The sequence below is a fragment of the Neorhizobium sp. T25_27 genome (assembly GCF_002968565.1).
GTDB classification, from domain to species: domain Bacteria; phylum Pseudomonadota; class Alphaproteobacteria; order Rhizobiales; family Rhizobiaceae; genus Neorhizobium; species Neorhizobium tomejilense.
In genome coordinates, this window is record NZ_PVBJ01000012.1 from 114958 (window position 1) to 171029 (window position 56072).

The following is a 56072-nucleotide window of genomic DNA, read 5'->3' on the forward strand; positions in this document are numbered from 1 at the left end:
GTCGAGCTTCTTGAGGATGGCGTCCTTCTGCAACTGCCCGTCAAGCGTCAGATCGCCAAAGGCATGGGGCAGTTCGATCGCCTTGGCAACGATCGCCGTCTTCGACTGCGCGGATGTCCCGTCGTCGAGGAAAAGCAGTCCCCGCTTGGAAATATCGCGCAGGACCGGCTCCAGCGCGCCGGCATCCGAGAGATAGCGGCCGCCGAGATAGTTCATCACGCCGGTATAGTTGGTAATCTCGCCCATGGCCCGGTGAAGGCGGCCGAGATTATCCTTCGCTGACATCTTGGTCAGCAGCGTCCCAGGGCCGGGATCGTTTGCCGGGTAATCGAACGGTTCAAACGGCACCTGGATCAGGATTTCGTGGCCGGCGCGCCGGGCTTCCTGCATCCAGCGCTGCAGGCTGTTGCCGCTGACGGCAAAGGCGAGCGTCACTGTCGGCGGCAGGTCGCGGATCGCCCGCTGTGTGCCCGTCTGGCTGAGGCCAAGACCGCCGACGACGATCGCGACGCGGGTTCCGCGCGCGCCCGACCAGGGGCGCGCATATTGATCCATCGGCCGCTGCCCGCCAGGTCCGACAACAGGCAGCCGGCCATGGGGCGAATCCTCCAGAAGCGCGTCGTTGGGTTGGGCAGCCACGCGGGGGTCCTGGCCGATCCGCTGGGTGCCGATCATCACCGCTCCGCTGCCGTCGCGCGGACGGGGGGTATACTTGGTCACCACCGAACCGTCATCGGTGAGCGTCCGCTCGATATTGGCGCCGGAACCGGGATCGGAACGAGGCATGCCGGCGGATGGCTGGGGCGCCGCGTTCGGGTCGGGTTTGGCGGAAGGCTGGGTCGGTTCGGGCTTGGAAGCAGGCGGAATGTTGGAAGCGGTTTGCTTCAGGGCATCATCGCCGCGCATGGCGTAGAGCGAAAGCCCCAGGACACCAGCAACCGCCAGCATCGCGAAAACGACTGCGAGAGAAAACCTTCGGTTCCGTCGCCGAGCGGCCGGCCGGTTCTGTCCGAGCGGTGCATGGAGATCGGTGCCCAAGGTCTGTTCCGCGTTTCTTCTGCAGATACGAAGAACCGGCCAGCGAGACGTTTTCGACGCGTCACGCTGGCCGGCCCGATGATGTCTTTACTTCTTGATCGTGGCTGCCGCCGCCTTATCCGGGCTTGGCGGGAAGGACGGATCCTTCTTGGCGCCGCGGAAGAGGTCGAGTGCATAGTTGAGCTGGATGTCGTCCTTGGCTTCCGGCGGCACGTAGGCTGCGGAACCGGAACCCTCGTCGGTCTCGGCTGCACCCTGGATGTGGCCGCGCAGGCTGGATTCGCCCTCAGCCCGGATCTTGCCTTGCAGTTCCGCCGGCAGCGGCTGATCGACCTTGATATCCGGCTGGATGCCGGTGCCCTGGATCGACTTGCCCGACGGCGTGTAATAGAGCGCGGTGGTCAGACGCAGCGCGCCGGCATCGCCGAGCGGGATGATCGTCTGAACCGAACCCTTGCCGAAGGAGCGCGTGCCGAGAACCGTGGCACGGCGCAGATCCTGGAGCGCACCGGCGACGATTTCCGAAGCGGAAGCCGAGCCGCCGTTGACAAGCACGATGACCGGCTTGCCGTCGGTCAGATCGCCTGGGCCGGCGTTGAAGCGGCGGGTCTCGTCGGCATTGCGGCCGCGGGTCGAAACCACTTCGCCACGTTCAAGGAAGGCGTCGGAAACGTTGATCGCCTGATCGAGCAGACCGCCCGGGTTGAGGCGGAGATCGAGCACGTAGCCCTTCAGCTTGTCGGCCGGGACATCCGCCTTGATCTTCTTGATCGCCTTTTCGAGGTCGTCATAGGTCTTCTCGGTGAAGGAGATGACGCGGACATAACCGACATCGCCGCCTTCGACACGCGACTTCACGGCGCGGACCGCGATGATGTCGCGTACCACGGTGATGTCGAGCGGCTTGTCGGCGCCCTGACGAATGATCGTCAGTTTGATGGGGGTGTTGATGCCGCCGCGCATCTTCTCGACGGCTTCTTCGAGCTTCAGGCCGCGCACCGGCGCGCCATCGATCTCGGAGATGAAGTCGCCTGCCAGAATACCAGCCTTGGAAGCGGGCGTATCGTCGATCGGCGCGATGACCTTGACGAGTTCGTTCTCCATCGTCACCTCGATGCCGAGGCCGCCGAACTCGCCACGCGTCTGCGTGCGCATGTCTTCGGCATCCTTGGCATTCATGAAGCTCGAATGGGGGTCGAGCGAGGTCAGCATGCCGTTGATGGCGTTCTCGACCAGCTTTTCCTCATCCGGCGGCGTCACATACTGAGCGCGGACCCGTTCGAACACGTCGCCGAAGATTGACAATTCCCGGTAGGTCGAAGGGCCGGCGGCCTGCGCCGGCACACCGGCCGAATAAATCACGCTCATCGCGGTCGCACCCAAGAGTGCACCGACGATGACAAGAGAAGCCCTACGAATCATTTCGTGCCCTTCCAGTTTCTTTCGAGGTCCACCACGGCTTGGAATCGAGCGGTGTGCCATCTTTTCGGAATTCAATGTAAAGCGTTGGACGATCTGTTTCCAGCGCCAATGCGGTTGCGCTTGCCACTCTTTTCTCACCCATCACGGCAATGGGTTCACCTGCGAAAACGAACTTGCCCTGCCGTGCATTCACAACGTCCATGCCGGTCAGAACCAGATGGTATCCATCTCCGGCATTGAGGATGATCATCTGTCCGTAACTCCGGAAGGCTCCGGCGAAAACCACCAGGCCGTCAGCCGGCGCCGTCACCACTGCACCCGCGTTCGAAGCAACAGTCATGCCTCTCGCCGTGTGCCCTGTCCCGTCGGCGTCGCCGAACCACCGCAATACATCTCCGGCGACCGGAAGCTCCAGCTTCTGCTTGAGGCTCGAAAACGCGTATGCGGGCGCAATGCGGTTTTTGTCAGGCACGCCGCTTTGGGCAAGCTGCTTTGCCCTTTCGCGCTCGGCGTCCGACATCATGCGCTGGCGTTCCTCCTCGGCGCGTGCCTGGTCGATCGCCTCGCGCACTGAGGCGATTTCGCCTTCGAACGACTGGATGAGGTTCTCGAGCGTGGTGGCGCGGCCGGCGAGCTCCTCGGAGCGGCGGCGCTCGGCGTCGAGATCGGCCGTGTTGCGCTTGTTCAACTTTTCGTTTTCTGCAAGCAGCAGGGCCATGCGCCGGTCCTCTTCGAGGCTCGCGGCAATGGTGGTGGAAACGGTGGTCTTCTCGGTCATCGCCAAGGCCTGGAGAGAAGCCAGGGACTGAAGGTCGGCAACGAGCTTGTCCGCCTCGTGGCGCATGCCGGGAACGACGGCGCCAAGGAGGATTGCGCTGCGAACGGAGGCGAGCGCATCATCCGGCGTCACCAGAAGTGCCGGAGGAGGATTGCGGCCCATGCGCTGCAGGGCGGCGAGCACTTCGGCGAGTACCGCGCGGCGGCCGCGCAGGGAGGTGCGGATACCGTCCTCCTTGAGCTTCAGTTCGGTGATCTTCTTTCCGCTGTCGAGGATCTTGGTTTCCAGGCTCTTGCGGCGTGCTGCAGAATCAATCAGCGCCTGGCGGACATCGGCGGTGTTCTTCCTGATATCGGCGATGGTCTTTTCGATGGCGGCAGCCCTGTCGCCCGAAATCTTCATGCTCTTGGTCAGAACTTCCAGTTCGCCGCGGGTTTCGTTGCGGCGGCGCTGCAGATCGGCCGTGGGATCGACTGCCGCGGCCGGTGCCGCCTGGGGCGCCGTCGGCGAGGCCACGTTCTGGGCGCGGGCGGTATTGGAGATCTGGAGGGGCGGAACCAGCGCGAAACCGAGACCCGCCGCCAGAAGCAGCGCGCGCCGGTACGATGTGATCCTGGTTGTCCGCATTCCCGCTCCGCTATTCGCCGGATCGAGAAAGCCTAAGCTGATTTGCCCGACGAGGCCACAAACAACATCGTGTTTGAAGGTAAACGATCGTTTAAGCCCTGTGATAGGGATGGCCCGAAAGAATGGTGACGGCGCGGTAGAGCTGCTCGGCGATCAGAATGCGGACCAGTTGATGAGGCCATGTCATCGAGCCGAGGTTGAGCACCATGTCGGCCCGTTCGCGCAAGTCCGGATCGAGCCCGTCGGCGCCGCCGATCGCCAGCATCAGGTCGCGTTTGCCGCTGTCGCGATATCGGCCGATCGTGGCCGCAAAAGCCTCGCTGTCGAGTGCCTTGCCGCGTTCGTCGAGAAGAATGAGGACCGCGCCTTCGGGAAGTGCCTTTTCGAGCGCACCAGCTTCCTCGCGCTTGCGGGTATCCGCATTCGAGGCACGGCTTTCCTGGATCTCGATCTGTTTCGACAATTCCAGACCCACCGCCGGGCCAGCCTTGGCGAAGCGGTCGAGATATCGGGACGCAAGCTCCTTCTCCGGTCCGGTCTTTAGCCGTCCCACGGCGAAAAGGCTTATTCGCATGTCCTGATCCGTTGATTTTGGGGCCGAAAATTCCACCTTGCGGCGAGTTCGCACCCAGCCGCGTGATTTCGACCTCAGTCCGACCGGTTCAGGACATGCCCGAACCCGTCAGTGCAGCAGCGTGCCTTCCTGGATATCCGGCGTCGCCCACATCTTTTCGATGTTGTAGAACGCGCGGATTTCAGGCCGGAACACGTGGACGATGATGTCGCCGGTGTCAATGAGCACCCAGTCACCGGTCTCCTGTCCTTCGACGCGGGCGGTTCCCAGCCCCTCGTCCTTCAGGTCGGAAATCAGGTGATCGCTGATGGCCATGACATGCCGGTTCGATCGTCCGGAGACAACGACCATGTAGTCCCCGAGCGCTGATTTTCCAGCAATGTTGATGGTGACAATCTCTTCAGCTTTGGAGTCCTCGAGACTTGCGAGGACCAGTTCGAGAGCGCGGGCGGCAGCATCGGCGCCACGTTCCAGGCTCTGCGGGAGAACGGAGGCCGTCCTGCCCTTGGCGTGTACTGTTGTCAGGGTTTGTCCTTTCATCCGGGTAACAGCAACAGGCACTTGAAGCGAATCCGATTCACGCTCGGCCGCTGTATTAAAGGTGGCATCGAATTCTTAATCTTTCAAGAGAGCGTCCGAAAAGGTGATAGAAAGATGTAGACCCTTTCGTCGCCGATGCTAGTCCGATTTCTGGTCGTTTGCGGCGCGGATCGCCGTGGAGCTCAGCGCCGAACGCGGGCCGTGGATGAAGGTCCAGGCCGGCGCGCGCCGCTTCCAGAGCGTGCCCGCGTCATCCTCGTCCACCCGGGCGTAATCGAAGGTACGGGCCATTTTCGACGACAGGAACGACAGCGTCGCCCCCGGCCGATCAATGACCGCGATCGGGAAGGTCGAGGCGATCGTCTGCCATTTCTGCCAGAGATGGAAGGTTTTCAGGCTGTCGGCGCCCATCACCCAGACAAAATGCACGAGCGGATTTCGGGCCTTCACGAAGGAGAGCGTATCGGCGGTATAGGACCCGCCGAGCGTCTTCTCAAAGGCGGTAATCTTGATGCGCGGGTCGTCGATCAGCTTTTCGCTCATCGTCAGCCGATCGTCCAGCGAAGCAAGTTCGGAGCGGCTTTTCAGCGGGTTGCCCGGGGTCACCATCCACCAGAGCTGGTCGAGGCCTAGCCGGCGAAGCGCGATCTCGGCGACCAGGAGATGGCCCTCATGCGGCGGATTGAACGAACCGCCGAACAGGCCGACGGCCATGCCCCGTTCGGCATGCGGCATGACCAGATATCGGCGGTCGATCGTCTCTTCCGTCACGCGCGGTCAGGGCCGGATTTGGCCGGTGCCGTGCACCCGGTATTTGAACGAGGTCAGCTGCTCGACGCCGACGGGGCCGCGCGCATGCATCTTGCCGGTCGAAATACCGATCTCGCCGCCCATGCCGAATTCTCCGCCATCGGCGAACTGGGTGGAGGCATTGTGCAGCAGGATCGCTGAGTCGAGTTCGTTGAAGAAACGGGATACGACCTCAGGATCCTCGGCGATCACCGCCTCCGTATGGTTCGAGGAATAGGTGTTGATGTGGCGGATGGCGCCGGAAATGCCGTCGACGATCGCAACCGAGATGACCGCGTCGAGATATTCCGTGCGCCAGTCCTCTTCCGTCGCAGGCTTGAAGCCCGGAAATACCTTGAGGACGGCCGCCGAGGCGCGGATTTCGCAGCCGGCTTCCGTCAGTGCTTCGAGGACAGGCATCAAATGCGTGCCGATCCCGGCACTGTCGACCAGCAGGGTCTCGGCCGCTCCGCAGACGCCGGTGCGGCGCATCTTGGCGTTGACGATGATCCTCTTGGCCATTTCCAGGTCCGCGGAGGCGTCCAAGTAGATATGGCAGAGGCCTTCGAGATGGGCGAAGACCGGCACACGCGCCTCGTTCTGGACGCGGGCGACGAGGCTCTTGCCGCCGCGCGGCACGATCACGTCGATCGCGCCATCGAGGCCCGACAGCATGGCGCCGACGGCGGCGCGATCGGTGGTCGGCACGATCTGGATCGCGTGTTCTGGAAGGCCCGCCGCCTTCAGGCCTGCGACGAGGCAATCGTGGATCGCCTCCGAGGACCGGGCAGAATCGGAACCGCCGCGCAGGATCACGGCATTGCCGGCCTTGAGGCAGAGCGCGCCGGCATCGGCGGTGACGTTCGGCCGGCTTTCATAGATCACGCCGATGACGCCGAGCGGTGTGCGGACACGCTCGATATGGAGCCCGTTCGGACGGTCCCAGGCGGCGATGACTTCACCGACCGGATCCTTGAACTCGGCGATCTCGCGCAGCGCCTGCGCCATGCCGGCGATCGACTTTTCGGTCAGCGTCAGCCGGTCGATGAACGACGGCAGAAGGTCCTTGCCCTCGACCTGTTTCAGGTCCGCGGCATTGGCGGCGAGGATCTTGTCCCTGGCGGCAAGGATCGCGTCCGCCATCGCCTGGAGCGCCTTGTTCTTCGCGTCGGTCGAAGCCGTTGCGAGCTCGCGGGCCGCAGCCTTCGCATTGCGACCGATCTCGCCCATCACAGCGGCGACGTCGCCTGCCTTTGCAACCATATCAAGCATGGGCGGCATCCTCCTTGCGGTCTTCTTTTTTGGCTTTACGTTTCGCCGGCCCGGTCATCACCAGGTCGTCGCGATGGACCATGGCGGCGCGGCCGGCATAACCGAGGATCGCTTCGATCTCGCCGGATTTGCGCCCGGTGATCTGGCGTGCCTCTTCGGCGTCGTAGCTCACAAGCCCCCGGGCGATCTCGCGACCGTCGATGCCGATGATCGCGACCGTGTCGCCGCGATGGAAATGGCCGTTGATGCGGCGTACGCCGGCGGGCAGCAGGCTTTTGCCGGTGCCGAGCGCGGTTTCAGCGCCTTCGTCGACGAAAAGTTCGCCGGCCGGTTGGAGCTGGCCCGCGATCCAGGTTTTCCGTGCAGTCACGGGGGTCCCGGAGGGCGCGAACCAGGAGGAGCGGGCACCCTGTTCAATCGCGCGCAGCGGATGCTCCATCTTGCCGGATGCGATAATCATGGCGCAGCCGGCGCCGGTGGCGATCTTGCCGGCGTCGATCTTGGTGCGCATGCCGCCGCGCGACAGTTCGGACGCAGCGCCGCCGGCCATGGCTTCGATCTCCGGCGTGATTGCGGGCACGAATTCCAGGAATTTCGCGTCGGGATCGAGATGCGGCGGAGCAGTGTAAAGGCCGTCGATATCGGACAGCAGCACGAGCAGGTCGGCGCTGGTCATGGTGGCGACGCGGGCGGCGAGGCGATCGTTGTCGCCGTAACGGATTTCGGTCGTGGCGACCGTATCGTTTTCGTTGATGATCGGCACGGCGCCGATCTTCAGAAGCTGGTTGATGGTGGCACGGGCGTTGAGGTAACGGCGACGCTCCTCCGTGTCGCCCAGCGTCAGCAAAATCTGGCCGGCAACGATGCCGTCGCGCGACAGGCTTTCCGACCAGGCGCGGGCAAGCGCGATCTGGCCGACCGCCGCCGCTGCTTGGCTCTCTTCGAGCTTCAACGCGCCGGAGGGCAGGTCGAGCACGGTGCGGCCCATGGCGATGGCGCCCGAAGAGACGACCAGAACATCGATGCCTCTCGCCTTCAACGCGGCGATATCGGCGCAGATGGCGTCGAGCCATTGCGATTTCAGGCCCGTCTTGCGATCGACGAGCAGGGCCGAGCCGATCTTGATGACGATACGGCGATGGCCGGCGAGAGGCTTGCGGACTGCCGTCATTCGTCCTCGTCCTCATCGTGATCCTGGATGGGGGTCGAGCGATCGGGCAGCGCGGTTTCGTTGACGCCGCTCGCCTCGACGATCACGTCGCGCAGCGCGCGCAGCACCTCGGTCATGCCCTTGCCGGTGACGGCGGAGATCAGGAACGGCGTCTGGCCGCAGGCCTTTTCCAGTTCCTTGGCCTTCTTCTTCAGCTCCTTGTCGTCGAGCACATCGATCTGCGACAGCGCTACGATGACCGGCTTGTCGATCAGGCCACCGCCATAGGCCTCGAGTTCGTGTTTGACGGTCTTGTAGGCCTTGCCGACCTTTTCCTCGACGGAGGAGACCAGATGCAGGAGCACCCGGGTGCGCTCGACATGGCCCAGGAACCGGTCGCCGATGCCGACACCCTCGTGGGCGCCTTCGATCAGGCCGGGAATATCGGCGAGCACGAACTCGCGGCCGTCGATGGTGGCGACGCCGAGATTGGGATGCAGCGTCGTGAACGGGTAGTTGGCGATCTTCGGACGGGCGCGGGTGACGCTGGCAAGGAAAGTCGACTTGCCGGCATTCGGCATTCCGACGAGGCCGGCATCGGCGATCAGCTTCAGCCGCAGCCAGATGGTTTTTTCCTCGCCCTCAAGGCCGGGATTGGCCCAGTTCGGCGCCTGATTGGTCGCGCTCTTGAAATGGGTGTTGCCGAAGCCGCCATTGCCGCCCTTGGCGAGCCGGAACCTCTGGCCTTCGCGGGTCAGGTCGATGATCAGCGTCTCGTTGTCTTCCTCGAAGATCTGGGTGCCGACGGGCACTTTCAACGTCACTTCGCCGCCATTGGCGCCGGTGCGGTTGCGGCCCATGCCGTGGGTGCCGGTCTGCCCCTTGAAATGCTGCTGGAAGCGGAAATCGATCAGGGTGTTGAGGCCGTTGACGGCCTCCACCCAGACGTCGCCGCCGCGCCCGCCGTCACCGCCATCGGGTCCGCCGAATTCGACGAACTTTTCCCGCCGGAACGAGACCGCGCCCGCGCCGCCGTCGCCGGAGCGAATATAGACTTTTGCCTCGTCGAGAAATTTCATCTTGTCGCCGTCAGTCTTGTGTTAGTCGGGATGCCTGTCGCTTTAGGTAGGGCGCTCAGTGCATGTCGATAGGGGTTTCGATATCGTCGGTTGGGGCGGAGGTCAAAGAATATCATGAAGTTCGTCAGCTATAACATTCAATACGGGGTCGGCATGGATGGCGTGTTCGATCCCGAACGCATCGCCGCGAGTATCGAGGGAGCGGATGTGATCGCGCTTCAGGAAGTGACCCGCGGTTTCCCCAGGAATGGCCATGTGGATCTTGTCGCCCGCTTCTCGGATCTGTTTCCGGACCATTTCCATGTCTATGGCGCACCTTGCGACCTGCTGCTCGACGTCTCGGTCGAGAACGGCCGCCGCATCGAGCGCCGCTCCCAGTTCGGCAACATGATCCTTTCGCGCTGGCCGATCCTTGCCACCCGCCATCTTCTGCTGCCCCGCAGCCGCACCGTCGAGATGCTCAACCTGCAGCGCGGCGCGCTGGAAGCGGTCATCGTTGCACCCGGCGGGCCGCTTCGGGTCTATTCCGTCCACCTCGACCATGTTTCTGCCGATGAACGGCTCGGCCAGATCCGTTATCTTAAGGAGCGGGTGCTGGACTTCGTCTCCGAGGGCGGCTCGTTGACCGGCGGCGCCGAAGAGGGTTTCCCCGATCTGCCGCTGCCGGAGGATTTCCTGCTGATGGGCGATTTCAACATGGAGCCGGAATCGATCGAGTATATCGCCATGGCCGGCCAGCGGGACCGTTATTACGGCCGCATCCTGCGCGCCAACGAACCCGTCGACGTGCTGGACCGCCTTGGGTCGGTAACGCCGGAGACCTATACCTGGGCGAAGCCGCCGGGCGACGGGCCGATAAAGATGCATCTCGATCATTGCTTCGTGAATGCCGGGCTGGTGCCGCGGCTGAAAAACGCCTGGATCGACAATGAGGCGCCTGGTTCCGACCATTTCCCGGTCTGGGTCGAGGTCGAGTGAGTGATCCGGCGGAGCTTCCTCCGCCGGATCTTTGTTACCTGAGCGTCACGGTCGGGCCGGCCGCCGGAAATCCTCGGGCAAAAGCATGGTCTCGATATGCGGGACCAGGCGGTTGCGGGACAGGCTGAAGAGCTGGTTTGCATCGACGATGGTGAAGCCGAGCTTCTTCTGGACGTTCAGCGAGGCCAGATTGTCAGCAAAGGCGCCGGAAAAGACCTGCGCTTCCGGCATCCGCCGGAAGAAACGTTCCAGCGCCCCGGCCACCGCCTCGGTCATGTAACCCCGATCCCAGTAGAGCCGGTTCAGCCAGTAGCCTAGACGCCATTGACCGCGTCTCGGCTCCAGGCAGACGGCGCCGATATGGGTGTCGTCACCGGTGGTGATGGCCAGCGTCCAGTCCGGCAGGATGCCGGATGCATGCGGGACGAGCCAATCCAGCGCGTCCTGGCGGTCATAGGGCTGCGGCACCCGCGCCAGCATGCGTGCGACCTTGAAATCGCCGAGCGATTCGGCGATTGCCGTCGCATCGGTGATCTTGTGCGGGCGAAGAACCAGCCTTTCCGTGGTGATGACCGGGCAGGGGCCGGGCATCGTGACAGTCGAGCTGGTCTTTTGGAGGACGGCGGCGTTCATCGCAATTCTCCCCAGCTTCTCAAGGACATCCAGGTCTTGCGGTCGAGCCGGAACCACTCGACGGCGACCATGCCGCCAAGCGCCAGGCAATCGATCATGCCGGTGCCTTGGAACTGGAAACCGCATTTCTGGATCACCCGCCGGGAGGCGATGTTGGTCACCCGGCAGCGGGCATCGATATGGTCGATGTTGTTGCGGGTGCGGAAGGCCATGTCGATCAGGGCATGGGCGGCTTCCGTCGCGTAACCCCTGTTCCAATGCGGTTCGCCCAGCCAATAGCCGAGTTCGAGCGTTCTCTCGTCCTGTTGCGGTTCAAGCGCGCAGCAACCGAGAAAGGCGCCGTTGTCTCCTCGCGTGATGGCGTAGACGCATTTGCCAATCTCGCCGGCCTTCGTGCGTCGCACGAAATCGGCTGCGTCTTTAGCCGTATAGGGATGCGGCATACGCGACACCATGGTCGCGATATTCGCATTGTTGGCGAGATGGGCAAGTGCGTCGATGTCTTCTTCGTGGGGCGTGCGCAGAACTAACCTCTGCGACAGTAAGACGGGGCAATCGCTTCTCGACCGGTCGGGTCTTAACCGATCCTCTGGCGGCCGGGATTGGCTCGCCCTTAGTAATTCGCCTTGCATGTTCAGTCCTCCTGTTGGGGGCAAAGAAAAAGGGAAGATGGTGGTGTCCCATCTTCCCTTTTTTCTGACTGAACCTTTGGGCGTTCAGCCGGGTCGATGTGACACCGGCTGCTTAAAACGCTTGCCGGCTTTATTCTGCTGCTTCGGCTTTCGGCATTACGGACACGAACACTCGACCATTGGCCTTGGTTCGGTAATTCACATTGCCTTCAGTAAGCGCAAAAATCGTGTGGTCCTTGCCGAGGCCGACGTTCTGACCCGGATGCCACTGCGTGCCGCGCTGACGCACGATAATGTTGCCCGGAATGACAGCTTCGCCGCCGAACTTCTTCACGCCAAGGCGCTTGGAATTCGAATCGCGACCGTTGCGCGACGAACCGCCAGCTTTTTTATGTGCCATTGGAGTTCTCCTTTACCCTTCGAAACCCGTTGTTAAGCCAAGATGTCCGTGATGCGGACGACCGTGTGATGCTGGCGATGGCCACGAATCCGCTTGGAATTCTGACGGCGACGCTTCTTGAAGGAAAGAACCTTCTTGCCGCGATTATGCTCGACCACTTCGGCCTTGACCGTCGCACCCGCAACAAAGGGAGCGCCGAACTTGGCATCGGCACCAACGCCGACAACCAGGATTTCATTGAATTCTACGACAGAACCAGCTTCGGCTTCCAGCTTTTCGATGGTGAGCACGTCGTTGGCTGCCACGCGGTACTGTTTACCGCCGGTCTTGATGACTGCGAACATTTTTTATCCTTTCATGTTCGTTCCGGCTCTGCCCTATTTAAAAGGCGGCCGTCTTTTTATCAGTCGGGCTCTAGCAGGGTTTCGAAAGAGACGATCTTCTGGAACTTGCTGCCGGTGGAATTCGCGTGGCTGTTCCAACAACCTCCACACAAACAAAGAGGCATGGATACTTTTCCACGCCTGATCGCGAGCGGACATACGCGAGCGACAAAAAACTGTCAAGACGAAAGGATATAAAGACTTGATATTCGCCCCTTGCCAGCCCCATGTTTGCCCGCTATGAGAACGCCCGCGCTGACCAACGCGTCATCACGTCTTAAGCGGAGAGGTGGCTGAGTGGTCGAAAGCACCGCACTCGAAATGCGGCGTGCCTGCGAGGGCACCGTGGGTTCGAATCCCACCCTCTCCGCCATTATTCGCGCCATTGATTTCATGCGATTTTCAAAAGCCCCGGATTGGGTCCGTACCCATCTATGTACCCGGGCTTTCCATGTATCACACACGTCACGGCAATGGCTTCAGATTTCAACGCCGAATCCCGCATGATCTCGTATCTATCCTTGGCACGTCTCCAATCCGTCTAAACCTCGGCAGGGTCTCCGCTCGAAAGGCTGCGACAATCTGCCGGCTACTTGCCGCCCGTCTCGACCGGCTATTTGCTCATACCCTCAAGATGGAGGGTAAAACCATGAATGAAAATCAGGACCCGAGGGACGCGATTATCACAGAACTCAAGGACGTCATATCCAGTCTGATCGAGGACGCCAGGCAAGTTGCGGACGTCACTGACCAAGTTATGGCAGAGCAAGATCGCCTGCATGCTCTTGAACTCGAAAACCAGGAATACAGGCTCAATGCCTCTGCCATCGAGCGCGACAGTGCATTCAAGCGGGAGGTCAACGACGTCTATTCGTCTTTCATCAACACGCAGGCGATGATCCTCGAAACACTTCATCGTCGTCGTGAAACCGAGCCGTTGAATCCAGACCCGATCCTTCCCGGACTAGAAGCACTTTCTGAGAAGATCGCGTCTCTCAACAGTGCTGTTGAGATTATGCTCGACGGTGGTCGTCCGGGGCCATTGCTATCCGTAGCCCTTGAGGAATGGTTTAGCGTTCGGAGCGGACTTGGTATCGATCAGAAAAAGATCGATACCGACTACAATCGGATCAAAGACTTCATTGAGTTCTCTGGTGATAAGCCGATCAACAAATATCGGTTTCTCGACTTCCAGTCATTTGCCAACCTGCTCGCCCGCGTTCCAGCGAGCTATAGCGTAAAACCAGAATTTCGCGATATGACGCAGGTGCAGGCAGTGTTTCACAACGATAATTTGCCGCTGCATAAGCAACACAGGACGCTAACCGGAAAAACAATCGAGACGAATTACCTGTCGCCGCTGAATATGATCTTTCATGACATGTGCGCTCACCACGGTTTCACGTCGCCACTCGCCAATGTCACGGTGCGTATATCTGCAGACGCACGGGACTCGACCGCTCGACTGCCGTTTGAGGTTGCCGAGTTGAACCGGTGGTTTGCATTCGCGGCTTTAGAGGACCGTGGTGACAACAAGTGGTTGCCACTCCTCGGTACTGTAACAGGAGCGCGGATCGGTGAACTCATTCCTCTTCAACGCAAGGATATCTATCAAGTCGAAGGCGGACACTGGGTTCTGGACCTCACCACAGACCTGACCGATATCGAGGGGTTGCCGGTGGCCCGGCGCATCAAGAACAAGTCGAGTAGGCGCATTATCGCAATTCATCAGTCCATCGTAGATGCTGGGTTCATCGACTACGTTAAATCCTTTCCCAAAGACGGCCGAATTTTTCCATGGCCTTTCACCACGGAAAGAAAGCCGTGAAACGACCGGCCGACGCCGCATCGAAACGCTTGAATGCGCAGTTGAAGAAAGTTGGTATTCACAAGGAAATCGAGTCGACGTTTCACTCCACCCGTCATACCGCCAAGGACATCATGCGGGTGGCGAAAATTGACCAAAGAACGCACGATAAGCAAACGGGTCACGCGCTGAAGACGGTGTCGGACAACTACGGTGCCAAGACCCTGAAGCGTGAGGAGTTGGAAGTACTTGCAGTTCTTCCACTTCCTGAGGGCCTCGACCTCTCGCCTTACCTCGCAGTTCGGTAAGTTGATCGGCGCTTGACCCCTGCGCAAAAGGCGGGGAGCATGAAAAAACCGCCGTCGACGGGCTGGAACCCTCGGGCGGTTTTTTTAAATGCGAGTTCATGTTGACCGACAGCGAGACTGCAGTAAAGCCCCGTCACTTTAGCCGGTGACCCGCTGGCTGGGAGATACCCCAGCCAAGTCCAAGCACGGCCTCGCCCAACGACGTCAACAATTTTGGAAGCCCCGCGCCATCGGCGACGAAGTATGGCAAGGGCGGGATCGCGATCGCGCCCTTCGTCTGTCATGGCGTTGTAACGAGTATGAGTTTGCCAAATGCCTAGACCTTCCCCTTGCGGGGTCGGCGAAGAATGTGCGGGCGATGATCTCCGTCGCCGTCGATGCAGTTCACACGGCGCTTCATTTTCCCGAGCTTCGCGTCTCTTGTTCCCGCCGTAATGGCTGGTGGCAAGAGACACGGCGGTATCGCGATCCTGATTTCACCTACTATAACGTCGTGCCGGCGATCGATGCCCTGCTGGAAGCCGGAATTCTAGTCGACTACGACCTTCAGCCCGCAGGCCGATCCACTGGCGTCCAGTCGAGCTACCGGCCCGCCCCATGGCTCGCGGAGATCATATTGCCGGAGCTGCGCTACGAGGTCGGCGAGGTCATCCGATTGAAAGACGCCGAGGGGCGCTTGATCGACTACCGTGACAATGACAAGACGCGGCGCGATCGCGCCATGCTAGCGAAGATCAACCGCAGCCTAGCAGAAGCCGCTATCGATCTCGATGTTCCCGCCGCCGTTCGGGACGCCAATGCGATCCGCCTCGACGGCTATTCGGTGTTCCCGGGAATGACATCCCTGTACCGGGTCTATAAAGGCGGATGGGATCGCGGGGGCCGGTTCTATGGTGGGTGGTGGCAATCGTGTCGGAAGACGCACCGGCAGCACCTCACTATCGACGGCCACCGCACTATCGAACTGGACTACCAGCAAATCCATCCCCGCCTGCTCTATGGCATCGCCGGGCGGCACCTGGAGGGAGATGCGTACACTATTCCCGGGTGGGATCGCGGTGTCGTCAAAAAAGCGTTCAATACCCTCTTGAACACTCAAGACTTCAAGGAAGCCCGCGGCGCAATCGCCAAAAATCTAGGCACTGATCGTGACACCGCAGAATGGCTGATCCTCGATATCACGATGCGGCACCCGGATATCAAATCCTACTTCCACAGCGGCATCGGCATGACGCTCCAGAATATCGATTCCGAAATCTGTCGGCAGGTTCTCGTAGAGATGTATCGTAAAGGCATCGTCGCGCTTCCTGTACATGACTCCTTCGTCGTCGCCGAGGAGCACGAGGACACGCTCTCGCAGGTTATGCGGACGACGTTCGACGCGGTCGCGAAAACGGCCAAAAAACTATTCTAAAACAGGTGGATAGAACCGTCATAGACTACAAGCGGCCCCGTGAGGGGACGCTGCCCTTGGAGGCTTCCTTCTCTGTCAGGATGTAAACGGTCAACGATATCTCAGTAAGCGCATCCGGGTCATTGATTATGCCAAAGTGTTGCGTCGAATCCGCTAGATTCCGGTGGGATGTAAAACGTCGGAGTGCGTCCCGCCAGATGAGCGAACAGGCCTGCGATGGTGAAGGACATCAATTGATGTCCTTCTGCTGAGCCCTCACTGGATCAAACGCATAGTGAGAATGAACTTGACCCAGGCTCTTGCCGACCAGACCCTTCGATAAAGGCGCGATCATTTGACGTCGCCTATGCCAGGAGGGAAGGATATGAAGACGTCAGGCCAGACTCTCAGGACGTGTGCCGCGGAACTCTCGACCGACTTGGAGGAAGCGGATGGCGCATGGAAACTCGCGCGGCTGGACGCTATCGCACGGATGGATGATCCGGCAATCCGTGAAAACAACCGGTACGTCTTGCGGTACATGGTAGGCAACTCGGATGACTATGATGACGCCGCGTTTCTGCAGACCTTTGGCTCAATGGTCCTATTGAAAGACGCCGCTTGGCAAAGAGGGAAACTGGACGCGCAGTCCGAAGCTATTCGATCAGGATATATCCGCGATCCAAGGACTGGAACTCTCTGGAGTTTACACGCCCTACCGTCCGACAGAGATTAAACTATCGGACTTCCAGGTTCAGAAAGTTGCGCAATGGAAGATTGCGGCCGGTCAGCAACGCACAAACGTTTCAATTGGGTCCGACATCGTTTTCGGCAACGGACCCCCTCTCGCGGGCCTAGAAACCGCAAATTCGGCCATACAGAAAAGAGGCGCTCATTGGCGCTGGCCTAGTCCCGGCCCTGATTCAGGTCCGGGTGCGGAATGATAATGGCTACGATCCGTCAAGTTGTCGTCTTCGCGACCGAGGCTCGGCTTTGCCTGCGCCCGCACCGCCCGCTTGACGAAACTGGACAGCTCTTCTCTCCAATCGACTGTTTCGAAGTTCGAACGGTATGCTTCGAAACTCGAAATACCGGACAGTTCGACAATCGAACTATAGCCGTTTCAGGAGCGGAGGCATCATGTAATGGTTCATGATGGTGACATTGGCACCGGCTCTTCAAATCGCCTGCTTAATGGTTCGAGGTTCGCAACGTTGTGCCGTCGTGTATGATCGTTCGAGCCTCGAAATATCTGTCCGTTCGATTTTCGAAAGGTTCATTTCGAGTTTCGAGCTTTTTAGATGGAGATCGAAATCGGCGGCGGTCGATCCCGGATCGCTATGGCGACCTCCTGCGGCAGCCTTTTCTCCGATTGCTTCACGCGCGAATTCCCGAAGTCCCGTCCTCGACGGCGCTCCGTCCTCGACGGCGCTATGCTGACTTCTCCGATATGCTCATCCTTGTCCCAAGCCTCCCAAGCGATGCCGGTTTTTGAAGCACTGAATGTTTCGAATTTCGGAAGACATCATTTGCGCCGGTGAACTCACGGGCACACCATTCTGAGAAGCAGAAGGGGATAGCCAGCAATGCCGTGTGCCCACAAGGCAAACGGCGCTGGTCAGGGGAGAAACTCCCCGTGAACCCCTCATCCCCGAAATCGGGGCAGAATGAAGGAAGACGCATGCGCGACCGCATCATCCGTATTCGTGCGAGCACGGAAGAAATTTCGAAAATCGAACAACTCGCGAAAGGTCGAGGTCTTTCGATTTCCGAAATGATGCGGCGCGCTGCACTCGGCGTGCGAATGCCCGTCCGAACGTTCGATTCAACCCAGGTCGTACTGCTAACCCGTGCCCTGGGCGAGCTTGGCAGGATCGGGGGAAATTTGAACCAGCTTGTTAGACGCGCGAATTCGGGAAAGCTCTCCGGGTACGACGCCGATCTAGCCCAAACTCTTTCCGGCATCGACACCCTGCGGCATCATCTCCGGGGCATCATATCATGATCCTCCAAACCACACGCATCTCCCGAAAAGGCGGCGTCCGCTACCTCTCTCATCATCTACTCGGCAAGGTCCACGAGAACGAGAGAATAGAAGTCCTTGCCGGTGATCGACACGTTCTTGACGACGCCCAGTCGCTCGCAAGCCTGAAAGGCTGCCGGTACAGCATTCGCCATCTTTCAGTATCACCGGAACGCGAAATGACGCCTGCTCAGCTAGGCGAATTCTTGAAATCCGTTGATGCCGAGTTTCGCGTTGGACCTGACCGGCCGCGGCTGGTGGTGCGTCATATCAAGAAGGGACGATCGCATTTTCACATCGCGATTGCCGAAGTCGATCCCGTGACGCTTCGCGTCTTGGATTGCCGAAACGATTACGCCCGACTTGAAGAACTCGCTCGTCGCTACGAACAGCGGCACGCCGAGACCGTGCAACCGACCCGGACTGAACGTCGTCAGCGCAAGGTCGCAGGGTGCTCAGATGTCGCTCGCAAACGTGCCGAGCGCGTTAGCCCCAAGTTCGACCGAACGAAACTGAAACAGGCGTTTGCCGTCGGCAGACAGGCCTTCGCACAGGAGCTTGCTCGACAAGGCCTTCGTATCACAAACGGCGACAAGGGACCGATCCTGGTCAACATTGCCGGGACGTTCGCTGCCGCCGCAAACCGTGCCGTTGGTGTCCGCCGCGGCGAATTCTCAAAATTTATGGAGACCCTCACTTATGACGGAAATCATTTCCGCGTCGATGCGGACGCTGACGTCGGTCGAGCGAAACACCGAGATGCTGTTGCCCCTTCTATCTCTGCTGGATACGCCGGACGTCCCGGATCGCATCGCCCAGCTCCTCGACCTTCTGACGCACATTCTCGACGCGCAGAACCAGCAGGTAGAGGCTTTGAGGATCGTGAGCGACCGGCTCGATCGTCTATCGCGCCGCTGACCCGACGTCTTCGGCGAGAGCAATTGTTTCTGCATAGAATCGGAACTGTGGACCTCGATGACCTCCTGCGGCGCGCTCGGGAAATGGCTTTGTGGATTCGAACGATCTTCGAGCCACCGGCGCAGCGGCTGAACCGAAGAATTCAAGAACTCAAGCAAGAGCAGAACAAGATCGTGCTGGCGGCGATTTCGACGCCGTCACCGTCGACATTCACATTCCAGAGGAGGATGACACCATGAAAGACACGAGGAACAAGCGCAAACGGCGAAGCTGCTATCATAGACTTCGAGCACGTTACATCGAGGCCCAGCGAGCTCGTCGCGGTAATCCTGCCGCTTCTGCCGCAACGCAGTTGCTCGCCATCTTCGCGGTCGTCATCGGACGTGCGCCCTTGCTCCCGGCAACGCCCGTCAGTCCTCGCTACAGTCCGCCGCAACTATCGCCAGCGGCGGCACACCGTAACGCGATGGCGCGGCGGATGGGGGTGCCTGTCAGATATCTGGATTTGGTCCTCTCACAGGGCCAGGTACCCTATGCCGTATTGTTCAATCACATCCGCCAAGGGGGCGTCCTGCGCCGTGATGCGATGATCGAATTACGGACGCGGATACCCGAGGCCGCGCTTGATTGGCTTGATTACGTTGAGAAATGGGATCGATGGTCTGAACTACTCCGCTGCCATGTCGCCAAGGAGCAGGAAGACCTAACAGATGTCAGGGTCTTAAAGTCGACGGTACGCTGGCTCGAACATCTGAAGGACAACGCGCCTGTTCAGCCCGGTACAACGCTCGAAACCGCCGGTGGCTATACCGATACCGATCCGCAGAAACCCAAGACTTGAAATCGTCCGCGCGCATTTCGGAAGATGACGTTCTACATTCCATCCGCTAATTGTGAACTCACGACAACCGTGAATTTCATCGGATGCTGGGTGCGCAATGGCAATACCGAATTACGAGACTCTGATGCTTCCGGTGCTGAAGTTGGTCGCCGAGGGTGCGCCCAATGTAGCTGCATGCATCCCTGTTCTGCAAAAGCAGTTTGATATCTCGGATGAGGAGGCCTCGGAATTGATCCCGAGCGGCACGGCGACGGTACTGCAGAGCCGCGCCCATTGGGCGAGGACCTATCTTGCGAAGGCCGGACTGTTGACTTCACCGCGCCGAAATCTACACGTCGTGACCGATCTCGGACGACGCGTTCTGGCCTCGCAGCCTGAACGGATCGACAATGAGACGCTGGCAGGTTTCGAAGGCTTCAGGGACTGGATCGAGCGTTCCAGGCAGCGCGACGGTGGGGACGTTGCGGTTACTCAGTACACGCTCGCGACCGGTTCCATGGATTCCGCACCGATCGATGAAAGACAGACGCCGGAAGACGCCATGGCCGCGGCCTCGGGTCTTCTGGACGCCGCCCTGAGAGACGACCTTCTAGCCCTTCTGCAACAGCTCTCCCCGCAGCGTTTCGAACGCCTCATCCTCGATCTACTGATTGCCATGGGTTATGGTGGTGGCGACTTGGCGAATGGCCTCATGACAAAAGCATCGGGCGATGGCGGGATTGATGGGATCATCCATGAAGACGCTCTCGGCCTTGATGCGGTTTACATTCAGGCAAAGCGGTACGCGCCCGAAAACCGCGTTAGTCGCCCCGATGTTCAGCGGTTCATCGGTTCGTTGACGGGCGAAGGCGCGACCAAGGGTGTTTTCGTCACCACGTCTGACTTCTCGAAGGATGCGCACGAATACCTGACTCGGGTCCAGCATCGTGTCGTCTTGATAAATGGCCAGCGCTTGGCGCGCCTGATGATCCAACATGGCGTCGGTGTTCGTGTTCGCCAGACCTACAAGGTCCAAAGCATTGACGAGGACTACTTCGCTGACGTGACCGGTTGACAAGACGCCGGAATGGAAGACGCCGATTCATCGATGACGACTCGCCCTTGTTCGGTTAGACATCGATCCAAATTTCTGCCCTAACCAACCGTGATGAGGCAGGACAAAAGCATGGCATGGGGGAAGACGTCGTATGAATGCCGTCGAAATCGAAGAAGCCGTATCTGAACTGGCCAATCAGCCGTTTGACGCTGCGGAGTTTCCGTTCGACTTCCTGGTCGCCTTTGGCAACAAGGAAACCACCGTCAAGCGGCTGCGTACTGCCTCGGCGAATGCGTCCGACGTCGCTGGTGGGGTCCTGCAAAAGAGTAACATTCACATCGCCACCTGTGCCGAGGGCAAGGTAGGCGAAACGCTTGTGGCGCTACGCACCAGCCCGAAGACCGCATCCAACAAGGCGAAGTTCATTCTCGCAACCGATGGCGTCTCCTTCGAGGCCGAAGACCTGACGAGCGGCGAAACTGTCGTCTGCGACTATCCGAAGTTCCCGGATCATTTTGGGTTCTTCCTTGCTCTTGCAGGCATCACCACGGTCAAGCAAATCCGCGAAAGCTCGTTCGACATCCGGGCGACAGGACGGTTGAACAAGCTTTATGTCGAGCTGTTGAAGGATAATCCTGAGTGGGCGACTGCAGCGCGCCGCCCGGACATGAACCATTTCATGGCGCGACTGATCTTCTGTTTTTTTGCTGAAGACACCGACATCTTCAACGGTGAGGGCGTGTTTACCTCCACGATCGAGCAGATGAGCGACCGCGACTCTTCCAATACACATGAGGTCATCGGAACCCTTTTCAGGGCCATGAACACCAAGATTGTGGATCGAGCTACGGCCAACCTTCCCAGATGGGCGAACGGTTTTCCTTACGTCAACGGTGGACTGTTTTCCGGAAGCACGGAGGTCCCGCGTTTCAGCAAAATTGCCAGGTCTTATCTGCTTCATATTGGGGGGCTGAACTGGAAACTCATAAACCCCGATATCTTCGGGTCTATGATTCAGGCGGTCGCAGACGACGACGAGCGCGGTGCTCTCGGCATGCATTACACCAGCGTGCCGAATATTCTGAAGGTTTTAAATCCTCTTTTCCTTGATGACTTGCGCGAAAAACTAGCCGATGCCGGTGATAACGCCCGCAAACTTCTGAATCTCCGGAACCGGATATCCAGAATCAGAGTGTTCGATCCTGCATGCGGTTCTGGGAACTTCCTAGTGATCGCCTATAAGCAGATGCGGGAGATCGAGGCAGAGATAAACAAACGTCGCAGTGAGCCAGACCGACGGACAGACATTCCGCTTACCAATTTTAGGGGTATAGAGCTTCGCAACTTCCCTGCAGAGATTGCCCGCCTCGCGCTGATCATCGCCGAATATCAGTGCGATGTTCTCTATCGCGGCCAGAAGGAGGCGCTTGCCGAGTTCCTGCCATTGGATGCTGAAAACTGGATCGTTTGCGGTAACGCGTTGCGGCTCGATTGGTTGAGCGTATGCCCGCCGACCGGAACGGGCGTAAAGCTTGTTGCAGACGACCTGTTTCATAGTCCGCTCGATCAGGCCCAGATTGATTTTACGAATGAGGGCGGTGAGACGTACATCTGCGGAAATCCTCCCTATTTGGGTAGCAAGCGCCAAACGGAAGAGCAAAAATCAGACCTAGAGTGGGTATTCAAAGACCAAACTGAGGATTGGAAGCCGCTCGATTACGTTTCCGGTTGGTTCTTGAAGGCTGCGATGTTCAGCAAGCATTCAGTAGCATCCGCTGCGTTCGTGTCGACCAATTCTATATGTCAAGGACAACAAGTCTCTATTCTGTGGCCGCTGATATACGCGACGGGAAACCGTATCTCATTTGCACATACAAGTTTTACATGGACGAACTTGGCGACTTATAACGCAGGCGTGACCGTCATTATCGTAGGCATTTCCAATGCAACGCGTTCGACGGCTACGTTGTACTCTAAGGACGCAGATGGCGCTGAATTCTCGCGTGACGTCGCCAATATCAATGCATATCTGATTGCAGGCGATGATGTTCTCGTGGAGGCGCGGAGGACGCAAGTTTCAGGTTTGCCCGAGTTTTATCGGGGTAATTCGCCCACCGATGGCGGTCATCTCGTCTTGGACGGAAATGACGTCAATCTTCTCGCATTGAGCCCTTTGCAAAAAGAAAAGTTTATCCGGCCATTCGTTGGATCAATGGAACTAATTCGAGGCATCAGTAGGTTTTGCATTTGGATTGATGAGGCAGACATTGACGAGGCGCTCTCAGTTCCATCGATTTCTCGCAGGGTAGAACAAGTAAAGGCATTTCGCCTTGCGAGCCCAAAGGTTGCAACACGGAAGGCTGCAAATTGGTCCTTTCGCTTTGACGAGCGTAAGCCATTGCCGGAGGTACCCTCTATTTGTGTGCCTGTTACGAGCTCGGAAAACAGAAGTTTCTTGCCGGTTGGAATGCTGCCAGCCGGAACAGTGATTTCAAACCTTGCGTTTGGAATGCCATGTTCAGAGATGTGGGTTTTGGGGCTAGTTGCTTCCCGCATGAATCTCGTCTGGGTCGCAGCAATCTGTGCTCGAATGAGGACCGATTACCGCTTTACTAATACTCTTGGCTGGAACACGTTCCCTGTCCCACGTCTCACAGAGAAGAATAAACAAGACCTGACGCGTAGCGCTGAGGAAATTCTGTTAGCCAGAGAGGCTCACTTTCCTTCTACTATTGCTGATCTTTACGACGGTGATGATATGCCGGAAAATCTGCGCATCGCCCATGAGCGCAATGACGAGGTCCTAGAACGAATTTACATTGGACGTCGCTTCCGCAACGACACTGAGCGGCTGGAAAAGCTGTTTCAACTCTACACCAAGATGACCGAATCTGATGGCAATAAGCGAAAGGCGGTGCGCAAGTGACCGCCAATAGTAGCTATAGACCTGGTGGGGATGCGAAAGCGATTGCCCGGGTCGCCCATGAATACTACGGCAGCTATCGCAATATGTTCGAGGTTCACGGTTGGCCTGAGCGAGGCAACCAGATGATGACGGCTCAGCAGTCGCGGGTGGTCGAGGTCTACGGTTCAGTTCGGGCCTTTGAGGATGCGCATGTTCCAACCACCGACCTGATGTTTCCAATGCAGGCGATAAACTCAGAACCGCCAAACGTTTGGCTCACGAGCTTTTACGGTTTCGGTCCGTGGAATTGGGGCTTTCTAGGGTTCACGCTTGAGAGCGCTCGACAAAGCTTCATTAAGAACAGTGCTCCCGGTGTTTTGGTCGTCATCTATGGTGCAAGTAAAGCTTCGGAAGCAGAGCGCGGAAACGTCATTGGGGTCTTACAATGCTCGCATGTGACTGGTCATGCGAAGCAGTTTATGTCCCCGGAGGAGTGGCGGAAGAAGGAAGCCAATCCGGATAGCAAGGGCAAATGGGACTATGCTGTAAAGGTTGAACGCGCATGGCGCGTAACGCCAGAGACCCGGATGCCGGTGAGGGAATTCGCGCCCGACGCCACTGCCACAGAGGCGTGGCAACACATTGGCTCCCGAGGTGAAAGACTAACCTCGAAAGAGGCTGGCAATATCCTGAAACTGGACCTCCAGGAGGTTGCGGTCTTCGGTGCGTCTGCAGTGATCGAGTCGGCACCAGCTGGCGCTCGTCATATCCTCGCGCCGAGTAAGGCCGGTCCTGTTTCGCAAAGTGGTTTCACCGTGCGCGAGGCCGAGGGACCTAAGAACCTCTATATTCTGAAGCTCCGGGGGGACGCAGACGCATTCCTCGGGGAGAAGACCAACGGGCATGTTATCGTCAAAGCGGGCTTTTCCTGCAGCCCGAAGACGCGACGCGACACATTGAATTCTGCCTTTCCGAACTTCAGCTTCGGATGGGAGATTCTCCACTCTGGGGCGGATCAAGGCATTGATGCGTATCCGACATCCGAGCACGCACTAGCAGGCGAGAAGGCGATGCAAACCGTGCTGTGTGAAGCTCCACACTCCCGATCACTCGGCGGTGAATTCTTCCTCGCTCACCCCGACCAGGTCACCAAAGCATGGGAAGTCGGAAACAAAGCCGCCAAGGAATTTGTAAAATGACCGGAAAGACCATCCCCTCAGTTTCCATGCGCACAGCAGGCAGCGGCGCTTCGACCAAGGCCAACGAACTTGGTATGCGTACCATGCAAGAGCGCGCCTATGAGCACCGCGGCGAGCAATACCTGCTGATCAAGTCACCGCCCGCTTCTGGTAAATCACGGGCCCTGATGTTCATTGCCCTCGACAAGCTTCATAACCAGAATGTCCGAAAGGCCATCATCGTGGTTCCCGAACGATCGATCGGCGGTAGCTTCGCAGATGAACCACTATCGAAATATGGGTTCTGGGCAGACTGGACGGTGAAGCCGCAATGGAACCTGTGCAATGTTGCTGGCATCGACAACACGTCCGTGGCGAAATCCAAGGTCAAGGCTGTCGGGCAGTTTCTCGACAGTGAAGATCGGGTTCTGGTCTGTACGCACGCGACGTTCCGCTTCGCAGTCGAAGAGCTCGGTATCGAAGCATTCGATGACTGCCTGATTGCCGTAGACGAGTTCCATCATGTCAGTTCGAACCCGGATAACAAGCTCGGCGCACAGCTTGGACAGTTCCTATCCCGTGACCGCGTCCACCTCGTGGCGATGACGGGGTCTTACTTTCGTGGCGATGCCGAGGCCGTACTTGCTCCTCAGGACGAGTCCAAGTTCGTCACCGTGACCTACACCTATTATGAACAGCTCAATGGCTACGACCATCTGAAGTCTCTCGATATCGGCTATTTCTTCTATAGCGGTCGATATCTCGACGCGATCACCAAAGTCCTCGATCCTGCGCTCAAAACCATCGTGCACATCCCCAACGTCAACTCACGGGAAAGCACGAAGGACAAGGTGAAAGAGGTCAACGAGATCATGGATGCGCTCGGCATCTGGGAGGGTGAAGACCCCGCCACCGGCTTTCATCTGGTGCGGCTGCCTGAAGGACGGCTCATCAAGGTCGCCGACCTTGTCGATGACGAGCCTGCACGGCGCGACAAAGTCGTTTCGGCTTTGAAAGACCCCAGCCATAAAAACGATCGCGATCATGTCGACATCATCATCGCACTCGGCATGGCCAAGGAAGGTTTTGACTGGATTTGGTGTGAGCATGCGCTGACGGTTGGCTACCGTGCCAGCTTGACCGAGATTATCCAGATCATCGGCCGCGCCACACGAGACGCCCCTGGCAAGACGTCTGCTCGGTTCACCAACCTGATCGCCGAACCCGATGCCAGCGAAGAGGCGGTCGTGGATGCGGTAAACGACACCTTGAAGGCGATCGCTGCCAGCCTGCTCATGGAACAGGTGCTCGCCCCGAAGTTCAATTTCACCCCGAAAAACGCCGACAGCGGGCCCCTACCGGACTTCGATTATGGTGACGGAGGCTACAACTCCAAAGGCACCAACGTCGGCTTCAACGAGGCGACCGGTCAATTCCATTTCGAGATCAACGGTCTTGTCACGCCGCAGAGTAATGAAGCCAAGCGCATCTGCCAAGAAGACCTCAACGAGGTCATCACGGCGTTCGTTCAGGATAAGCCTTCGCTTGAGAAAGGGCTATTTGATGACGAGACAGTGCCTGAGGAGCTCACCCAAGTCCGTATGGGCAAGATCGTCAAGGATCGCTATCCAGACCTCAGTGATGTCGATCAGGAAGCCATTCGGCAGCATGCTATTGCCGCCTTGAACCTGACGCAGAAGGCCAAGGCGGTTGCGGCAGAATTGGAAGACTCCGGGCAATTGACGGGCGGATCGGCCCTGATCGACGGGGTCCGGAAATTTGCGATGGACGTTCGGAATCTCGACATCGATATGATCGATAGGATCAATCCTTTCGAGGCTGCCTATTCGATCCTCGCGAAATCCATGAGCGAACAGACCCTGAAGCAGGTCGCCGCGGTCATCGCCTCCAAGAAGATCAGCATTCCCTATGAAGAGGCCCGTGACCTGGCCTTGCGGGCAAGGAAGTTCATGCAGGAGCGCGGACGCGCTCCTGACATCACATCCGCTGACGCATGGGAAAAGCGCATGGCAGAAGGTGTGGTCGCCCTCAAGCGCCACGTAGAGCAGCAAAAGAATGGTTGATATTTCAGACGACGACCTGCTGGCCGAACTCGGGGCAGTGCCAGAGGCGAAAAAGCAGAACGCAAGGTCGCCCCGCGACGAACGGATTATTGCAGGATTCGAAGACATCGTGCGCTTCCGCGAGGAGCACGGGCGTGTACCTCTGCACGGTGAGGATCGCGATATCTTCGAGCGCCTCTATGCAGTGCGCCTCGATAGGTTGCGCGCGCAGGAGGACAGCCGCGCCTTGTTGCTTGAATTCGACCGGTACGGCTTATTGCGAGTTGACGAAGCGTCCACGAATGTAATCGAAGACCTCGACGACGACGCCCTGCTTGCCGAACTGGGCGTCGAGCCGGTGGGGGAAGTGGACCTTACCAACCTGACGCATGTGAAGCCTCGGGCAGAGGTGCGTGCTGCGGAGGAGGTGGCCAACCGCACGGCCTGCGCAGACTTTGCGCAATTCAAGCCGCTGTTTGACAACATCCAACGTGATATCGAGGCCGGAACCAGGCAAACCCGTCCGTTTGAACTCAAGGCGGAAATCAAGCAGGGAGCTTGGTTTATTGTAGGCGGGCAGAAAGCATATGTGGCCGACATGGGCGAGGTTTTCACGAACGACCAAGGTCGAACAGACGCTCGACTTCGCATCATTTTCGACAATGGCACCGAGAGCAACATGCTCATGCGGTCCCTTCAACGGTCACTGAACAAGGATGATGCTGGGCGACGGATCACGGACCCGATCGCAGGTCCACTGTTCGCAGGCGACCAGGCGGACGGAGATATCGAGAGCGGAACGATCTATGTGCTCACCAGCAAATCCGACCATCCCGTCGTGGCCGCCAACCGTAATCTGGTTCACAAGATCGGCGTTACGAATATGTCTGTGGAGCAGCGGATTGCAGGGGCTCGACTTCAAGCAACATACCTGCTGGCGGATGTCGAGATCGTATCGACTTACAAGCTTTACAACATCAATCGAACCCGCCTGGAGCATCTCATTCATCGAGTGCTGTCACCCGCTCGCCTTGACCTGACCATTCCGGACCGGTTCGGTAATCTGGTGAAGCCGGAGGAGTGGTATCTTGTTCCACTGCATGTAATCGATGAGGTTGTCGAGCGAGTGAAGGATGGGTCAATCACCGAATTTCAGTACGATCCAGCTGAGGCACGTCTGAGAAACATCGGACGACCAGTAGATTGAGCATTGTTATTAGGAGTGGCCGTGACCGATGGGAGTTTGCAATAAGTGCGGCGGAAAGATCGTTTTTCGCTATCAAGGTGGCCAGCCAATCCCAATCCATATCAATGGTGGATGGTGCTCTAGTGTCGGTTCAAATGGCGGAGGTGCAGGTTCAACTTCGACACAGTTCGCGTCGGCTGCCTCCTATGTGAACCCGGACGCCGAATGCCCCGTGTGTCATCAGAGAGTTTTCTTTTACCGGAGTCCTCATGGAGGACGTGTATTCTTCGATGATCTCGGCTGGCCTTGGCCAAAGCATCCCTGCACAGACACGACCGCCGCTCAGACAAAGAGCGTTAAAACCTTTGGCCATGTCATTTTCTCAAGCTTCCGTAGTCGCAACGGCGAAAACCTTGAAATCTACAAGCTAGTATCGGCCTTGGAGAGGAAGGGCATGGTGGAGTTGCATTTCAGTACAATCCGGGGGGATCGGTCGTTTCGCGGAGCGATAACTACTGCCGCTTTGCGAACTCAAAACATTACTGTTGCCGATCTGAATGATGCGCCGTCATTCGTTGTTCGAAAGTACCCCACCCACAGACTTCTCGACTTCATCTCGGCAAGAAAGGGATGCATCGACACCATTCAAATTCCGCGGTCCAAACCGGTTCAAGCCTTGCTCGGTTAGCAAAATTCCAGATTCCAGCTTGATGCATAGGACGGTTGACCTCAGGCCGTTGGCTCTCTAGTTTTAACGCCGTACCCACGAATGTACCCAAACCGACTTTTGGCGATGCACGAATCAATGGGTTACGCGACGTTTGGCGGGCGGTCCCACCCTCTCCGCCATGACGATCCTGGGGCTGCCAGCGTTACAGTCGCTTAAGCAGCTCCGTCTTTTTCGCCGTGAATTCGTCGTCTGAGAGTATTCCTTTCGAATGCAGACCAGCAAGTCGTTCAATCTTGCTGATGATATCGTCTGGATCGACGCCAATCGGCGAGGAGCGAATATCTGGGGTCAGAACCGCTATCGATGGAATATCGACGCTCGGGTTCTGGCCTGACGGTGTTTCCTGTTCTTCGGTCGGCGCCGGCCTGTTGTCAGCGGACGATACGATTTCCAGTTCCGATACGCGCACGAGACCGTGCTGTGAGGTGAAGGTCAACGACTGGTCGCCGCTCTGCTGTTGCGAAAAACCGCCGATGTTATGGTCTTTTGTGTCGTAGACCGTGATCTGCCCGTTTACATCGATGGCCAGGCGGCGGCTTGCCGGGAAGAAGGCATAGCGAAGGTTATTCTGCGCGCCCGTCGATGAGGGCTGGCCGAGATGTTGAGGCCACGAACTGCTATGCGAACTCGACTGGTAAAAGAAGCTGTTTCCGTCTCCCTGGCTCTGAGATTGATAGGGCCGATCCACCTTCGGGCCGGAGAGCTCCCCAGACCGGATATAAGCGGCGATCTCCGAGCAAAGCACATCGACACGGTGCTTCAACCCATTGTTGAACATGTCACCGATCATGATCATGCCGCCGCTTGACCATTGCCCCATGCCGCCAAGCTCGACGTGGTTGAACTGTGCCTGACTGGCATGCCCGGCGATCAAGGCCATCGCAAGATGCTCGACCACACCAGGGCTGAACCCGTGCCGCTGGGACAGGCTTTCGATAATACTCTGTTCCTGGATATCTCTCATCACAAGCTGCACTCGATTGGCCGGGCTTCATCTATTACATTTGCTTGGCCTTGAGGATACCCATGGAGATCGCATCGCGACTATCCAAAACCGTCGGAGCATTGGCAAGCGCAGGTGCGGTGGCGTTGCGTCGACCCGTCACGATACCAAGTTCCGAAGCCATGCTTAGAGCTTGCGTCCTGGTCATTTCCCGAACTCGGCTTTCGTGAGCAAGCGCTGGATATTGCCGCGCTTCATGAGCTTCTCGCGGCGGTGGAAGTCGGCGACCGAGCCGGAACTCTCTCCGTCTGGTGGTTGACGGAATGTTGATCTGGTGAAATTTTCCGCGCGTATTACAGCTATCGGAGAATGCACCGGGCGAGGAACCTTTTGCGGGTGCCGGCATTCATCTTTTTCGGCCGGAAGACGAGGCGGGATATGCGATCAGTGAGGATGACCGAAGAGCTGTGGCAGCACCTGCTTTCGCTTCGCGAAGGATCCTTGCGCCCGATGGCGCTCTCCGCCGATGTCGATGGTTCCGGTCTTTCGCTCTACAGGCCGATCGCGATCCGCGGCGAGGCTCTGGTTCTGGCCCAGGTCGGTCAGTCTCTGGATGGCCGCGTCGCAACGCCGACCGGCGATGCCCAGGATGTGTCGGGTTGCGACGGGATTGCCCATCTGCACCGGTGCCGGGCGCTGGTGGATGCGGTGATCGTCGGGGTCGGGACGGTCGTTGCCGACAATCCCAGTCTTTCGGTTCGTGCCGTCAGCGGCAAAAGCCCCGTACGCGCCGTGGTGGATTGCAATGGCCGCATGCCGGAGCGGGCCAAGATGCTGCATGACGGCGGCACGCCCGTGCTCGTTCTGCAGGCCGACGACATTCCGCACCGCAACGTCCGGCACACGATCATCCGGCTGCCGCGCCAGGCGGATGGGGGGCTCGCGCCGCGGGGTATTATCGAGGCGCTCGCCGAACGCGGCCTCACCACCGTGCTCGTCGAAGGAGGCGCAACCACCATTTCCCGCTTTGTCGATGCCCAGATGATCGACCGGCTGCATATCTCGGTCGCGCCGATCATCATCGGTTCGGGTCCCGCCGGCATCCGCCTTTCGCCGATCGACCGCTTGTCGGAAGCCCGCCGCCCGGAGGTTCAGGTCTACAATATCGGCACGGATATCGTATTCGACTGCAATTTTCGCATTGAAGCGCGGCAGGTGACCCTCTCAGCGGATTGCGAGGATGTCCTGATGCCCGACCTGGCATAGGCTGCCTTCGCGGTCGACCATTTTCCGCCGGAAATCGGCCCAGTCGCGGATTTCGCTCTCGTCGAGCTGCCCGTATTCATAAACCGCGCGCACCACGCCGTCGAGGAACAGACGCTGCAGTTCGCAATGGTCTGCAGCCATCGTCCATGGGCTTTCGGCGGTCCTCACCGTATAGCCGCTCTCCCTGAGGCAATCGGCCAGCGTCTCCCACGCCCGCGGCCCCAGCGACAATCCGAAACCCTTGTCGCTCAACTGATGGGCGTTGAAGCTCGCAAGCACGGCCTCGTCCAGCGGATGCAGCTTCGACCAACACATCCGGCCGTCATAGTTGAGCGTCGCGTAGAGACTGACGCCCCTCTGCGCGACATGGGCGACGAAACGGCGAATGAACTGCTCCGAACAGAGATCGAAGAGCGCAGACGCGGTCACGAGGCTGACTTCGGCGAGCGGCAGCGCTTCGACCTCGTTGAGATCACCCTCGATGAGGTCGACAGCATCGCCATGCAAGCGGCGGGCTTCGTCCAGCAGCCGGCGGTCTTGGTCGAAAAGCCGAAAGTGAGCCGGCTTTCGAAGCCTGGGGGAGAGCGCGCGGAAGGTCGAGCCGGTGCCGCAGCCGATATCGAGGATGGTTGGGGCCGAGGCGCTTTCGAGGGATTGTACAGCCGCTGCCAGCAGGTCCGCGTCCCGTGCGATAACATCCACGGGCTCGCGCAGCGCCAGCCAGTCCCTGTCAAAGCCGCTCATGGAACCGTTTCCAGAAAACCGGAGATGGTGACGGCAGTGTCCCGCCAGGAGGGAAGCCCGGCACCGGCGATCGCTGCGGCGTCGGCCATGGAAATGCGGGTTTCGGGCTCCTCCAGCAGCCGTCGCAGAGCGGCAGCGAAAGCGTCCGGGTCGTCCGGCGGCACGAGAAAGCCGGCGCTTTTGGGCACGACGTCCGGCACGGCCCCCGCCACGCAGCCGACGATCGGCAGCCCTTGCGCAAGCGCCTCGGCAAACACCATGCCGTAACCTTCATAACGGCTCGCCAGCGCAAAGATGTCGGCCTTGGCGAATTCGGAGCGGGTGTCGTCGATTTGGCCGGCGAGTTCGATGCGGTTGCCGAGCCCGGATTGGGCGACCTGGCGTTCGAGCTCTGCTGCGATGCCGGGATCGAGGACCTTGCTGCCGACGATGCGGCAGGTCCATTGCAGATCGCGCAGCTTTTCGAGCGACGAAATCAGTATGTCGTGGCCTTTGCGGTGGGTCAGCGTGCCGACGCTGAGGATCAGAGGCGGATCGCCGCCACCGACGGCCAGCGGCGCCGGATTCATGCCCGGAATGGCGACCGTGATCTTTTCCGCGGGAATGGCGTAATTGGCGGCGAGTTCGGCGGCGGTGGCATGCGATGTGACGATAACGCCGCGGGTGTGCGCCAGAGCCGCCTTCTCCCGGGCGGCCGCGATTTCCTGTTGCTTGCTGTCGAGCCCCGTCTCCAGTGCCAGCGGGTGATGCACGAGCGCCATGATCTTCAGGCGTTTCGCTTCGCGCCCGGCCCATTCATCCATCACGCCGAAGGCTAGCCCGTCGATCAGCACGAGACTATCGTCAGCGAGCTCGGAGAGCATCCGCCCCGCTTCGCCGAGCTGTCCTGCGTCCGGGTTCGGAAAGCCGTCGCCGAGGGAGATCAGTTCGACATTCCAGCCGAGATCGCGCAGGGCCGCGACGACACGGCGATCGTAGCCGTAACCGCCCGTGCGGGTTTCCAGCTCGCCCGGATAGGCGAAGACGAGATCGCGGCTCACAGCTCGGCCTCGAACCAGCCGCGGGCGGTGTGCGATTCGTGCAGCATGACCCGCAGTTTGCGGATGCGGCTACCACCCTCACCGAGCCGGCCGTTCCGGATGGCATCGGCGATGCGGTCGAATATGTGCTTGGCGAGGAATTCCGTCGTCGTCACCTTGCCGGCGAAAATCTCCAGCGTGTCGAGGTTCTGGTAGTTGAGCGGCGCCAGCACGTCCTTCAACACGTCGGTTGCAAGCTCGATATCCACCGCAAGGCCGTTCTCGTCCAGATCACTGGTGAAGAAGGCGGCGTCGACCACGAAGGTTGCTCCGTGCATGCCTTGGGCGGGGCCGAAAACCGGGCGGTCAAGACTATGCGCGATCATGATGTGATCGCGGACTTCGACGGCGAACATGCGGGATTTCCTTCAATACTTGATGCGATGACAGAGCGTGGCGGCCGAACCGATAATCCCGGCATAATCGGCAGCGATGGTTTCGAACGGTGTTTCGCCCGAAATCAGGTGGTCGAGCCGGTCGTCGGCGAGAAGCTGGAGTGCCTTGCCCATGCGGCGCCTGGTGTCCCAGCGGGCGCGTCGCCCCGGCGGCAGGGAGGCCACCTGCGAGCTGACGATGGAAAGCCGCTTGGCATGGAAAGCGCCGCCGAGAGGGATCTCAACGTGCTTTTCGCCATACCAGCTGGCCTCGACGATGCGCGCCTCGATACCGGCGTGATCGAGTGCCGTCGCCAGGGCGTCGGCCGAGGCGGAGGCGTTGATCAGCACGTCGCAATCATGGGGCAGATGACCGGCAGATGAAAAACGCAGGCCGAGAGCCTCGGCAGGTCCGGCGCGCTCCGGCTCGATATCGGAAATCACCACCTCCGTGCCGATGATCCGTGAGGCAAGGTAGGCGACCAGGAGCCCGATCACGCCGGCCCCGAACACCGCTACCCGGTCGCCTGGCTGAACGTCTGCATCCCAGGTGACGTTGAGTGCGGTCTCCATATTGGCGGCCAGCACGGCACGCTGTGGGGACAAGCCGTCGACCAGCGGGTGGGCGGCGGAAACGGGCATGCGAAAACGGTCCTGATGGGGATGCAGGCAGAAGACCGTTTTGCCGACGAGATGCTCAGGCCCTTCTTCGACCACGCCGACGGCGGCATAACCGTATTTCACCGGGAAGGGGAATTGGCCGGCCTGGTGCGGGGCACGCATGCGCTCGTATTCGCTTTCCGGCACCTGTCCGGCAAAAACGAGCGATTCGGTACCCCGGCTGATGCCGCTATAGAGCGTGCGGACGACAATCTCGTCCTCGCAGGCCGCCGGCAGCTCCTCCTGCCGAAGCGCGCAACGGCCCGTCTCCTCGATCCAGAGGGCTCGTCCCTCCTTCTGCACCGCCGCACGCGGGGCTGTCTCACGCCTTGTCACGCCTTGCACCTTTCACGCCATAACAATCCAGACCTAGAGGCTTCGACGATGACGGCAAGGGAGCCGTCCGGCGAGAGGGCGATATGGCCATCACGTTTATTTGACGGCGGTTTCGAGGATCCGGCCTTTGCTGCCTACCGTATTCTTCTCCATGTAGTGCCTGTGAGGAGAGCGTCATGAATATTTCATATCATCCCTTGGACGAGGAAGGCACGTCCAATGGCTGACTGGATGAATGCCGGGCCGCTGGATCGCCAGGCGGCACGCAGGGCTCACCGGTTGCTCTCCCTCGATGCCTATGCGGTCACCATGACCGTCGCAGCCGCGCTGGTTGCGGCCATGCATTTCCTCGGCGACTGGCTCGGCATCGATACGGCCGCGGCCTGCTGCGCCTTCATCATCTATGCGGCGATTTCCGCCGTCGCGCTCGGCAATCTGCGCGCGCATGGGCATGGGCGTTTTGGCGCGGCCAATATCGTCACGACAATCCGTGCCGCGCTTACGTCGGTTTTAGGCGGGATGGTTTTGGCGTCGCCGCAATTCGGCGTAGGCTTCGAGCAGGGCGCCTTGTGGATGCTCGGCTTCATAGTCGCTTTCGCGCTTGTCCTGGATGGTGTCGACGGCTTCGTCGCACGGCAGGCGGGCACGTCTTCCCGGTTCGGCGCGCGATTCGACATGGAGATCGACGCGCTGCTGATCCTCTTCCTGTCGCTCGCGGCCGTGTTGCTCGGCAAGGCGGGACTTTGGGTCCTGCTGATCGGCCTGATGCGCTATGCTTATGTCGGGGCGCAGACGGTCTTTCCGGCGCTGAGGGGCGAACTGCCGCATTCGATGCGCCGCAAGGCGATCTGCGTCGTTCAGGGCGTGGCGCTCTGTCTGATGTTGTTTCCGGTCGTTACCTCGCCGGTCTCCACCCTGCTTGCGGCTGCGGCCCTCGCCTCGCTCACCTATTCCTTCGCCGTCGATGTGATCTTCCTGGTGAATGCGAGCAGGAGCCATCATGTCGCGGCCTGATTTTTCCGCTTCCCTGGGCCTGACGCGCTCGCTGCTGATCTATTACGGCCAGCCCTGGCGGCGTTTTTCGCTGAAGCGGTTTTATGCGGGCCTCGTCCGCAAAGGCGATCTCGTATTCGATATCGGTGCGCATGCCGGCAGCCGCAGCCGGACGCTTCTGTCGCTCGGCGCCAGGATCGTCGCGCTGGAGCCGCAGCCGCTGTTTGCCGATTTCATTGCCAGATCCTTCGCCGGCGAAGAATTGACGCTGCTGCGCAAGGCGGTCGGCAAGGAGCCCGGCAGCGTCGATCTGCATATTTCCAGCCGCCATCCGACCGTGACCAGCATATCCTCGTACTGGATCTCGAAAGTCGAGAAGACCTCCGGTTTTCGCAACGTCACCTGGGATAGGATCGAGCGGGTGGAGATGACGACGCTCGATGCGCTGATCGAAGAATACGGATTGCCGGCCTTCTGCAAGATCGACGTGGAGGGTGCCGAGGCGGATATCATCGCCGGCCTGCATCATCAGATCCCGCTGATTGCCTTCGAATACATCCCGGCGACGATGGAAATCGCCGAGGAGGCGATCAGCCATCTGCGCAAACTCGGTCCCTATCGCTTCAACCGGGTCGAGGGCGAGCGGCATCGCTTCGTCCATGACGAATGGACAACCGCCGATGCGATGCTGGCCGAGATTGCCGGCCTTGCCGATCGGGTGTCCTCCGGCGATATCTACGCTCGGCTGGAGGTTTGACTGTTCAGCGGCTCCGTCTGCTGAACAGCGCCACCAAGATGAACACCAGGCCGGGTGCTGCGCCGACAAGCGCCAGAATGCCGTAGAGGATGCTGGCGGCGACACCGTCGGACGCGGCATAACCGAAGAGCGGCCAGAGGGCTGCTGCTGCAACCTCCCTGGCGCCCCAGCCGGCAATGGTGGCGGGGATCAGCATCATCAGCAGACAGAGCGGAATCGCGGTGACAGCCGCGAGTGCCGGTAAGGGTGCCCCTACAGCTGCCGAGGCGAGCATGAACATCGCGATATAGCTTGCGACGATGACGAGGCTGAACAGCGTCTGCGCGATCCAGGCCCGGTTCCGCAGGAAGACCTGCGCCAGCGCTGTCTTCAGCGCTGCAAGCAGAGGCTGAACGCGGCGCGGGGGCAGGCGGAGCAGCAGCAGGAACACGATGGCGAGGCCGGCGGCAAAAAGCGCGAAACCGGAGAGAAGATGGCGCAGGTTTTCGGGGATCGCTGCCCCGCCCAGAAGCGGCCAGAGCATGACGCCGAAGGTCGCGATGACGAAAAATACCCCCTGCCCGGCGACCCGCTCGAACAGCACAGCCTGCGCCGGCACCTTCCATCCACCATCACCGTTAGCCCGGTTGCGAACGGCGCGAACGGCATCGCCTGCCACTCCGCCCGGCAGAAGCTGGTTGAGCAGCGTTCCGAGATAATAGTCGCCTATCGCCTTCCCGATACCCAGGTGCTGGCCAAGCCGGGCCGCCGTGAACCGCCAGCGGAGCGCCGAGAGTACGATCTGCACCTGCACGAGGATGAGGCCGGCGCTTATATAGGTCGGATCGGCCGATGCCAGGCTTGCGGCAATCCGTTGCGGATCGAAGCGCAGGATCACGGCAATGAGAAGTGCGAAGGCCGCAGATAAGCCTATAAGCTTCAGAAAACGCATGGGCCGAAGGTTTTGCAGGAACAGCGCATGAACGAATTTCGGCCTTTTCGCCAGAGTGACGCCGCCAGAATAGGGCATATCGCGCAGCGCAAGGCAAATGGATCGGCATTTCTGAGGATCACGATTGCGCTGGCGATCGTTGCGGCCATCCTCGCCGTTCCTTCCCATTTCACCGATGTTTCCGAGCTCAGATTTCCGCTGGAGGTGGCGGGGGTTACGTTGCTGGCTTCGGTGCTGGCCGGTCCAGCCTTTCCCTTTTTGCGGTGGGCCGTCACCTTGCTGCTGGCAGCGATGCTGTTCCTGAAACTCGCGGACATCGGCACCGGCACCGCTTTCCAGCGGCCGTTCAATCCCTATCTCGACCTCAAGATCCTCACCGACGGCTGGAACCTCCTGAGCGGGGCGGTCGGCGTCACCGAGGCGGTGGGGATCATCTGCGCGGGCCTTCTGGCCTGGCTGATTGTCGCGGCCGTCCTTTATTGGTCGCTCGGCGGTTTCCGGGCACTTTCGCGCGGAGCCCGGCGTGTGTCCGCTCGCGTCAGCGGCGCAGCCCTGTTGATCGGGTTGGCGGCGCTGGTGGCTCAGGACCCCGATCGCCGCAGCCTCGGCGTCGAGGCGCATGCCGCCTCCTATTTCGTCAACCGCGTCACCATGGTGACGCGGTCGATTGCCGATCTCGCCCGCTTCGAGGAGGAACTGAAGCAGGATCCGGTTTCCGCCGGGCCGCATTTCTCGGCGCTTGCCGGCACGGACGTCGTGCTGATCTTCATCGAATCCTATGGCCGCAGCGCGATCGAGGATTCGCGTTATGCGGCGCGCGTCGGCAGCCGGCTGACCTCGGTGGAGAAGGAGATCGAAGCGGTTGGCCTGCAGGCACGCAGCGGCTGGCTGACCTCGCCGACCGTCGGCGGCATCAGCTGGCTCGCGCATGGCACGCTGCTCTCCGGTCTCTGGGTCGACAATCAGGGACGCTACGACCGGATGATCACCAGCGAGCGGACGAGCCTCAACAACCTCTTCCGTTCCTCCGGCTGGCGCACCACGGCGGTCATGCCGGCGATCACGCTCGACTGGCCGGAAGCGGGTTATTTCGGTTACGACAGCATCCATGCCGCCGCGGGGCTCGGGTATCGTGGAAAACCCTTCAACTGGGTGACGATGCCGGATCAGTTCACGCTCGAGGCGTTCGAGAGGCTGGAGCGTCCGGTGGGACACAAGCCGGTCATGGCGGAAATGGCGCTGATCTCCAGCCACGCTCCCTGGACGCCGCTCCCGTCGCTGATCCCCTGGGATAAGGTGGGCGACGGTGCCGTCTTCAATGCGCAGGCGGAAAGCGGCGACCCGCCCTCAGTCGTCTGGGCCGATCCCAACCGCGTCCGGGCGCAATACCTCACCTCGATCGACTACACGCTCGAGACGCTCGGCTCCTACATGGCGCGTTACGGCAAGAACACGCTGTTCATCCTGCTCGGCGATCACCAGCCGGCGTCTATCGTTACCGGCGAAGGGGCCTTGCGCGACGTGCCGATGCATATCGTCAGCGGCAACCCGGACCTCTTGAAACGCCTCGACGGCTGGAACTGGCAGAAGGGCATGATCCCGCTGCCGTCCACGCCGGTCTATCGCATGGACGAATTCCGCCGGAAGCTGGTCGAGAGCTTCGATTGATCGACTGCGCCCGACCGAATTGTCTCATCAGGAATGGGTGCCGAGATAGCTTTCCATCAGCGCCGGATTGACCGCCATTTCGCTTGCCGGGCCGGAAAGGCGGACTTCGCCCAGTTCGACCAGGTAACCTTCGTCGGCGATTTCGAGCGCGGCGCGGGCATTCTGCTCGACGAGCAGGATAGAGACGCCGGTCTTTCGCAGTTCCGATACGATGTTGAGGATGTCGATGACGATCTTCGGCGCGAGGCCGAGGCTCGGTTCGTCGAGCAGCAGCAGTCGCGGCCGGCTCATCAGGGCGCGGGCGAGCGCCAGCATCTGCCGCTCGCCGCCGGAAAGCGTGCCGGCCAGCTGCTTGCGGCGTTCGGCCAGGCGCGGGAAACGCGCGTAGACGTCCTCGCGCGTCTCGGCGCGCTCAGCGGCGCTGCGCAGGAAGCCGCCGAGCTCGACATTGTCCTCGACCGACATGGTGGCGAACAGTTCGCGTTTTTCCGGCACCAGGCAGAGGCCGCCGGCAACGCGGCCTTCGACCGAGCGGGGCACGGGCGCGCCATCGTAGACGATCGTGCCGGAGGAGGGGACGATGCCCATGATGGCGTTGAGCAGCGTCGATTTACCGGCGCCGTTTGCGCCGATCACGGTGACGATGCTGCCGGGCTTCATGCTCATCGATATGCCGTGCAGCACCTCGGCTCGGCCGTAGGAGACGTGAAGGTCGGAGAGTTCGAGCAGGTTTCCGCTCATGCGACACCTCCCAGATAGGCGGCGACGACCGCCGGATGTTTGCGCACGTCCGCCGGCTTGCCTTCGGCGATCAAGGTACCGAAATCGAGCACCACGAGATGGTCGACGAGGCCCATGACAAAGCCCATGTCGTGTTCGACGAGGAGCACGCTGACGCCCTCCTCGCGCAGCTTCTTCAAGAGGTTGGCGAGTTCCTGTTTTTCGCCGTGACGCAGGCCCGCCGCGGGTTCGTCGAGCAGCAGCACGGCCGGGTCGGCGGAGAGGGCCCGGGCGATCTCCAGGATGCGGATCTGGCCGAGCGCCAGATCGCCGGCCGGCCGGTCGCGATAGGCGCCGAGCCCGACGCGTTCGAGCTGGAAGGCAGCTTCGGCCAGCAGCGTCGCCTCCTGCCTGCGCTCCAGCCGTAGAAAGCTCCTGAAGACACCGGCCGAGCCTCGCAGATGTGCGCCGAGCGCGACGTTTTCCAGCACCGACATGTCGGGCAGGATCTTTGCGTGCTGGAAGGTGCGGGCGATGCCGTGTTTGGCGACTTCGCGCGGGCTATCGCCGGTCATCGGCTGGCCTTCGTAGAAAACCGATCCGCTGGTCAATGAAGCAAGGCCGGTGATGAGGTTGAACGTCGTGCTCTTGCCGGCGCCGTTCGGCCCGATCAGGCCGACGACCTGGCCGGCGCGCACTTCGAAACTGACATCGTTGACCGCCACCAGGCCACCAAAGGCTTTTCGCGCCTTTTCCACCTTGATCAGCGACGAGCCGGCCGGCGCGAGCGTTCGCTTGGCAAGCCTGTCGTCGGAAGTCGGAAGAGACCGCGCGGGCCGCTTCGGCAGGAGCTTCAAGACGAATGGCCAGAGGCCGTCCCGGGCGAGCTGCAGGATCACCACCAGCAGGATGCCGAAAACGACCATTTCCAGATTGGCGGTCGTGCCGATCAGATCCGGCAGGAAACGCTGCAGCACGTCCTTCATGATCAGCACGATGCTGGCACCGAAGATTGCCCCCCAGACATGGCCGGAGCCGCCGACCACGGCCATCAGCAGATATTCTATGCCCATGCTGAGCCCGAACGGCGTCGGGTTCACCGAGCGCTGCATATGGGCGTAGAGCCAGCCGGAAAGGGCCGCGACCACGCCGGCGAACACGAAGACCGTGAGCTTGGCGCGGACGATGTTGACGCCGAAGGCTTCCGCCGCCTGGCCGCCGCCACGCAGTGCCCGGATGCCGCGGCCGATCCGCGAGTCGAGCAGGTTTTTTGCGCCGATCGCGACCGCAATCACGAAAAACCAGATGAGGTAGTAGATCGACCCGTCGCTCATGAAGCGATAGCCGGCGAATTCAATCGGCGGGATGCCGGAAATGCCGTCGTAACGGCCGAGAAGGTCGATCTTGCCGAACAGATAATAAAGCGCCAGGCCCCAGGCGATGGTGCCGAGCGGCAGGAAATGGCCGGAAAGGCGCACGGTGATGAGGCCGAGCGGCAGGGCGGTCGCCGCGCCGACGATCAGCGACAACGGCAGGGTCAGCCAGGGCGACAAGCCGTAGTTCGTGCTCAGCACGGCCGTCGTATAGGCGCCGAAACCGCAGAAGGCAGCCTGGCCGAACGAGGTGAGACCGCCAACGCCGGTCAACAGCACGAGGCCGATCGTCACCAGCGAGGCGAGGCCGATATTGTTGAGGATCGTCAGCCAGAAGGGCGGCACCGGCAGGAGGGGAATGATCGCCAGGAAAACGATGCCGGCGACGCCGGGAAGCAAACGCTCGATCTTCATCGCTCACTCCTCCTCGTGGAAGCCGCCGCTCAGCGACAGCCAGATCAGAACGGGAATGATGAGACCGAAGACGATGACCTCCTTGTAGCTGCTGGCGAAGAAGGAAGAGAAGGATTCGACCAGGCCGACGCCGATCGCGGCGATCGCGGTGATCGGGAAGCTCGCAAGCCCGCCGATGATCGCCGCCACGAAGCCCTTGAGGCCGATCAGGAAGCCGGTGTCGTAATAGATCGTGGTGATCGGGCCGATCAGTACCCCGGAAACGGCCCCGATAGCGGCCGCCAGCGTGAAGGCGGTAACGCCGGTCAGATGGGTGCGGACGCCGACCAGCCGTGCGCCGAGCCGGTTGACGGCGGTCGCACGCAGCGCCTTGCCGAGCAGCGTTCGCTCGAAGAACATGTAGAGGCCGACGATGATCGCGATCGTCGCACCGTAGATGCAGAGGCTCTGGGCGCTCACCATCAAGGCTCCGATCGTGTAGTTGTCGTCGGCGAGCGGCTCGGCGCGCAGGCCCTCGGCGCCGAAGAAGACGAGGCCAAGCCCCATCATGGCCAGATGCACGCCAACCGAGGCAATCAGCAGGACGAGCACGGATGCATCGGCAAGCGGCCTGTAGGCGATCCGATAGACGTAGACGCCCATGGGCGTGATGATCAGAATGGTGAGCAGGGCCTTTGCGACAGACGGAAGATCGAGCGGCGCAAGCACGATCGTGATGCCGTAGATCACGCCGGGGAGCACCAGGTTGAGCGCGAGGCTGCGCAGAAAGGTGCGCATATCGGTGCCGCGGCGCATGCTCCAGAGGTCGAACAGGAACGCAATCGCCCCGAAACAGACGAGAAGCGAGGTGGTGGCGGGCACCTTCCCGCCGTCGAGAAGAGCCAGCGTCAGCGCGCCATAGGCGACAAATTCGCCCTGGGGAATAAAGATCACCCGCGTGACCGAAAAGAGCAGGACCAGCGCCAGACCGAGGAGCGCATAGATCGCGCCATTGGTGACACCATCCTGGATCAGGAAGGTCGCAATCATCGCGTCCAAAGAATTTCCCCCGATAACAGAAAAGACGCTGCGAAAAGGCCCGGCGCGGACGCCGGGCCTCGTTTATTCGCCGGCTTACTTGGTGATCTCGAACTTGCCGTTCTTGGCTGTGAACAGCACGACGGCGCGGTCGTCGAGGCCGAGGTGATCGTCGGCCTTGAAGTTGAACACGCCCTGGCTTGCCGGGAACGGGCCGCCGGTTTCGATGGCGTCACGGAGAGCTGCGCGGAATTCCGGCGTGCCGGACTTTGCTTTTTTCAGCGCGACCGGGATGGCCTTCTTCAGGATGGCCATGGCATCGTTGATATGCGGGCCGAACTGGGTGCGGGTGCCGGGACCGAACTTCTTTTCGTAGGCCGTCACATAGGCCATGCCTTCGGCCTTGGTCTCGGCGGTGTCCGGCAGGGCTTCCGGCGCCATGGCCGGGCCGGAGGCGAAGATGGTGTTGTCGGCAGCCTTGCCGGCGATGCGCAGGAAGTCGAAGGTCACGGCGCCATGGGTCTGGTAGATCTTGCCGGCGAAGCCACGTTCGCGCAGGCCGATCTGCGGCAGCGCGGCACCCGTGCCGGAGGCGCCGACGAAGACGGCGTCCGGACGCGCGGCCACGAGTTTCAGCACCTGGCCGGAAACGGAGGTGTCGGGACGGGCATAACGCTCGTCGGCGACGACCTTCAGGCCGTACTGTTCGCCGATCGCCTTGAACTGGCCCATCCAAAGGTCGCCGTAGCTATCCGAGAAGCCGATATAACCGACCGTCTTGACGCCATCTGCCTTCATCTTGGCAAACAGGTTCCTGGCGATCAGACCGGCATCCTGCGGCATCACGAAGGTCCACTTGCCTTTGGAAATGGTCGGCGGAACCGGCGAGCAGGAGAGATGCGGCGTGCTGGTTTCGCCGGCAACACCGGCAACAGCGATCGAGGCGGGCGTCAGCGCGGAGCCGACGATGACATCGACCTTGTCGTCGTTGACGAAGCGGCGGGCATTGGTGGTAGCAACCGAGGGGTCGCCGGCATCATCGAGAACGATGACTTTCAGCTTTTCGCCGCCCACTTCGGCCGGCCACAATTCGACGGAGTTCTTCAGCGGAATGCCGAGCGCCGCACCCGGGCCGGTCGACGATATGGTCACGCCGATCGTGATGTCGGCCAGTGCAGAGCTTGCAAATAAGGACAAGGACAGGACGGCAACAGGCGCCATTCCAGCAAAAAACCGGTTCTTCATAGGATCCTCCCAGGACAAAAGCGGGCGATCTCCTCCCGCCCTGCCATTTGTTTACAGGGAGATTGTTTCTTTGTAAACAATTCTGATAATGGTTATGTAAAGCTTACGAAGGCCGGTTCGGATGCGGCCGAGGTCCGCAAGCCTTACTCGGCATCGTGCCCCAACAGCCGCGCCAAACCGGCTTTACCGTTCAATTCCACCATATCACGGGCCAACCTGGCGCGACGTTCGATCAGTTCGAGCATCTCCATGAATGCCGCGGTCTTTTCGGGTGGCAGATCGCCGAACATGTGTTTCTCGAGGGCATCGATGCCGGCCACCATCTTTTCGTAGACGGCCGTTCCTGCGGTCGTCAGCTGGATCTGGGCCCATCGCGCATCGCGTGCGTCGGCGCGGCGGTCGATCAGGTCGCGGTCTACCAGTTCGCGGATCGCGCGCGACACCATCGCCTTGTCGATCGTCGTAAGCTTGCCGATTTCCATCGGCGAGATCGATTGATAGGTGCCGACCGCCGACATGACCCGCCAGATGTTCAGCTTGAAACCGTTGGCCTCGCAAAGCAGGGTGACGAGCTTCATCATTTCCGCGTTACTGCGCGCGAGCCGGTAAGGCACGACCTTGGAGAGCTTTCGGGGGGACGTGGGCCGCTCTTCCGTCATCCGCTCAGGTCACCAGGGCCCGCTGTCTATATTCTGCGGCATCCCAGAGGCGATTGGTCATGATGTCTTCGAGGGTATCCACCGCTCCCAACACCTCGGCCTCGCCGATATAGAGCGGTGTGAAGCCGAAGCGAATGGCGTTCGGAGCGCGGAAATCGCCGATCACGCCGCGCGCGATCAGGGCCTGCATGATCGCATAGCCTTCCTCGTGCAGGAACGAAATCTGGCTGCCGCGCTTCGTCCCATCGCGGGGAGAACCGAGCTTCAGCATCGGGCAGCGCCTTTCGACTTCCGCGACGAACAGATCGCAGAGTTTTATCGATTGCCGCCGCAGGTCCGCCATGTCGACGCCGTCCCAGGCATCGAGCGCCGCGTCGAGCGCCGCAAGCCCGATGATCGGCGGCGTGCCGACCCGCATGCGGTCGATGCCGCCGCCCGGACGATAACCGAGATCGAAGGCGAAGGGCTGTTCGTGCCCCAGCCAGCCGGACAGCGCCGGTCGCACCTTGTCCGCATGACGCGGGGCGACATAGATGAAGGCCGGTGCGCCCGGCCCGCCGTTCAGGTACTTGTAGGTGCAGCCGACCGCGAAATCCGCGTCCGCACCGGAAAGATCGACAGGCAGGGCACCGGCCGTATGGGCAAGATCCCAGACGGTGATCGCGCCGACGGCATGCGCCTTTTCGGTCAGCGCCTTCATGTCGTGCAGCCGCCCGGTGCGGTAGTCCACCTCCGTCAGCATGACCACGGCGACGGTTTCGTCGATCGCGGCTTCGACCCCTTCCGGCTCGACGATCTTCAGCTCAAGACCTTTGCCGAGCGAGCCGATCAGGCCCTGCGCCATATAGAGATCCGACGGAAAATTGCCGCTGTCGGACAACACGACCTTGCGTTCCGGCACCAGTTCCAATGCCGAGGCGAGTGCCTGGTAGACCTTGATCGACAGGGTGTCGCCCATGACGACCGTGCCTTCCGCCGCTCCGATCAGCTTGGCCACCCGGTCGCCAATCCGCCGCGGCATCGCCATCCAGCCGGCCTTGTTCCAGCCCTTGATCAGCAGCTCGCCCCATTCGTCGGTCATCAGCCGGGCGACGCGTTCCCTGGCTGCAAGCGGCAGCGGTCCGAGCGAATTGCCGTCGAGATAGATCATGCCTTGCGGCAGATAGAAGAGCGAGCGGGTCTTTTCGAAATCCGTCACCGGAACACCTTGCTGTTCGAAACCAATCGTTCGAGGAGCTTAGCCTCGTAGCAGCGCAGACTAGAAGCTGGCGAGGGACGCGCAAGACGGATTTGCGCTGCGGGCGATTATTTTGGAGGCGATATCGGGTCTTGCGGGTCGTAGATCACCGTCTTAACCTCGGTCATGGAGTGACCCTTGGAGGGCTCATGAGCGGCATCACCGACCTTTCCACCTTGCTTGCGAGCCTTGAGCCGGTTCTTCTCGAAGACGAATTCGTCTATGCGACCGTGCCGCTCGAGAAAACGCACGATTATCTGGCGCTGAAGCCGATCGGACTGTTTTTCGAGAAGGAAGGTCTGACGTTGATCCTGCCGAAAGAAGCTGCCGAAAAGGCGGGGCTTGCCTCAAGCATGCCGCTTCGCTGCATCACCATGATGGTGCATTCTTCATTGGAAGCGGTCGGCATGACTGCAGCGATGGCGGCAGTTCTGACCAAAGAAGGCATCAGCGCGAATGTCGTCGCGGCCTATTACCACGACCATATCTTCGTGCGGGCGGCGGACGCCGAACGTGCGGTTGCGGCGCTTCGGGCGCTTTCAGCCGCTGCCGGCTAGCCGCGTGCAATCGCGTGGAAAAAGGCGCCGCTAACGCCGCCCCGCCGGCCGCCCGTCGGACCGATCGGTTTGCCGCCGCCGTCGGCGATCGTTGCAAACGGTTGGTCGGTTCCCGGTGAAACAACGCTGGCATAGTGGAATTCATGGCCGCGGATCGTATCGCCCTTGCCGCCGAGCGGGCTGTTCTCGGCGATCTCCGCCTGGCGGTAACCGAGGTTCATCCGGCGTTTGGCGAAGCTGGTACGGTGGGACAGGAGACCGGTCATGGCGTGCGTCACGCCGTCGGCATCCTCCAGCGTTTCGCCGAGCACCATGTAGCCGCCGCACTCGCCGTGAACGGGGTTTGTTTCCGCAAATCGCGCTAGGCCGGTCTTGAAATTCTCGGCCGCCGCAAGCCGTCCGGCATGTAGTTCGGGGTATCCACCCGGCAGCCAGCAGACGTCGCAGCCGACAGCCGGCGCTTCATCGGCCAGGGGCGAGAAGGGAACAACCTCCGCGCCGGCGGAGCGCCATTCGCGCATCAGATGCGGGTAGAGGAAGGTAAAGGCGGCGTCCTGCGCCAAAGCGATGCGCTGGCCCGGCGGCCGCAGTGATTTTTCCGTCGACCCGTTGGGAATATTGAAGGGCTTTGCGGCGGCGTAGATCGCATCGAGGTCGAGCGAAGCCTCCATGGCATCGGCCAGGCGCTCGATATGGGCGTCCATTTCCGGATGTTCGCTCGCCTGCACCAGGCCGAGATGCCGTTCGGGCAGAACCAGCGACGGATCACGCAGGACGGTGCCGACGACGGGAATTCCGGCCGCCTGGATGGCATCGCCGCAGAGTTTCTTGTGCCGCTCGCTGCCGGCCCGGTTGAGGACGCAGGCGGCGATTTTCACCGTTGGATCATAGTGGGCAAAGCCGTATGCGATCGCGCCAGCGGTCTGGGATTGGCCGGAAACGTCCAGCACCAGCAGCACGGGCAGGCGGAACAGCCGGGCGAGATCGGAGGCCGCGCCGGAACGGTTCTCTTCGCTGACGATGCCGTCGAAAAGGCCCATGGCGCTTTCGATCAGAAGCAGCTCGGCATCTTCCGCCTGTCCGCGCGCCAGGTGCCGCAGCAGGTCCGGCGCCATCGCCCAGCTGTCGAGGTTGAGGCCCGGCCGATGCGTCGCGGCCTCGTGAAAACCCGGATCGATATAATCCGGGCCTGTCTTGACGCCGCGCACCTTGACGCCGCGGCGGGCAAAGGCGCGCAGCAGGCCGATGGTGACGCTGGTCTTGCCGGAGCCGGAACGCGGCGCACCGATGATGAGCGCGCGGGCGGTCATGACTTGCCCCCCGACAGGACGGCCTGCATGGAGACGATCCGGCCGATGACGATCAGGGCGGGCGCGGCAAATTTCTGCCGCACCACTTCCGCCTCGACCGTTGCAAGCGTTGCAGTCAGCGAGCGTTCGTCCGGTGTCGTCGCCGCCATCAGCACCGCGACCGGCGTTTCCGGCGGCAACCCGCCTTCGATCAGCAGCCGGGCGATCGTGCCGATCGTGCTGACGCCCATATAAACGACGATCGGCTCGCCGGTTTTCGCCAGCGCCTTCCAGTCCAGGTCGCCGGGACTGCCGGCCGCATGGCCGGTCGCAAGGGTGATCGCGCGGCTCATCCCCCGCATCGTCGCGGGAATATTGGCGGAAGCGAGAGCCGCCAGCGCCGAGGTCATGCCCGGCAGGACGCGGAACGGGATGTTTTCCCGGGCAAGCGCCTCCGCTTCTTCGCCGCCGCGTCCGAACACGAAGGGATCGCCGCCCTTCAGCCGCAGCACGCGCCTGCCCTTGCGGGCGAGTTCGATCAGCAGGCCGGTGATGTCGTCCTGGGCGACGGAGGGTTTGCCGCCGCGCTTTCCGACGAAGACAAGCTCGGCGGTCGTCGCGAGCGACAGCACGCCGTCGGAGACCAGCGCGTCATGGACGATCACGTCCGCCTTGCGAAGCGCGTCGGCGACTTCCAGCGTCAGGTAACGCGGGTGGCCGGGGCCGGCGCCGGCGAGCCAGACATGGCCGGGCTCGAAAACGGGTGCTGCGACGATAGTTTCGATGCTTTCATTCATATGCGGACCTTTGACCGGTGACGCTCGGCCCCGGTCGGGCTATAGAAACGGCCATGGAAGTGGATGGCAAGAACCTTCGTCGTGGCTGGACCACGGGAACCTGTGCGGCGGCGGCGAGCAAGGCGGCTTGTCTTGCCCTCCTTTCCGGAAAATTTCCCGACCTGGTCGAGGTGACTTTGCCCGGCGGGCAGACGCCGTCCTTCGCGCTCGCCGTCGAAGAGACCGGCGAGGGATTTGCGAGAGCCGGGATCATCAAGGATGCCGGTGATGACCCGGACGTCACCCATGGGGCCTTGATCAATAGCACCGTGCGGCGCGGCGCGGCCGGCAGCGGCATCACCTTCAAGGCCGGCGAAGGCGTTGGCACCGTCACCCGCGCCGGCCTGCCGCTGCCCGTCGGTGAACCCGCCATCAATCCGGTGCCGCGCAAGATGATCACCCAGGCGATCGCCGAGGTCGCCGGCGGCGAGGCCGATTTCGAGGTCGAGATTTCCGTCGCCGATGGTGAAAAAATTGCCGAGAAGACGCTCAACGGCCGGCTCGGAATCCTGGGCGGCATCTCGATCCTCGGCACGACGGGGATCGTCATCCCCTTTTCCTGCTCGGCCTGGATTCATTCCATCTGGCGCGGCATCGATGTGGCGCGTGCCGCCGGGCTCGACCATGTGGCAGGCGCCACCGGCAACACGTCCGAAAAGGCGGTGCAGGCGCATCATGGTTTGCACGAGATCGCGCTGATCGACATGGGCGATTTCGTCGGCGGCATGCTGAAATATCTGCGCGATCATCCGGTGCCGAAAGTGACGATCGCCGGTGGCGTCGCCAAGATGACCAAGCTCGCGCAGGGCATGCTCGACGTGCATTCCAAGCGCGGGCTGGCCGATCTCGAGGCTCTGGCGAAACTCGCTAGTGAAGCCGGAGCGAGCGATGAGCTTGCAGCGCAGATAGCTGCCGCTAACACCGTATCCCAGGCGTTTGCGCTCGCGGGCGACAACGGACTGGCGTTGGGCGACCGGATTGCCGCGCTCGCCTGGAAGACGGCCGCCAAGGCGCTCAAACAGCCTGAGGTCGCGCTGGAAATCCTGGTCTTCGATCGCGAGGGCCGGTTGGTCGGCCGGACCGCGTTTACGGCGTCCGATCATTCGGAATCCTTGTCGCCGGCCTGAGGCCAGCCGGGACGGAAGCGGCGCACATAGTCCGCATTGTAGAGCTGGCTCTCGACAAAATCGGCAGCGCCCAGGCCTTTGCCCACGAAAATCAGCGCCGTGCGTTCGGCTGGCTCCGCCGCCAGCTTCGCCTCGATATCGGCAAGCGTGCCGCGGATGATCCGTTCTTCCGGCCAGGAGGCGCGAACCACGATTGCGACCGGGCAATCGGCGCCATAAAGCGGTGTCAGTTCCGCGACGATGCGGTCGAGCGCGTGGATGGCGAGGTGGATTGCCAGCGTCGCGCCGGTGGCGCCGAAGGCTGCCAGCGTCTCTCCATCCGGCATTTTCGAAGCGCGGCCGGACACGCGGGTGAGGATCAGGCTCTGCGCCACTTCCGGAATGGTCAGCTCCCGCCTCAGAGCCGCGGCGGCGGCAGCGAAGGAGGGCACGCCCGGCGTCAGCGTGTAGTCGATGCCGTGCTTCTCCAGCCGGCGGATCTGTTCGGCAACCGCGCTCCAGACGGAAAGATCGCCGGAATGCAGTCGCGCGACGTCCTTGCCGGCCTGATGTGCCGCTACGTATTCCGCTTCGATATCGTCCAGCGAGAACGAACCGGTGTCGACGATCCGCGCATTTTGCGGGCAATAGTCGAGCAGTTCCTTCGGCATGATCGAGCCGGCATAAAGGCAGACCGGCGAGCGGGCGAGAATATCGCGGCCCCGCACGGTGATGAGGTCGGCGGCGCCTGGTCCGGCGCCGATGAAATGCACGGTCATGAATGGTCCTTCGAGCGTGCCAGGGCGCAGGTGGCGCCATCGGCGATCAGCCGCGCGACAATCAGCTCGGAAGCCTCGCCGGCGGCGGCCAGTGCCGCGGCTTCGGAAAGGCTTGGCGTCGCTGTTTGCGCAAGACTGTGTTTCGAAACTGTTCTGGTGCGGGTTTCTGCCTGCTTCAGCGCCGCCTCGTCGACAATCTGCAGGGGCAGCCGCAGCCGCTCCGCAAGCTCGATCATCCCCGGCTCATGCCGCTTGATCTCGCCGGTTGCCAGAACGGAGACGGATTCACGTGAAATATTCGCCTTGGCGCAGGCGGTAGAAAGCGCCGAAAGCAGCGCTTCCGCGGACGTCCCCTTGCGGCAGCCGAGACCCGCGGCAATCATGGCTTCACTCCGGGTTTCGTCCAGCTCCATTGGGTGACCGGCATGGCAGGCTTCCAGCCCGACATGCTACCGATCGGCGCTGCACGCGAAACCTCCATGCGGATCAGTTCGCCGCCGAGTTTCGCATGCGCTGCCAGGAGGATCGCTTCCATTTCTAGCGTCACGGCATTGGCGACCAGCCGCCCGCCGGGCTTCAACGCCTCCAGGGCCTGATCGAAAACGCCGGGTTCGCTGCCGCCGCCGCCGATGAAGATCGCATCCGGCTGCGGCAGGCCGGCCAGAGCCGCCGGCGCCTCACCTTCGACGATGCGCAGGCCAGGCACGCCGAATGCCAAAGCATTCCGCCCGATCCGTGCTGACCGATTGGCGTTGGCTTCGATCGCAATGGCTTTGAGGGAAGGATCGGCCAGCATCCATTCGATGCCGATCGAACCCGATCCGGCGCCGATATCCCACAATAGTTCGCCGCGGTGCGGAGCCAGTGCCGAGAGCGTCAGCGCCCGGATTTCACGCTTGGTGATCTGCCCGTCATGTTCGAACAGCGTATCGTCCAACCCGACAGCGCGCGGAAGGATAAAGGCTCCAGCTTCGGCCTTCACGTCGATGGCGACGACATTCAGCACATCGATATCCGGTAGCGCAAACTCATCCGCCTGTTGTGAACGGAAACGTTCCGCCGCGCCGCCCAAAGATTCCAGAACAGTTATCCGAGAAGGCCCGAAACCGGTGCGAGACAAAAGCTCCGCCAGCGCCGCCGGACCGTTCTCGTCGGATGTCAGCGCGATGATCCGCCGACCCGGATGCAGCGAAGGCCGAATGAGTTCGAGCGGCCGACCATGCAATGACACCGTTTCGATGTCCTGCAGCGGCCAGCCAAGCCTTGAGGCGGCCAGCGAAAAGGCCGAGGGGGCAGGATAGGCGGTATATTCTTCAGGCGCGACATGGCGGGACAGCGTTGCGCCGACGCCGAAGAAGAAGGGGTCTCCGGAGGCCAGCACGCAGACCTTTTGGCCACGCAGCGCCACGACGTCGCGCATTGTTGCATCAAACGGTGTCGGCCATGGGCGGGCTTCGCCGGTGATCAGGGAGGCTGCCAGTTCGAGATGCCGCCTGCCGCCGAAAACGACGGAGGCTGAAGCGATTGCCGCGCGGGCATTGTCGCCGAGGCCCGGGACGCCGTCCTCGCCGATGCCGACGATGGACAGCCAGCGGCTTTGGTTTAAAGGTTTCCGAACTGATTCAGGAGGCATCTTGCAACACTCCATCCTCATTCTCGGCGGCACGGCGGAAGCCCGCGCGCTGGCCGGAAAACTCGCCGGCGATCCGCAGTTTGCTCTGGAGCTGTCGCTTGCCGGGCGCACACGCGCGCCGGCCGAGCAACCCGTGCCGGTGCGTGTCGGCGGTTTTGGCGGCGCCGAAGGGCTTGCCACCTATCTCAGGCAAAAAGGCATCTCGATCCTGATCGATGCGACGCATCCCTATGCAGCTCAGATTTCCCGCAATGCGGCCAAAGCCGCCGAGATTTCCGGCGTCCCGCTTGTCGCCCTGCGACGGTCGGCCTGGCAGAGACAGCCCGGTGACCGCTGGATCGAAGTCGACAGCGTCGCCGATGCGGTCAATGCCCTGGGAGAGGTCCCGCGAAAAGCATTCCTGACGCTCGGCCGGCAGGAACTTCTGCCCTTCGAGGCCGCGCCTCAGCACCACTACCTGGTCCGTAGCGTCGATCCGGTCGAGCCGCCGCTTTCCGTCCCGAACGCCGTCTATCTGACCGCGCGCGGCCCCTTTGAACAGGTGGACGAGGCCTGGCTTCTGCGGGACCACGGCATCGAGGCGATCGTCGCCAAGAACAGCGGCGGGCCGGCGAGCTACGGCAAGATCGCCGCTGCGCGCGAACTTGGTATTGATGTCGTCCTGATCCGCCGTCCGGACTTGCCGGATGTGCTGTCCGTCGAGACCGTGGAGGAGCTGCTGGCCTGGCTCGATCATGCGCCGGTGCCCCTGAAGTAACGCGGGGAATAGACGATCGGGCGCCCGTTCTCCCGCTCGATCAGCCGCGTTTCCGCAGTGCCGACGATCACGCATGTCGCCATGTCGGCCATGTCGCCTGTCGCCTCAGCAAGCGGCTCGATCCGGATGACTTCATCCGGCCGGCCGGCTGCTCTGCCGAAGATCACGGGCACGGTGCGGGGCAGATGAGCGCGCAGGATATCGAAGGCTTCGCCGAGCTGATGCGGGCGCGCCTTGCTGATCGGGTTGTAGAAGGCCATCACGAACCCGGCCGTCGCCGCTGCGATCAGGCGTTTCTCGATCACATCCCAAGGCTTCAGATTGTTCGAAAGCGAGATGGCGCAGAAATCATGGCCGAGCGGCGCACCGGCCTTGGCCGCCACGGCCAGCATGGCGGTGATGCCGGGAACGACCGAAAAATCGATCTCGCGCCAGACGGCGGGACCTTCGTCGATCGCCTCGCAGACCGCCGCTGCCATGGCGAACACGCCGGGGTCACCGCCCGAGACGACACAGACCCTGCCTCCGCCCGCCGCCATTTCGAGCGCGGCGCGGGCGCGCGCCAATTCCTCCCGGTTATCGGATGCGTGGCGGCGCTGGTCGGGGCGGAGGTTCAGCCGGTCGATATATGGAAAGTAGCCGAAAAAATCCTCCGCTTCCGTCACTGCGGCGGCCGCTTCCGGCGTCATCTGGTCGGGATTGCCGGGGCCAAGGCCGACGACGGTCAGCGAACCGGTTGTCATGGCCGTGTCTTCCAGCCGGGCACGAGGACGATCGAGAAATACGGGGCAGGGCTCTCGTCGCGCTCTTCCAGACGCTGCGCTGCACCGTTCGCCATCGTGCCGCGCTCGACATAGAGCGCTCCGGACAGCTTGCCGACGGAGGCCAGCGCCCGGCGGATCTTTGGAAGGTTGCGGCCGACCTTCATGATCACTGCGCCGTCGGTGTTTTCAAGCCGCTCCGCAAGCTTCTCTTCGGACAGTGTGCCTGGCAGCACGCTTAGAATATCGTCGCCCTGGACGAGCGGCATGCCGGTCATCGACCAGCAGCCGGACATGGCGGTGACGCCGGCGATAACTTCCGCGTGGTAGCGGCCGGCCAGCCGCACATGCAGGTGCATGTAGGATCCGTAGAACAGCGGGTCCCCTTCGCTCAGCACGGCGACGTGCCTGCCCGCATCGAGATGCGCGGCGATGTCGTCCGCGGAGCGGTCGAAGAAATCGGCGATCGGGCCGCGATAATCGGCCTCGTCCTTGTGGGTCTCGACCGTGACCGGATAGACCAGCGGCAGCTCGAGCGTACCCGGCCGGATATGTGCCTGGACGATGGCGCGGCCGTTGCCGCTCGAGCCCTTCTTGCAGAAAAAGGCGATCACATCCGCTTCGTGGATGGCACGCACCGCCTTCAGCGTCAGCAGTTCGGGGTCGCCGGGTCCGGTGCCGACGCCGGTGAGCCTGCCCTTGATGAGCGCGGCGTTCACAGTCCGGCCCTCGCCAGCGCGTTGACGCAGGCAGCCGTCATCGCCGAGCCGCCCATGCGGCCGCGCACGATTGCATAGGGAATACCGAGCGTCGCTTCCATCAGCGCTTCCTTGGATTCCGCCGCACCGACGAAACCGACCGGCATGCCGATGATGGCAGCCGGGCGCGGCGCGCCGGCGTCGAGCATTTCGAGCAGGCGGAAGAGCGCGGTCGGCGCATTGCCGATCGCAACGACTGCGCCTTCGAGATCGTCCCAGAGATCCAGCGCGGCAGCCGAGCGGGTATTGCCGATGGTCTTTGCCAGCTCGATCGTGCGGCTGTCGCGCAGCGTGCAGATCACCTGGTTATGGGCCGGCAGGCGGGCGCGGGTAATGCCGTGCGCCACCATTTCAGCATCGCAATAGATCGGCTTGCCGGCATGCAGCGCGCCTCGCGCCTGCGCGACGAAATCCTTGGAAAATCGGAAATGCTGAGCCGCCTCGACCAACCCGCAGGCGTGGATCATGCGGACCGCAATCTCAGCCTGTTCCGACGAAAAAGGCGAGAGATCCGCTTCCTCGCGGATGATCGCGAAGGATTTTTCGTAGATCGCGTCGCCTTCGCGAATGTAATCGTAACTGTTCATGATCTTCCTGACGTAACGGCCGCAGCAAGCCGGCGCGGTCCCAGACGGGCGAGGCAGGCGGCGGAATTTTCCCCTGCGCGCCTTTCGTCTCGGACAAGATCGGCGATGCGGCGAAGGGAGTTGTTGGTATCGGCAAAAGCGACCGAGGCAAAGGGCTCGTTGGCCGCTTTTCCTCCGGCGATAAGCGAAAGGCCGGCGGCCGTTCCGCAGAGTGCAAGCGCTGACGGCTGCGGATGGGCGCAGCCCTTGGGGCAGCCGGTCACGTGCAGCTTGAACGAGCCGTCCAGCAGATCGCCGCACTCTTCCGCCGCTTTGGCGCCGAGTTCATGGGTGGCGACGGTTGCGGAATTGCAGGCGGGGCTTCCGGGACAAGCGGCAATCGCCGAACGCGGATCGCTCGGCGAGGTGACGAAGCCGTTGCTGCCGGCAAAAGCGGTCAGAGCTTCGCAGGCGGTTCGAGTGCCAAAAAACAGGAGCGAATGGTCGAAGGCCGGTTTCAGGGACTGTATTCCCAGTCGCTCGGCTTCGTCGCAAAGAGCGATCAGGTCCTCGGCTTTTGCCTGACCGAAGGCCGGGCCGATGCCTGCCGCGAAAAGATCTTCGGAGAGGCGGAAGGTGCCGAAAGGCGAGGCTGGCCGGCTGGGCACATCGTTCGTGGGCAACCCGGCGGCGAGATCGCGTCCCCTCGCCTTCTGTCCCTTTTCGCCGAGCTTTCGAAGCAGCGCCAGAGTGGCGGAGACGGCCTCTGTTTCACGTAAAACATTGAAAACACGGCCGGTTGCTTCGGTCCCGCCCAAAAGCAGGGTCCAGTAGATGCCTTCATCGCTGGAAACGGCGGTGAGCCGGATATCGGCCAGGAGGTCGGAAAGCCTGAGCCGCCCGCCACCGTCAACCACCACCGACATCTTTGGAGCAAGGCCGAGGATGTCGCGCACACCTTGGCGGATCGCCTCGGCTATCGGGCGCGGATCGGCGATCTCGGTGTCGTCCATCCCCGCCAGCGGCGGAGTTTCGACAGCAAGTCCCTCGCGAAGCGGCAGGTTCAGCGCGCGGACATCGGCATCGAGAACGGGAGCCGAGGCCTCGCTCAGTCCCCGGACTTGCAGGTTGCCGCGGGCGGAAATATCGAGAACGCCGTTGCCATGGCGCAGTGCCATCCGGCAGAGTTCGGCGAGTTGTGCCGAGGTGATCGCGTCCGTCAGCGCGACGCGGGCGAGAAGCCCGTCACCGGTCATCATCGGGGCCGACAGGGCGGGGCAGGCGCCGCGGCGCATATCCAGCGTGCTTCGATCGAGGGAGAGCGCCGTCATGCGACCTTCTCCCGGGTGAGCATTTCGAGCTCAGCGTCGACCGCGTTGCGGCGGGGATGCCAGAGGCCGCGGCGAAGCGCCGAGCGGAACCGCTCTGCCATGAAGCGTGCGCCTTCCGGGTTCTGGCTCAGCAGGAAGTCGCGAACCTTTTCATCGCCGAGATAGGCGTCGTAGGTCGCCTCGATCAGCGATTGCGGAATGGCATGGGTGGTTTCGGCAAAACCGATCAGGTGGTCGACCGTTTCCACCAGTTCCGCTGCGCCGCGCGGGCCGTGGCGCATCTGGCCGGCAATGAAGCGTGGATTGACGGCGCGGGCGCGCACCACGCGGGTCACAGCTTCGGAAATCGAACGGGCACGAGGTTTTTGAGGATCGGTCGTGTCGAGTGCGATCACGTCCGCCTTGCCGCCGAGTGCCGCGACTGCCGCCGCAAATCCGCCGATGAAGGCGACATCGGCCGAGCCGTCCAGCAGGTCGCGGCCGGGATCGTCGCCCGTATGGACCAGCAGATCGGCGGTGCCGATGCGGTTTGCGAACTGGCCGGGCACGTGGCTCGCATCGCCCTCCGCGCCGCCGAAGGAATGGCTCGTCGCATCGAGA

The 56072-nt window shown here is 61.3% G+C and carries 55 protein-coding genes, 1 tRNA gene and 2 pseudogenes (2 of these 58 only partly in view); 22 read left to right on the top strand and 36 right to left on the bottom strand.

Features of this window, described 5'->3' with window-relative positions; translation table 11 throughout:
- The 9 genes from C5J24_RS26555 to obgE form a co-directional block, all read right to left on the bottom strand.
- On the bottom strand, window positions 1-1038 hold the 5' portion of the coding sequence (locus C5J24_RS26555) for a divergent polysaccharide deacetylase family protein (protein WP_105422184.1). The gene continues 162 nt to the left of window position 1, outside the view; only the first 1038 of its 1200 coding nucleotides appear in the window; its start codon is at window positions 1036-1038; its stop codon lies beyond the left edge, outside the window.
- An 87-nt stretch (window positions 1039-1125) separates the two neighbouring features.
- A complete protein-coding gene (locus C5J24_RS26560; protein WP_046636735.1) occupies window positions 1126-2460 on the bottom strand; it encodes a S41 family peptidase in 1335 nt (444 codons plus the stop codon).
- Window positions 2450-3865 (bottom strand): murein hydrolase activator EnvC, encoded by a 1416-nt coding sequence (locus C5J24_RS26565; RefSeq protein WP_105422186.1) that lies wholly within the window; start codon window positions 3863-3865, stop codon window positions 2450-2452. The genes C5J24_RS26560 and C5J24_RS26565 overlap by 11 nt, the downstream gene beginning before the upstream one ends.
- Before the next feature lie 91 nt (window positions 3866-3956).
- Window positions 3957-4439 carry a 23S rRNA (pseudouridine(1915)-N(3))-methyltransferase RlmH gene (rlmH, locus tag C5J24_RS26570; RefSeq protein ID WP_105422188.1) on the bottom strand — a complete coding sequence of 161 codons (483 nt, stop codon included), beginning with the start codon at window positions 4437-4439 and terminating at the stop codon, window positions 3957-3959.
- 108 nt (window positions 4440-4547) lie between these two features.
- Window positions 4548-4979, bottom strand: coding sequence for a ribosome silencing factor (gene rsfS, locus C5J24_RS26575; RefSeq protein ID WP_046636738.1), 432 nt, complete (start codon window positions 4977-4979; stop codon window positions 4548-4550).
- Window positions 4980-5117: 138 nt separating this feature from the next.
- Complete coding sequence (locus C5J24_RS26580) at window positions 5118-5714, bottom strand: nicotinate-nucleotide adenylyltransferase (RefSeq protein ID WP_245437599.1); 597 nt, start codon at window positions 5712-5714, stop codon at window positions 5118-5120.
- A 42-nt stretch (window positions 5715-5756) separates the two neighbouring features.
- Window positions 5757-7040: a glutamate-5-semialdehyde dehydrogenase gene (locus C5J24_RS26585; protein ID WP_105422191.1), complete on the bottom strand. Its 1284-nt coding sequence runs from the start codon at window positions 7038-7040 to the stop codon at window positions 5757-5759.
- Window positions 7033-8211 (bottom strand): glutamate 5-kinase, encoded by a 1179-nt coding sequence (gene proB, locus C5J24_RS26590; protein WP_105422193.1) that lies wholly within the window; start codon window positions 8209-8211, stop codon window positions 7033-7035. The genes C5J24_RS26585 and proB overlap by 8 nt, the downstream gene beginning before the upstream one ends.
- Window positions 8208-9269, bottom strand: coding sequence for a GTPase ObgE (obgE, locus tag C5J24_RS26595; RefSeq protein ID WP_105422195.1), 1062 nt, complete (start codon window positions 9267-9269; stop codon window positions 8208-8210). The genes proB and obgE overlap by 4 nt, the downstream gene beginning before the upstream one ends.
- Before the next feature lie 114 nt (window positions 9270-9383).
- Between obgE and C5J24_RS26600 the strand changes: the two genes are divergently transcribed.
- Window positions 9384-10247 carry an endonuclease/exonuclease/phosphatase family protein gene (locus C5J24_RS26600; RefSeq protein ID WP_105422197.1) on the top strand — a complete coding sequence of 288 codons (864 nt, stop codon included), beginning with the start codon at window positions 9384-9386 and terminating at the stop codon, window positions 10245-10247.
- Window positions 10248-10292: 45 nt separating this feature from the next.
- Here the strand turns inward: C5J24_RS26600 and C5J24_RS26605 are convergent, their stop codons facing one another.
- From C5J24_RS26605 to rplU, 4 genes are all read right to left on the bottom strand, one after another.
- Entirely contained in the window at window positions 10293-10880 is a 588-nt protein-coding gene (locus C5J24_RS26605) for a GNAT family N-acetyltransferase (RefSeq protein WP_105404408.1), read from the bottom strand.
- Complete coding sequence (locus C5J24_RS26610) at window positions 10877-11512, bottom strand: GNAT family N-acetyltransferase (protein ID WP_046606681.1); 636 nt, start codon at window positions 11510-11512, stop codon at window positions 10877-10879. Before C5J24_RS26610 ends, C5J24_RS26605 begins: the two co-directional genes overlap by 4 nt.
- 130 nt (window positions 11513-11642) lie before the next feature.
- Window positions 11643-11912: a 50S ribosomal protein L27 gene (gene rpmA, locus C5J24_RS26615; protein WP_105422199.1), complete on the bottom strand. Its 270-nt coding sequence runs from the start codon at window positions 11910-11912 to the stop codon at window positions 11643-11645.
- A 32-nt stretch (window positions 11913-11944) separates the two neighbouring features.
- On the bottom strand, window positions 11945-12256 hold the full coding sequence (rplU, locus tag C5J24_RS26620) for a 50S ribosomal protein L21 (RefSeq protein ID WP_007757413.1): 312 nt from the start codon (window positions 12254-12256) through the stop codon (window positions 11945-11947).
- 322 nt (window positions 12257-12578) lie between these two features.
- Here rplU and C5J24_RS26625 point away from each other — a divergent pair.
- The 14 genes and pseudogenes from C5J24_RS26625 (at window position 12579) to C5J24_RS26685 (ending at window position 27974) form a co-directional block, all read left to right on the top strand.
- Window positions 12579-12668: transfer RNA gene (locus C5J24_RS26625), tRNA-Ser, on the top strand.
- Window positions 12669-12746: 78 nt separating this feature from the next.
- Window positions 12747-12905, top strand: a pseudogene (locus C5J24_RS32740) (DUF6538 domain-containing protein); the annotation flags it as partial.
- Window positions 12906-12944: 39 nt separating this feature from the next.
- Window positions 12945-14123 (top strand): hypothetical protein, encoded by a 1179-nt coding sequence (locus C5J24_RS26630; protein WP_105422201.1) that lies wholly within the window; start codon window positions 12945-12947, stop codon window positions 14121-14123.
- Entirely contained in the window at window positions 14120-14410 is a 291-nt protein-coding gene (locus C5J24_RS26635) for a hypothetical protein (RefSeq protein ID WP_105422203.1), read from the top strand. Before C5J24_RS26630 ends, C5J24_RS26635 begins: the two co-directional genes overlap by 4 nt.
- Before the next feature lie 358 nt (window positions 14411-14768).
- Window positions 14769-15824 carry a hypothetical protein gene (locus C5J24_RS26640; protein ID WP_105422205.1) on the top strand — a complete coding sequence of 352 codons (1056 nt, stop codon included), beginning with the start codon at window positions 14769-14771 and terminating at the stop codon, window positions 15822-15824.
- A gap of 1660 nt (window positions 15825-17484) precedes the next feature.
- Complete coding sequence (gene mobC, locus C5J24_RS26650) at window positions 17485-17808, top strand: plasmid mobilization relaxosome protein MobC (protein ID WP_105422308.1); 324 nt, start codon at window positions 17485-17487, stop codon at window positions 17806-17808.
- 164 nt (window positions 17809-17972) lie between these two features.
- Window positions 17973-18212 (top strand): annotated as a pseudogene (locus tag C5J24_RS32745) (relaxase/mobilization nuclease domain-containing protein); the annotation flags it as partial.
- Window positions 18213-18525: 313 nt separating this feature from the next.
- Window positions 18526-18744, top strand: a complete 219-nt coding sequence (locus tag C5J24_RS32480; RefSeq protein WP_245446793.1) for a hypothetical protein — start codon at window positions 18526-18528, stop codon at window positions 18742-18744.
- Between the two features lie 91 nt (window positions 18745-18835).
- A complete protein-coding gene (locus C5J24_RS26660; RefSeq protein ID WP_245446795.1) occupies window positions 18836-19585 on the top strand; it encodes a hypothetical protein in 750 nt (249 codons plus the stop codon).
- Between the two features lie 124 nt (window positions 19586-19709).
- Window positions 19710-20639, top strand: a complete 930-nt coding sequence (locus tag C5J24_RS26665) for a restriction endonuclease (protein ID WP_205836976.1) — start codon at window positions 19710-19712, stop codon at window positions 20637-20639.
- Between the two features lie 133 nt (window positions 20640-20772).
- Complete coding sequence (locus C5J24_RS26670; protein ID WP_105422215.1) at window positions 20773-23547, top strand: DNA methyltransferase; 2775 nt, start codon at window positions 20773-20775, stop codon at window positions 23545-23547.
- Window positions 23544-24725: a hypothetical protein gene (locus C5J24_RS26675; protein ID WP_172724153.1), complete on the top strand. Its 1182-nt coding sequence runs from the start codon at window positions 23544-23546 to the stop codon at window positions 24723-24725. The genes C5J24_RS26670 and C5J24_RS26675 overlap by 4 nt, the downstream gene beginning before the upstream one ends.
- Entirely contained in the window at window positions 24722-26788 is a 2067-nt protein-coding gene (locus C5J24_RS26680) for a DEAD/DEAH box helicase (RefSeq protein WP_105422219.1), read from the top strand. The genes C5J24_RS26675 and C5J24_RS26680 overlap by 4 nt, the downstream gene beginning before the upstream one ends.
- On the top strand, window positions 26781-27974 hold the full coding sequence (locus C5J24_RS26685; RefSeq protein ID WP_105422221.1) for a GIY-YIG nuclease family protein: 1194 nt from the start codon (window positions 26781-26783) through the stop codon (window positions 27972-27974). Before C5J24_RS26680 ends, C5J24_RS26685 begins: the two co-directional genes overlap by 8 nt.
- Before the next feature lie 851 nt (window positions 27975-28825).
- On the opposite strand, the gene C5J24_RS26690 is transcribed toward C5J24_RS26685, so the two are convergent.
- Together C5J24_RS26690 and C5J24_RS32595 are read right to left on the bottom strand one after the other, a co-directional pair.
- Window positions 28826-29647: an SHOCT domain-containing protein gene (locus C5J24_RS26690; protein ID WP_105422223.1), complete on the bottom strand. Its 822-nt coding sequence runs from the start codon at window positions 29645-29647 to the stop codon at window positions 28826-28828.
- 34 nt (window positions 29648-29681) lie between these two features.
- On the bottom strand, window positions 29682-29810 hold the full coding sequence (locus C5J24_RS32595) for a hypothetical protein (protein ID WP_256427533.1): 129 nt from the start codon (window positions 29808-29810) through the stop codon (window positions 29682-29684).
- Between the two features lie 254 nt (window positions 29811-30064).
- Here C5J24_RS32595 and C5J24_RS26695 point away from each other — a divergent pair, with 254 nt between their 5' ends.
- Window positions 30065-30892 (top strand): RibD family protein, encoded by an 828-nt coding sequence (locus C5J24_RS26695; RefSeq protein ID WP_105422311.1) that lies wholly within the window; start codon window positions 30065-30067, stop codon window positions 30890-30892.
- Here the strand turns inward: C5J24_RS26695 and C5J24_RS26700 are convergent.
- From C5J24_RS26700 to C5J24_RS26715, 4 genes are read right to left on the bottom strand one after another with little or no spacing between them, the layout of a single operon-like run.
- Entirely contained in the window at window positions 30851-31636 is a 786-nt protein-coding gene (locus C5J24_RS26700; RefSeq protein WP_105422225.1) for a class I SAM-dependent methyltransferase, read from the bottom strand. The two genes, C5J24_RS26695 and C5J24_RS26700, sit on opposite strands and share 42 nt — an antisense overlap.
- A complete protein-coding gene (locus C5J24_RS26705; protein ID WP_105422227.1) occupies window positions 31633-32676 on the bottom strand; it encodes a glycosyltransferase family 4 protein in 1044 nt (347 codons plus the stop codon). Before C5J24_RS26705 ends, C5J24_RS26700 begins: the two co-directional genes overlap by 4 nt.
- Complete coding sequence (locus tag C5J24_RS26710; protein ID WP_105422229.1) at window positions 32673-33071, bottom strand: 6-carboxytetrahydropterin synthase; 399 nt, start codon at window positions 33069-33071, stop codon at window positions 32673-32675. Before C5J24_RS26710 ends, C5J24_RS26705 begins: the two co-directional genes overlap by 4 nt.
- Before the next feature lie 12 nt (window positions 33072-33083).
- Window positions 33084-34085: a zinc-binding alcohol dehydrogenase gene (locus C5J24_RS26715; RefSeq protein ID WP_245446797.1), complete on the bottom strand. Its 1002-nt coding sequence runs from the start codon at window positions 34083-34085 to the stop codon at window positions 33084-33086.
- A 219-nt stretch (window positions 34086-34304) separates the two neighbouring features.
- On the opposite strand from C5J24_RS26715, the gene C5J24_RS26720 reads away from it, so the two are divergent.
- Together C5J24_RS26720 and C5J24_RS26725 are read left to right on the top strand one after the other, a co-directional pair.
- Complete coding sequence (locus C5J24_RS26720; RefSeq protein ID WP_105422233.1) at window positions 34305-35099, top strand: CDP-alcohol phosphatidyltransferase family protein; 795 nt, start codon at window positions 34305-34307, stop codon at window positions 35097-35099.
- Window positions 35086-35835: an FkbM family methyltransferase gene (locus tag C5J24_RS26725; protein WP_105422235.1), complete on the top strand. Its 750-nt coding sequence runs from the start codon at window positions 35086-35088 to the stop codon at window positions 35833-35835. Before C5J24_RS26720 ends, C5J24_RS26725 begins: the two co-directional genes overlap by 14 nt.
- A gap of 4 nt (window positions 35836-35839) precedes the next feature.
- Here C5J24_RS26725 and C5J24_RS26730 read toward each other — a convergent pair whose 3' ends face one another.
- A complete protein-coding gene (locus C5J24_RS26730) occupies window positions 35840-36766 on the bottom strand; it encodes a lysylphosphatidylglycerol synthase transmembrane domain-containing protein (RefSeq protein WP_105422237.1) in 927 nt (308 codons plus the stop codon).
- Between the two features lie 27 nt (window positions 36767-36793).
- On the opposite strand from C5J24_RS26730, the gene C5J24_RS26735 reads away from it, so the two are divergent.
- On the top strand, window positions 36794-38434 hold the full coding sequence (locus tag C5J24_RS26735; RefSeq protein ID WP_105422239.1) for a sulfatase-like hydrolase/transferase: 1641 nt from the start codon (window positions 36794-36796) through the stop codon (window positions 38432-38434).
- Between the two features lie 27 nt (window positions 38435-38461).
- On the opposite strand, the gene C5J24_RS26740 is transcribed toward C5J24_RS26735, so the two are convergent.
- The 6 genes from C5J24_RS26740 to kynU all read right to left on the bottom strand — a co-directional run bounded on the left by C5J24_RS26740 (window position 38462) and on the right by kynU (window position 45060).
- On the bottom strand, window positions 38462-39175 hold the full coding sequence (locus C5J24_RS26740; protein ID WP_105422241.1) for an ABC transporter ATP-binding protein: 714 nt from the start codon (window positions 39173-39175) through the stop codon (window positions 38462-38464).
- Window positions 39172-40941, bottom strand: coding sequence for an ATP-binding cassette domain-containing protein (locus C5J24_RS26745; protein WP_105422243.1), 1770 nt, complete (start codon window positions 40939-40941; stop codon window positions 39172-39174). The genes C5J24_RS26740 and C5J24_RS26745 overlap by 4 nt, the downstream gene beginning before the upstream one ends.
- A gap of 3 nt (window positions 40942-40944) precedes the next feature.
- Window positions 40945-41979, bottom strand: coding sequence for a branched-chain amino acid ABC transporter permease (locus C5J24_RS26750; protein WP_105422245.1), 1035 nt, complete (start codon window positions 41977-41979; stop codon window positions 40945-40947).
- Window positions 41980-42054: 75 nt separating this feature from the next.
- Window positions 42055-43203 carry an ABC transporter substrate-binding protein gene (locus tag C5J24_RS26755; RefSeq protein ID WP_105422247.1) on the bottom strand — a complete coding sequence of 383 codons (1149 nt, stop codon included), beginning with the start codon at window positions 43201-43203 and terminating at the stop codon, window positions 42055-42057.
- Between the two features lie 143 nt (window positions 43204-43346).
- Window positions 43347-43862 carry a MarR family winged helix-turn-helix transcriptional regulator gene (locus C5J24_RS26760; RefSeq protein WP_105422249.1) on the bottom strand — a complete coding sequence of 172 codons (516 nt, stop codon included), beginning with the start codon at window positions 43860-43862 and terminating at the stop codon, window positions 43347-43349.
- A gap of 4 nt (window positions 43863-43866) precedes the next feature.
- Entirely contained in the window at window positions 43867-45060 is a 1194-nt protein-coding gene (gene kynU / locus C5J24_RS26765; protein ID WP_105422251.1) for a kynureninase, read from the bottom strand.
- A gap of 188 nt (window positions 45061-45248) precedes the next feature.
- Here kynU and C5J24_RS26770 point away from each other — a divergent pair, with 188 nt between their 5' ends.
- The gene (locus C5J24_RS26770; protein WP_105422253.1) at window positions 45249-45656 is read left to right on the top strand and encodes an ACT domain-containing protein; all 408 of its coding nucleotides are present in this window, start codon (window positions 45249-45251) and stop codon (window positions 45654-45656) included.
- Here the strand turns inward: C5J24_RS26770 and C5J24_RS26775 are convergent.
- Together C5J24_RS26775 and cobA are read right to left on the bottom strand one after the other, a co-directional pair.
- Entirely contained in the window at window positions 45653-46966 is a 1314-nt protein-coding gene (locus C5J24_RS26775; protein ID WP_105422255.1) for a cobyrinate a,c-diamide synthase, read from the bottom strand. The two genes, C5J24_RS26770 and C5J24_RS26775, sit on opposite strands and share 4 nt — an antisense overlap.
- A complete protein-coding gene (gene cobA / locus C5J24_RS26780) occupies window positions 46963-47742 on the bottom strand; it encodes a uroporphyrinogen-III C-methyltransferase (protein WP_105422257.1) in 780 nt (259 codons plus the stop codon). The genes C5J24_RS26775 and cobA overlap by 4 nt, the downstream gene beginning before the upstream one ends.
- 53 nt (window positions 47743-47795) lie before the next feature.
- Between cobA and C5J24_RS26785 the strand changes: the two genes are divergently transcribed.
- Window positions 47796-48908, top strand: coding sequence for a cobalt-precorrin-5B (C(1))-methyltransferase (locus C5J24_RS26785; protein WP_105422259.1), 1113 nt, complete (start codon window positions 47796-47798; stop codon window positions 48906-48908).
- Here the strand turns inward: C5J24_RS26785 and cobM are convergent.
- Genes cobM through cbiE form a run of 3 tightly spaced genes read right to left on the bottom strand, consistent with a single transcriptional unit; the run spans window position 48881 to window position 51299 of the window.
- Entirely contained in the window at window positions 48881-49666 is a 786-nt protein-coding gene (gene cobM / locus C5J24_RS26790; RefSeq protein WP_105422261.1) for a precorrin-4 C(11)-methyltransferase, read from the bottom strand. The two genes, C5J24_RS26785 and cobM, sit on opposite strands and share 28 nt — an antisense overlap.
- Window positions 49663-50049, bottom strand: coding sequence for a cobalamin biosynthesis protein (locus C5J24_RS26795; protein WP_172724154.1), 387 nt, complete (start codon window positions 50047-50049; stop codon window positions 49663-49665). The genes cobM and C5J24_RS26795 overlap by 4 nt, the downstream gene beginning before the upstream one ends.
- Window positions 50046-51299 (bottom strand): precorrin-6y C5,15-methyltransferase (decarboxylating) subunit CbiE, encoded by a 1254-nt coding sequence (gene cbiE, locus C5J24_RS26800; RefSeq protein ID WP_105422265.1) that lies wholly within the window; start codon window positions 51297-51299, stop codon window positions 50046-50048. The genes C5J24_RS26795 and cbiE overlap by 4 nt, the downstream gene beginning before the upstream one ends.
- Before the next feature lies 1 nt (window position 51300).
- On the opposite strand from cbiE, the gene C5J24_RS26805 reads away from it, so the two are divergent.
- Entirely contained in the window at window positions 51301-52056 is a 756-nt protein-coding gene (locus C5J24_RS26805) for a cobalt-precorrin-6A reductase (RefSeq protein ID WP_105422267.1), read from the top strand.
- On the opposite strand, the gene C5J24_RS26810 is transcribed toward C5J24_RS26805, so the two are convergent.
- The 5 genes in view from C5J24_RS26810 to cobN are tightly spaced (each overlapping or abutting the next) and all read right to left on the bottom strand, a layout consistent with a single transcriptional unit that may run on beyond the window.
- The gene (locus C5J24_RS26810; RefSeq protein ID WP_105422269.1) at window positions 52032-52799 is read right to left on the bottom strand and encodes a precorrin-3B C(17)-methyltransferase; all 768 of its coding nucleotides are present in this window, start codon (window positions 52797-52799) and stop codon (window positions 52032-52034) included. The two genes, C5J24_RS26805 and C5J24_RS26810, sit on opposite strands and share 25 nt — an antisense overlap.
- Entirely contained in the window at window positions 52796-53536 is a 741-nt protein-coding gene (locus C5J24_RS26815; RefSeq protein WP_105422271.1) for a precorrin-2 C(20)-methyltransferase, read from the bottom strand. The genes C5J24_RS26810 and C5J24_RS26815 overlap by 4 nt, the downstream gene beginning before the upstream one ends.
- Window positions 53533-54162 carry a precorrin-8X methylmutase gene (locus C5J24_RS26820; RefSeq protein WP_105404383.1) on the bottom strand — a complete coding sequence of 210 codons (630 nt, stop codon included), beginning with the start codon at window positions 54160-54162 and terminating at the stop codon, window positions 53533-53535. The genes C5J24_RS26815 and C5J24_RS26820 overlap by 4 nt, the downstream gene beginning before the upstream one ends.
- Complete coding sequence (gene cobG, locus C5J24_RS26825; RefSeq protein ID WP_245446799.1) at window positions 54159-55472, bottom strand: precorrin-3B synthase; 1314 nt, start codon at window positions 55470-55472, stop codon at window positions 54159-54161. Before cobG ends, C5J24_RS26820 begins: the two co-directional genes overlap by 4 nt.
- Window positions 55469-56072, bottom strand: the end of a protein-coding gene (cobN, locus tag C5J24_RS26830) for a cobaltochelatase subunit CobN (RefSeq protein ID WP_105422273.1). Its footprint extends 2690 nt past the window's final position; 604 of the gene's 3294 nt are visible here — the last part of the coding sequence; its start codon lies beyond the right edge, outside the window; it ends in the stop codon at window positions 55469-55471. Before cobN ends, cobG begins: the two co-directional genes overlap by 4 nt.

Bases quoted from the DNA above. Each gene is read 5' to 3' on its own strand.
- C5J24_RS26560 (WP_046636735.1), bottom strand. From the start codon at position 2,460: ATGATTCGTAGGGCTTCTCTTGTCATCGTCGGTGCACTCTTGGGTGCG.
- C5J24_RS26565 (WP_105422186.1), bottom strand. From the start codon at position 3,865: ATGCGGACAACCAGGATCACATCGTACCGGCGCGCGCTGCTTCTGGCG.
- rlmH (WP_105422188.1), bottom strand. From the start codon at position 4,439: ATGCGAATAAGCCTTTTCGCCGTGGGACGGCTAAAGACCGGACCGGAG.
- rsfS (WP_046636738.1), bottom strand. From the start codon at position 4,979: ATGAAAGGACAAACCCTGACAACAGTACACGCCAAGGGCAGGACGGCC.
- C5J24_RS26580 (WP_245437599.1), bottom strand. From the start codon at position 5,714: ATGCCGCATGCCGAACGGGGCATGGCCGTCGGCCTGTTCGGCGGTTCG.
- C5J24_RS26585 (WP_105422191.1), bottom strand. From the start codon at position 7,040: ATGCTTGATATGGTTGCAAAGGCAGGCGACGTCGCCGCTGTGATGGGC.
- proB (WP_105422193.1), bottom strand. From the start codon at position 8,211: ATGACGGCAGTCCGCAAGCCTCTCGCCGGCCATCGCCGTATCGTCATC.
- obgE (WP_105422195.1), bottom strand. From the start codon at position 9,269: ATGAAATTTCTCGACGAGGCAAAAGTCTATATTCGCTCCGGCGACGGC.
- C5J24_RS26600 (WP_105422197.1), top strand. From the start codon at position 9,384: ATGAAGTTCGTCAGCTATAACATTCAATACGGGGTCGGCATGGATGGC.
- C5J24_RS26605 (WP_105404408.1), bottom strand. From the start codon at position 10,880: ATGAACGCCGCCGTCCTCCAAAAGACCAGCTCGACTGTCACGATGCCC.
- C5J24_RS26610 (WP_046606681.1), bottom strand. From the start codon at position 11,512: ATGCAAGGCGAATTACTAAGGGCGAGCCAATCCCGGCCGCCAGAGGAT.
- rpmA (WP_105422199.1), bottom strand. From the start codon at position 11,912: ATGGCACATAAAAAAGCTGGCGGTTCGTCGCGCAACGGTCGCGATTCG.
- rplU (WP_007757413.1), bottom strand. From the start codon at position 12,256: ATGTTCGCAGTCATCAAGACCGGCGGTAAACAGTACCGCGTGGCAGCC.
- C5J24_RS26630 (WP_105422201.1), top strand. From the start codon at position 12,945: ATGAATGAAAATCAGGACCCGAGGGACGCGATTATCACAGAACTCAAG.
- C5J24_RS26640 (WP_105422205.1), top strand. From the start codon at position 14,769: ATGATCTCCGTCGCCGTCGATGCAGTTCACACGGCGCTTCATTTTCCC.
- mobC (WP_105422308.1), top strand. From the start codon at position 17,485: ATGCGCGACCGCATCATCCGTATTCGTGCGAGCACGGAAGAAATTTCG.
- C5J24_RS32480 (WP_245446793.1), top strand. From the start codon at position 18,526: ATGACGGAAATCATTTCCGCGTCGATGCGGACGCTGACGTCGGTCGAG.
- C5J24_RS26665 (WP_205836976.1), top strand. From the start codon at position 19,710: ATGCTTCCGGTGCTGAAGTTGGTCGCCGAGGGTGCGCCCAATGTAGCT.
- C5J24_RS26670 (WP_105422215.1), top strand. From the start codon at position 20,773: ATGAATGCCGTCGAAATCGAAGAAGCCGTATCTGAACTGGCCAATCAG.
- C5J24_RS26680 (WP_105422219.1), top strand. From the start codon at position 24,722: ATGACCGGAAAGACCATCCCCTCAGTTTCCATGCGCACAGCAGGCAGC.
- C5J24_RS26685 (WP_105422221.1), top strand. From the start codon at position 26,781: ATGGTTGATATTTCAGACGACGACCTGCTGGCCGAACTCGGGGCAGTG.
- C5J24_RS26690 (WP_105422223.1), bottom strand. From the start codon at position 29,647: ATGAGAGATATCCAGGAACAGAGTATTATCGAAAGCCTGTCCCAGCGG.
- C5J24_RS32595 (WP_256427533.1), bottom strand. From the start codon at position 29,810: ATGGCTTCGGAACTTGGTATCGTGACGGGTCGACGCAACGCCACCGCA.
- C5J24_RS26695 (WP_105422311.1), top strand. From the start codon at position 30,065: ATGCGATCAGTGAGGATGACCGAAGAGCTGTGGCAGCACCTGCTTTCG.
- C5J24_RS26700 (WP_105422225.1), bottom strand. From the start codon at position 31,636: ATGAGCGGCTTTGACAGGGACTGGCTGGCGCTGCGCGAGCCCGTGGAT.
- C5J24_RS26710 (WP_105422229.1), bottom strand. From the start codon at position 33,071: ATGTTCGCCGTCGAAGTCCGCGATCACATCATGATCGCGCATAGTCTT.
- C5J24_RS26720 (WP_105422233.1), top strand. From the start codon at position 34,305: ATGGCTGACTGGATGAATGCCGGGCCGCTGGATCGCCAGGCGGCACGC.
- C5J24_RS26725 (WP_105422235.1), top strand. From the start codon at position 35,086: ATGTCGCGGCCTGATTTTTCCGCTTCCCTGGGCCTGACGCGCTCGCTG.
- C5J24_RS26730 (WP_105422237.1), bottom strand. From the start codon at position 36,766: ATGCGTTTTCTGAAGCTTATAGGCTTATCTGCGGCCTTCGCACTTCTC.
- C5J24_RS26735 (WP_105422239.1), top strand. From the start codon at position 36,794: ATGAACGAATTTCGGCCTTTTCGCCAGAGTGACGCCGCCAGAATAGGG.
- C5J24_RS26740 (WP_105422241.1), bottom strand. From the start codon at position 39,175: ATGAGCGGAAACCTGCTCGAACTCTCCGACCTTCACGTCTCCTACGGC.
- C5J24_RS26745 (WP_105422243.1), bottom strand. From the start codon at position 40,941: ATGAAGATCGAGCGTTTGCTTCCCGGCGTCGCCGGCATCGTTTTCCTG.
- C5J24_RS26755 (WP_105422247.1), bottom strand. From the start codon at position 43,203: ATGAAGAACCGGTTTTTTGCTGGAATGGCGCCTGTTGCCGTCCTGTCC.
- C5J24_RS26760 (WP_105422249.1), bottom strand. From the start codon at position 43,862: ATGACGGAAGAGCGGCCCACGTCCCCCCGAAAGCTCTCCAAGGTCGTG.
- C5J24_RS26770 (WP_105422253.1), top strand. From the start codon at position 45,249: ATGAGCGGCATCACCGACCTTTCCACCTTGCTTGCGAGCCTTGAGCCG.
- C5J24_RS26775 (WP_105422255.1), bottom strand. From the start codon at position 46,966: ATGACCGCCCGCGCGCTCATCATCGGTGCGCCGCGTTCCGGCTCCGGC.
- cobA (WP_105422257.1), bottom strand. From the start codon at position 47,742: ATGAATGAAAGCATCGAAACTATCGTCGCAGCACCCGTTTTCGAGCCC.
- C5J24_RS26785 (WP_105422259.1), top strand. From the start codon at position 47,796: ATGGAAGTGGATGGCAAGAACCTTCGTCGTGGCTGGACCACGGGAACC.
- cobM (WP_105422261.1), bottom strand. From the start codon at position 49,666: ATGACCGTGCATTTCATCGGCGCCGGACCAGGCGCCGCCGACCTCATC.
- C5J24_RS26795 (WP_172724154.1), bottom strand. From the start codon at position 50,049: ATGATTGCCGCGGGTCTCGGCTGCCGCAAGGGGACGTCCGCGGAAGCG.
- cbiE (WP_105422265.1), bottom strand. From the start codon at position 51,299: ATGCCTCCTGAATCAGTTCGGAAACCTTTAAACCAAAGCCGCTGGCTG.
- C5J24_RS26810 (WP_105422269.1), bottom strand. From the start codon at position 52,799: ATGACAACCGGTTCGCTGACCGTCGTCGGCCTTGGCCCCGGCAATCCC.
- C5J24_RS26820 (WP_105404383.1), bottom strand. From the start codon at position 54,162: ATGAACAGTTACGATTACATTCGCGAAGGCGACGCGATCTACGAAAAA.
- cobG (WP_245446799.1), bottom strand. From the start codon at position 55,472: ATGACGGCGCTCTCCCTCGATCGAAGCACGCTGGATATGCGCCGCGGC.